Raw genomic sequence first — 56,834 nt, forward strand, 5'->3', positions numbered from 1 at the left:
GACCTGCTCATTATACCATTCGGATGGGGCGGAATGCTCAGTCATTTCCTATTCCAGAATAAAATCCCTTGTTTGTCGCAAATTAAAATAACTGATGAAAGGGGGGAAACATTGTGACGATAAATGCTGAACTCGGACAAAACCTTCAAGCGCTGAAAAAACGGTTCGGCCAAAGCGATGACATGATGTTTTATTCATTTACGTACGGAAACGGCAAATGTGACGCCTGTCTAGTGTATATAGACGGACTGACTGAAAATCAATTGCTTGCCGAATATATTATTTCGCCCGTGCAGGCGGCCGCCCGGCATCAAGAGGAACCGGCTGAAACACCGCCGGCATCCATTTCTTTCGGATATCACCACACCCGGCTTTCTTCACTTAAGGACGCGGAGGCAGACATTCTTTCCGGCAAATCGGTTTTGCTGGCGGAGGGATGGAAGGAGGCCCTTTCCTTTGATACGGAAACATTTAAAATGCGGGATGTCGAAGAACCGGCATCAGAAGTGCTGGAACGGGGGCCGAGGATAGGTTTTGTCGAAAAGCTTCGGACGAACACGGCGCTTTTGCGTGAGCAGTCCCGTGACCCCAACCTCCAGATCAAGGAGCTGACACTCGGCGAACGGACAAAAAAACGGATCGCCGTTGCCTACATTCGGGATATCGCGCCTGATGATGTCGTAAAAGAAGTGATGAAAAGACTGGAGTCCATCACCATTGATGATATTCCGGAATCAGGATCGATCGAACAGCTCATTGAAGATAACACGTATTCCATTTTCCCGACCATTTTGACGACTGAACGGCCCGACCGGGTCATGGGCGCTCTTTTGGAGGGGCGGGTCTCCGTTCTTGTAGACGGAACGCCATTTACCCTTTTGATGCCGGCTACCATTGATGAATTTATCCACTCCCCTGACGATTATAATCAGCGGTGGGTTCCGGTTACCTTTCTCAGGCTGCTTCGGTATTCATGCATTTTAATCACGATTTATTTACCCGGCCTTTACATCGCGCTCGTTACGTTTCATACCGGGCTTTTGCCGACGAGAATGGCGGTGACGATTGCCGGGAGCAGATTGAATGTTCCGTTTCCCCCTTTTGTTGAAGCGTTTATTATGATTTTTACGATTGAAATGATCAGAGAAGCCGGGCTCAGACTGCCGAAGCCGATCGGCCAGACGATAGGCCTGATCGGGGGAGTGGTGATCGGGCAAGCCGCTGTACAGGCGAATATCGTCAGCGCGATGATGGTGATTGTCGTATCCGTTACGGCACTGGCCTCTTTTACGGCGCCCTCCTATGTGTTCAATTTTCCGCTGAGGCTCATCCGCATTTTTTCGATGATTTTATCGGCGATTTTAGGTTTATACGGACTGATTATGTGTTATCTGCTGGTCGTCGGCCATCTGATGCGCCTGAAAAGCTTCGGCCAGGATTATATTATTCCGATCATGGCGCAGCCGGGCCAGGACTTAAAGGATACGATTGTCAGGCTGCCGACACCGCTTTTGAAAAAACGGCCGACCCGAAAAGAGACAAAAGATAAAATCAGACAAAGGTGATCCCCATGATAAAACCGGAAGACAAGCTGTCTTTTATGCAGACCCTTCTCATGGTAAGCGGAACAATGATCGGAGCGGGCGTCTTAACATTGCCGCGCTCCGCCGCAACAGCGGACAGTCCGAGCGGATGGATCATTATTCTGTTGCAGAGTGTCGTGTTTATCGGCATCGTCCTGCTCTTTATGCCGTTTTTGCTGAAGAACAGCGGGGAAACCATCTATGAGCTGAATCAAAGCATTATGGGCCGCGCTATCGGTTCTCTTTTGAATTTATTCATCAGCTGTTATTTTGTCGTCACCGTCTGTTTTCAAGCCCGGTTTCTCGGTGAAGTCATCAATTACTTTTTACTGAAAAATACGCCGATGGGTGTCGTCATATTCATTTTTCTGGCGGTCGGCATTTACCATGTGACCGGCGGGGTCTATCCCATTTCAAAGCTCTATGCTTATCTCTTTCCGATTTCGATCGTCATTCTGCTTACACTGCTCATATTAAGCCTGAGACTGTTTAAGCTGGATTTCGTCCGCCCGGTCTTTGATGGGGGCTACAAAAGCTTTTTTGAGCTGTTTCCGCGAACCCTTCTGTATTTTTCGGGGCTTGAAGTGATTCTTTTTCTGGTGCCGTTTATGAAAAACCCGAAGCAGGCGAAAAAGGCGGCTGTCTTCGGCATCGCAGGCGCTAGCTTATTTTACAGCTTTACGCTGCTTATCGTGATCGGCTGTATGTCGGTTGCTGAAGCCAAAACGGTGACGTATCCGACAATTTCCCTGATTCACGCCTTGGAAATCCGCGGTATTTTCATCGAAAGGTTTGATATCTTTCTTTTAATTACGTGGACATGCCAGCAGTTCACCTGTATGCTCGGTTCTTTTAAAGGAGCGCACCTCGGATTCAACACCATTTTCAGGCTGAAAAATAAAAACAATGGCTGGCTGCTGGGGGGATTATTGGCGGTGACATTCGGCCTTTCAATGTACCCCGATGATATCAACAGTGTGTTTGCATTCGCTAATATTCTCGGATACGCGTTTTTTGCCGTCATTATGATTCCTTTTCTCATTTGGTTTGTCAGCTGGATGAAGAAAATAGCGGGGAGGAAACAGACGTCATGACACATTTCATAAAATGGGCGGCGGCGCTTTTCATACTGATAATGCTTTCAGGATGCTGGGACGCGAAGGAAGTCGAAAAACTATCTTTCGCCCGGGGAGTGGCCATAGACGAGACGAGTGACCGCCGATATAAACTAACCTATCAAAACCTGCTGCCCCAAAGTGAAAACAGCCAGGCTTCCGGCCGGCCCGTGTTTGTCAATGTGACGACGCGGGGGGATACCATTCTTGAAGCCGTCAGTGAAGTCTCCTTAAAAGATCCGCCCGTTTACAGCGATCATTTAAAAGTGCTGATATTCAGCGATAAATTGCTGGCCGACCAAAATATACTGCAGATGATGAATCATTTTATCCGTGATGATGAATTAAGGCGGAGCAGCTATCTTTTCGCGGCAAGAGGAAAAGCGTCCGACATTCTGACGGAGCCGACGCCGAATCAGCAGCAGCCCATGGCCGCGGAAAAGCTCATCGACCTCACAAACAACGGCGGCTACAACGGAAAAATTTTAAAACCGCTCAGAATCGGGAGAGCTTCGATTTACTGCCATAATAAACTCAGCTTTCTCATGCAGGCCGTCAGCAATCATAAAGGAAAAACGGTATATGACGGAGCGGCCATCATCAAAAACAAAAAACAAAACAGACTGGCGGGATTCCTGTCATCATACGAAGTACAGAGCCTGAATTGGCTGACGGGAACGATACAGGGCGGCGTGCTGCCCGCTTTGGATAAAGGAGGGCACCCGATTACCTTCGAGATCAAAAAATCGACATCCTCCATCACCCCCCGGCTGAAAAACGGGAAGCTGTCATTTCACGCAGCGGTGAAAACAAAAGGCATCTTGTCGGAGGATCAATATGCCGGCGAGGATTCATTCAATCAGCATTATTTAAATGGGCTCGAAAAGATTTTCGAAAAAAAACTGAAAAGCGATATAAAAGAAGTAATTGATAAGCTGCAGAATCAATATGAAACGGACCCTGTATTCTTTTCTGACAGAGTCCGCATTCAATATCCCGACTATTGGAAGAAAGTAAAGAATCATTGGGATGAGACCTTTTCCGAAGCGGCCTTTGACTATGATGTTTCCATTCAGATTATCAACTTCGGAACGATGGGACGGTAGCCTTCAGCGTGTTTTTTCGACACGCAGGAGGATTTGGTAAATCCGGCTTTGTTCGGGCAGCTGTGTTACCGGAAATTGCATCGCCTGCGCCATTCGTGTGATCTCTTGTAAAAACAGCTGCACCCGCTCATCAACATGAACATACGTATAGGACTGCCTTTTCACATCAAATGTCTCTTCCGGAAAGAGCGTGCGGGCCGTCTGCGGCGTAAAAAACCGCAAGTGGGTGCGGTCGAGAATGCCGGCGTCCTTGTATGTCCAGTCACCGAGCAGAAGCGGAAACAGCGCTTCGGCGTGAGAAATATTCGGAATGCTGCAAACGATTGATCCGGCAGGCGCCAAATAGGCTGAGTACGTTTCAATGACACGCCAAGGGTCTTTTAAGTGCTCAAGGATGTCTGCAAAAATGATGCAATCAAAAAAGCCTTTCGGATACGGGAGCTTCACTTCTTCGACATCTTCCTGCAGAACCGCTTCATAGTGTCCTTTTGCCGCTTGCGCCGCCAGCGGGTGCAGTTCTATTCCGTACAGTTCACAGGGCTGTCTGTTTTGAAGTTCCAGTCCCGTAGCACCCGCGCCACAGCCTACATCAAGTACCCTTTTCGCTTCCCGGGGAACAAGCTCCGCAATTTCCGGTCTCGGGTGGGTAAAGTACGTAAAATCAGTGCCCCATTTTTCCGTAAAACGCTGGCGGTTCTCCACATATAATTGATTGATATTGATATCCTGATTAGCCGTAAACGTCGCGTGCCCGTGATGATGCACAAAGGCATCGAGGGCGATGTGCAGGCTGTAGCCTTTTTGCAGGGCGCGCAGACATAGGTCATCATCTTCAAAAGAACCGTATCCGAATTGTTCATCGAACGGGCCGATGTCTTCAATGACGCTTTTTTTCACCAGAAGGCAGAATCCGACAAGGCGGAGCACCCGCTTCGTATTATGCTTTTCCCTTTCACAATAAGCCTCCGCGAATGACTCCAGTTCATCAAGCGATTGATACGCGTCATGGATCATCTGCGCGCCGCTGACATAGTTGCTGACGGGACCGACCATGCCGTTTTTTTCAGATTGATACAGCACTCTCAGCATGGCGGTGAGCCAATTTTTCGTGACCATCGTATCGTTGTTCAAAAACAGCAGATTGTCCCCCGCCGCCGCTTTGATTCCTTGGTTGCAGCCCTTGGCGAATCCGAGATTTTTTTCATTTAGGATGACTTTGACGTCAGGAAGATTTGATATGTACTCTCTCGTTCCGTCTGATGAACCGTTATCAACGATGATCAGCTCTATCTCTTCTTTGTCGGTGTATTGATCAATGCTGGCCAGACATTTTTTGGTCAGCTCCAGCTCATTATATGTAAGGATAATAATGCTCGTTTTCACCGGCATCCCCGCCTTTATCGTGACTTTATACTAACGTATGACATATTCCTGTCATTTATGTGACCGGGCGCGGGGCGCAGTTTTAAGGGGCCGGTGTATAACCGCCCCCTCTCACACTGGAATTAAGGATGAACTGTCTGCCGATTGGATTCTGATTCCGAGTCTCCGTTACGGCTTCGCAAATCCTGTTCGATTTCTTCAAGGCTTTTCCCCTTCGTCTCGGTCACTTTAAACCAAACGAACAGGAATGCCATTATCCCGATCGCGGCATAAATGATAAATAGATAGCTGATGCCGACGGCCTCCATTAATATCGGATAGGTTAATGAAACAAGCAATGTTCCGGCATGCAGCATCAAAGTCGAGACACCCGTGCCGATACCGCGTACATGGAGCGGGAATAATTCCGGCAGCATAACCCACACGACAGGCCCCCAGCTGATCGCAAACACGATGATAAACAGACCTAAACAAATGACCGTCGTCCATGATGCGGCTGCTGAATGTTCAAAGAAGAGATTGACCGCGGCCAATACGAGCAGACTGATGACCATGCCCGCATTTCCGGCCAAAAGCAGCGGCTTCCGACCGATCTTATCAATGACTTTGATAGCCGCAAGCGTCATGATGACATTGACGGCGCCGATTCCGACGGTTCCCAGAATAGACGCGGAATTGCCGAACCCGACACTGGTAAATGTTTTCGGGGCATAATAAATAATGGTATTTGTCCCGATGAATTGCTGTAAAAAGGCTAGCCCGAGGCCGGCAATCAGCGCGGGCCTCACCCACGGCTCAAACAATTCTTTCAAACCGCCTTCGTTTTCCTTTTCCGCTTCTTTCATCTGGTCAATCTCGCCATCAATATTCTTCGTTCCCCGCAATGACGAAAGAATTTCTCTTGCTTTATCTTCTTTGCCGATTGTAAACAGCCAGCGCGGGCTTTCCGGCATGAATAATATTCCGATCAGCAGAATGACTGACGGCACAACCGCAAGACCAAGCATCCAGCGCCAAGCGCCTGCATCGGCAAATATATAATTCACGATATACGAAACGAGGATTCCGACCGAAATCATCAGCTGGTTCAGTGAAGAAAGCGCCCCCCGTTTATGTTTCGGAGCCAGCTCCGATAAATAGAGCGGAACGATCGTTGTAGATGTTCCGACAGCCAGTCCGAGAATGATCCGGAATAGAACCATCACCTGTGTATTCGGGGCAAAAGCGACCCCTAGCCCGCCAATACAAAACAGCAGCGCCGCTCCCATGATGGCTTTCCGCCTGCCGAACCGGTCGGTCAGCTTGCCGGCGAATCCCGAACCGAGAATCGCCCCTGCCAATAACGAACTGACGACGAGGCCTTCCGTAAAGGCGTTCAGCCCCAGCTCTTTTTTCATAAATAAAATAGCCCCGGAAATGACTCCGGTATCATATCCGTATAAAGCGCCGCCGAGAGCGCCGAAAAAATAGAGCCATTTATTCGAGTGTATGCTTTTCATGTTATATACAGACTCCCTTTCATCCAACGCTTTATCCGCGCGGAGTTGTTCTACTGCTTCTTTTGCCTGATTCCGATCGTTTCAAACCTTCCGACGGTTAACATCCATTATTTTACTGATTATTTTTTACAACCCGACGAAACATTTTCCGGTTCCTGCCGTCCAATATAATGTGAACCTGATGTAAAAATAACAGTAGATGTTGTCGAAATAGAGAGAAAGATTTGGAATTTTCTCATTTACAGATTTGCTCCAAGCCAACAATTATGGTACGCTTCACAAAGAATAGAAACGAGAGGTAATGATATGGAAGAACGATCTCAACGCAGAAAAAAGAAAAAACGCCTCAGAAAATGGGTGAAATTCGTACTGGTTTTTGCCGCTTTCTTATTGGTGATCGCCGGTTCCGTCGGCGCCTACGCATTTGTGAAACTGAACAATGCGACCAAGGAAGCGCACGTCAGTCTTGACCGCGGCGACCAGTCCGTGAAACGGATTAAAGAATTTGATCCGAAGAAGGATTCTTTCACCGTATTGCTTTTAGGAATTGACGCCCGTGACAATAAGGGCGAATCAGTGGATGACGCAAGAAGTGACGCCAACGTGCTCGTCACCTTCAACCGGAAAAAGAAAACAGCGACGATGCTCAGCATTCCGCGGGATTCCTATGTCAACATCCCGGGTCACGGCTATGACAAATTCGCGCACGCACATGCTTACGGCGGTTATAATTTAACTTATAAAACAGTAGAAAACATGCTTGATATTCCGGTAGATTATGTGGTTGAGAGCAACTTCGACGCGTTCCGCGATGTCGTCAATGAATTGAACGGCGTGACGGTAAATGTAAAAAGCCAGAAAATTGCCGATCGTATTAAAGTCGATACAAAAGGAAAAGTCGTGCTGAAGCCGGGCGTCCAGACGCTTGACGGTGAGCAGGCACTGGCTTATGTAAGAACACGTAAAGCGGACACCGATCTGATGCGCGGACAAAGACAGATGGAAGTGCTGAGCGCCATTATTAAAAAGTCTAAATCGTTAAGCTCGATCCCTTCTTATGACGATATCGTCGACAGCTTAGGGAAAAACTTAAAAATGAACTTATCTCTGAATGACGCCATCGGCCTGTTCCCGTTTATCACATCGCTGAAATCAGTGAATTCTTTACAGCTGACGGGTTCTGACAGCTATATTTACACTCCTCAATACGGCAAAAATATTTATTATTTCAAACTGAATGAGGAGAACCTTCAAGAAGTGAAAACGAAATTAAAAAAGGATTTAAACGAGTAAGATGTCACGGCGGGGTTTCAGAATCCCCGCCGTTTTTCTGTTGAAAAATAGGGCATGAAGGTATAGCCTTTTAATTGACGGCTTTCTGCTGATTTCGCAAAAAGCTGAACATACTACAGGAAGCAGCTTTATTTTTAAGGAGGGCATCCATACATATGAAATTGATAGCCATTGACTTAGACGGCACATTACTGAACTCGGACAGTGTGATTTCTCCGGAAAACAGAGCGGCTTTACAAAGAGCGGATGAAGCGGGCGTTCTTGTGGCCATCTGCACGGGCAGAGCCACTTTTGATGTAAAATCACTCCTGGAAGATTTGGATATTCCGATCATTGCGGCAAACGGCGGGACGGTTCACGACAAAGGATACCGGCTCGTCAGCCGGCTCTTAATGGATCAGCAGGCCGGTAAGGATATCGCCGCTTATTTAACGGGAAAAGACATTTACTTCGAGGTTTATACAGATCATCACCTGCTGTCCCCGTTTGACGGCGAGTCCAAATTGCAGGCAGAACTGGACATTCTGAAAAGCGCCAACCCGGAGGAAGATATTCAGACATTATGGGAGGGCGCAAAGACGCAGTTCAAACAATTCGGCATCAAACCCGTGCAGGATATACAGGCGATTTTTAACGGAGACGAACATATTTACAAGCTTCTTTGTTTCTCTTTTGATATGGAAAAACTGAAAAACGCCAAAGAAGAAATTACACACCATCCGAAATTATCCCAGACTTCTTCCGGAAAACACATCATCGAAATCCTCCCTGCCGGTTCCGGTAAAGGACGGGCCCTGACGGAGCTTGCCTCACTGTACGGAATTGAAAAACAGGATATTTACGCTATCGGCGACAGCCCGAATGATTTCTCCATGTTTGAAGCAGCCGGAAACCGCATTGCCATGGGCAACGCGATTGATGAACTGAAGGAAAAAAGCACGTATATTACAAAAAGCAACGATGAAAACGGCGTTGCCCATTTCATCAACCGGCTTCTCGACAACGAACAATAAAAAATCCGTCCGTCAAAAGCCAGGTCTTTCACGACCTGGCTTTTTCATGTTTTTCAAAAAAGGAATTTCCAAAATTGAAAATAAATTGTAAAATAAAGAAAAAAGGAGCGTTATTATGTCGAATGCAATCGCTATTATTGGATTTTTGGCTTTTTTCTTCGCACTTGGATACGGAATATTCCATCTCATATGCAAAGCAGCAAAAAAAGAAAAACGTTTTTCAAAAAAGCTGTTTTGGCCCCTTCTTGTCGGCGGGCTGATCTTGCTCCTGACAGGCGCCTCCCTCACAGAGCCGGACGCCGCGGCTGCAAAGGCAGAGCAGAAATACAGCACCCTTGATACGGCCTATCAAAAATTAACGAAGGACCACCAGGCGCTTGAGAAAAAATATGAAAGCATCAGTGCCGCGGCTGAAAAAGAGAAATCCGAAGCCGAAGCAGGCAATGAGAAAAAACTCAGCGAACTCAGCCAAGAAATAAACGAGCTGAAAAAAACAAATAAATCACTCAAACAAGACAACGAGAAATTAAAAAATTCACAAAAGAAACTCGAAAAGACCGCTAAAACGCTTCAATCAGAAAATAAAACATTAAAGCGGCAAAAAGAAGAAACAAAAACATCCGAGCACACGGAAACGGCGCAAAATACCGCCCCTTCCTCCGGCGGACATGCCGGGACGAAAGCAGCCGACACCTCACAGGGATGCGACATTAAAGGCAGCCGAAACGGCATTTATCACACGCCGGGAAGTACATACTACGATCGGACGACAGATCCAGTGGAAATGTTCTGTTCTGTAGAAGAAGCGGAAGCGGCCGGATTCAGAGCCCCGAAACGGTAAAAGAAAAAGACGTCAGAGAGTGTCTCTGACGTCTTTTTTTATGGGAGCCGGATGCTGCCAGCATATTTGTCCTTCCAATAAGCGCTTGTATTCATATTTGTTATGGTTACGCCTGCGGACACAGTGACATGAATCACTTGTCCGTTCCCGATGTAAATGGCCGGATTCAGGCTTTCCGCTTTAAAGAAGACCAGATCGCCGGGCTTCAGATCCTGTTTATCGACCGGAGCGCCCGCCTGCATCTGCTTGTCCGCGTAACGCGGCAGGCTGATTCCTTTCGCTTTTTGATAGACGTATTGAACAAATCCGGCGGTATCAAAGCCGGTTTCCGGTGAAACGCCGCCTTTCAGATAAGAAATTCCGATATGATCAGCCGCTGTTGACACAACGGGATTATCTTTAGAAATAGTCAGGTTGCTGAATCGGCGTACTCCTGTAAAATGCTTTTTCCAATAATCTTCCGCCAAATAAGAAATGGTGACTTTTTCGGAGCGGCTCGCTTGGATGAATCTTCCTTCTCCCGCATAAATGCCCGCATGGGAAATTCCTTTTTTATACGTGTCGCTGAAATAAATCACGTCCCCGGGCTTTATGTCGCTCAATTTGATTTTCTCACCGACCAGCCACTGTTGCTCCGCAGATCTCGGCAGGTAAATGTGAAGCTTGTTTTCGAAAACATATTGGACAAGCCCTGAACAGTCGAAACCCGTTTCAGGCGTGCTTCCGCCGAATACATACGAAATGTCGAGATAACGGGCCGCCTCCTGAACGATCGGATTATCAGCCAGCTCCGGATCTTTTTTAATCCGTCTCGCGCCAAGATATAAATTCATCCAATAACTGCTTTTTTGAAAGCGCGTGATCGTCACACCTTCTGACGGAGAACTGTGTATCATCTCTCCGTTTCCGATATAAAGACCATCTTGGACGGGCGTGTTTTTTGTTGAATCCGACTTTTTGAAAAAAACAATATCTCCCGGTAAAAGGTCATTGTCTTTGACGGCAGCTCCGACTTTCCATTGATCACTGACCGTTCTCGGCAGATGGATGTTCTGTCTGCTGAAAAGATAATGGATCAATCCGGACGGATCAAAACCGTCCTCAGGCTCTTCGCCTCCGTAAACATATTTATTTCCGACAAGTTTTTGTGCGTCTGAAACAATCAGGACAGAAACTTGAGAATCCGCTTCAGCAATCTCCGTTCTCGTTACTGCAGGTGCCACAAGACAAATCATAAGGCCGGCAAGGATGTACTTCCTCCAGCTTGTGAGCATGTTTTTTGTTCACTCTCCTTATTTTTAGTAGTTTTTACATCGGTAACTTTTAACAAATGTTTAGAGAGCATAAAAAAAGAATGCCCGATATGGGCATTCTTTACTGGATTCGGTGCAAACAATATGCCGGCAAGCGGAATCATGCGCTTATTTTGCGCCCGCTGTGTCCTCTTGCTGAATTTTTTGCATTTCCGTGTCAATTTTTTGTTTTTCCTGATCTGTGAGCTGATCATTGTATTTAAAAGCTGACATAAACATAAATACCATAATGATCGCGGCAAACGGCCATCCGGCTTTAATGATTTTCATTTGTTTTTCCCTCCGCTTTCTTTTTTAAGATATTGCTGTGGTCCACATCAAACGTTAACTTTCCGTCCTTGACGCTCCACTTGAAATTCGATTCTTTCGTCAGTTCGCGTATGATTGTTTTATGATTGATGCTGCCTTTTTTAACCGGCGCAGGCGTCGCTTCATGAATGTTCATCGGCGTGACTTCAAAGCGTCCCGTGCCGTTTTTCTGCAAATGATATTGTACAAGCGCCGTGTCTCTCGTTCTTGTCCATCCCTGGTCAAATACGAAGTTGCCCAGGCTGTAGAAAATAACGGTGCCGTGGTACATTTCGATCGGTTCAAGCACGTGCGGATGGTGTCCGACGATGATATCCGCTCCTGCATCCGACATTGCTCTTGCCAACTGGCGCTGTCTGTCATTCGGATCATTATCATATTCCTGTCCCCAGTGTGTTTGAACAATGACAAGATCGGCTTTCTTTTTGGCTTTGGAAATCATCGGAATGAACAGCTCAGGATCGGCCGGAAGCACACCCGGCGCATTTCGTTTAGCTGCAAAGCCTTTTCCGGAAACATCGGTGAATCCCAGTGTTGCAATTTTGATTCCGTTTACATCTTGATATGAAATGTTTTGCTCGGCCTCTTTAAGCGTCAGGCCCGCACCGACAAGTTCAAGGTTCTGCTTAGAAAATTCTTCAACAGTATCCCGCATTCCTTGAGGGCCGTAATCCATCGCATGGTTGTTGGCTGCCGTCAGAACGGTGAAATTCGTGTCCTTCAATACTTTTACGGCATCTTTGTCTGACTGAAGGTGAATATTTTTGTCTGCTTCTTTGTAGTTCTTTTTATATGTAACCGGGTTTTCAAAGTTTCCCGACACATAGTCAGATGCTTCAAAAAATGGCTTTGCGTAGCGGAAGACGCTTTCCGTTCCGTTATGCTTTGTCACTTTCTCCACATTCCGGCCCATCATAATATCTCCGACGAACGAGGCTGATACAAGGTCATCGGCATTTCTTTTCACACTCGGCGTCTCCGCCTTCCCTGTCAGAATGCAGATGAACATCAGGCAAAAGACGATCGGCAGTGCGATAAAAACGTGAAGATTGGTTTTCTTTTTCTGCTGTTTGGTCAGCTTCAGCAGTTTCTCTTGAAAGCTTAATTGTTTTTTCATCGTTTGACACACCTTACATTAGATTAAGTAGTAAGCAAACATAATGGCAAAAGTTGCGCCGCTTAAAAACAGCGTGCTGGCAAATGTAATCGTTAATCCCTGTTTCTGAATGGTATTGGCGATCAGACCCGGTACAATGATACCGATTCCGCGGAATTCTGATATCTCAAACGGTACGATCGGGTAGAGAAAATCCAGAGCGATTTTTAAGCAGATTCCCGTAATCAGCATAGCTGCGAATTTTCTGCGTCCGTATAAAATCATAAATCTTGATAAACCGTATTTGACGATCACGTATGTAAGAAGACTCACTAACAATACGAGTAAAATAAAGACCGGCTGGTTAAAAACGAGCCCTAAATAACCCGGTACGACTAACCCGGCAGGTACGATACCTGTTTTTTCCGCAAAAATTAAACTGATTAACACGCCTAAAATAAGTGAGATATATAAATCTGATCCGAACATTTATCCTTTTCCTCCTAGCTAACGAGCTGTTTCACCTTATACTCTTGGATTTTTTCAATTAATGGTTCCGCTGAACCGTGGATGTTGCCGACGCCATATATGACACGGTTTTGCATTCTTGTTTTCAGCACGTCCATGATTTCGTCTGTTGATTTATATTCGAGATCGTGCAGGGTATCGGCAGGAATCTTGCCTTCTTCATAAGCTTTGACGATCGGTTCTGTCGTCTCGCCGATGAGAATGAGTTCCTTCGTTTTAATGTACGGAAGCACGTCATTGGCAAACTGAATCGTTCTGTCCACGCGGTCGGCGCGGCAGTTCATGATGACGATCGGTTCATCTGTCGGATAGCCGATTTCCTTTACACGTTTCCATATATTCAAAGTAGAAGATGCATCATTTGCGGCAAAGCCATTTACGAAATGACCGGGCTCTTTTGTGCTGAGCAGCGGCAGAATTCTCATGGCGCCTGGATCAGGCGGCGCATTCAGCATGCCTTTAAACGCCGTTTCTTCATCTATACCAAGAGCCTGGGCAACGCCGAGCGCAAGTGAAGCGTTATCAGGAAAGACCATATATTCGAATTTCCGCAGGTATTCATCAGTAATTTTAGAGTTATCCGCAATAATGACTTCAGTATTTCGCTCTGCGGCTTTTTCTTTAAAGAAATCTGTGTATTCACTGTCTGTAATCACAAGATGGCCGTTATAAGGAATCGTCGCGGTAAAAGCTTCAGCGATTTCATCAAGCGTCGGCCCCATAACGTCCATATGGTCTTCAAGCACATTCACGATGACGCCGATGTTGGCTTGAAGGAGCTCTTCCTGAAAGATAATCTGATAATCCGGGTTTACCGCCATACATTCACTGACAATGGCATTGGCGCCCCGTTCAACGGTTTCCTTCATTACTTCTTTTTGCTCGCCGATATTCGGGCCCTGCGGTTTCCGTTTGATCGGTTTCTCCTCAGGTGTATCCCAATAGATCATCCTTGCATCTGTTCCCGTCGTTTTTCCGACTGTTTTGTAGCCCGCCTCCATCAGTATTCCGGTTGTCAGCCTCGTTACGGTTGACTTTCCGCGGATACCATTAATATTGACGCGTACTGGCAGAGCATCGATATTCTTCTGATGCCGCCTTTTTTCAATGATTCCGATGATTAGTACGGCAGCACAGGCTATAATGAGTAACCACATTGATTTTTGACATCTCCTTCTGTATTGATAAATTCATTCATCAGTATATAGCTTCACTATGAATTCTCAATCGGCATTATGTAACATAATCTTTCCGCTTTCACTGAGCCAAACTTCTCTATTAGTGACGCTATTCTTCCTATTATCGAATTGCTTTTTCTGGGAATCGGCAGGACTTAGAACTTACTTCGATTTTTTTTAGAAAAAATGAATGCGTTTACATTTTCCTTCGTCTATTTATTTGGACTAATAGAACTATTCACGTTCTGTAAGAAAAAGATGCAATCATAATCCATCTTATCCAGCCTTTTATACCAGTGTTTTCCGCACTGCGCATACGTTCTCGGACTCTTTGTCCGCTGGATGCAGACTTCCTGTTTTGTTAAGAATAAGGTCTTAAAGTCATTCATTTTTCCCCTGTATTCTGCTGTCAGTCCCATTCCAAAATAACTATCGGGATGTCTTGTACATGACAGAAACAGACGGGTCCGGAGTGTTTACAAGAAATATACATTTTATATGCGGAAAGCCTATCTGCTTTCGTACCGTTTACAGGCCATTTCTCACTCTTTTGAAATAATTTTAATAAATCTTTAATTCGTTCAAGAAAAGTTCATCCATAATTGTGAAGTTCATGGAAAAACAGCAAGCAGCATCACGAAATTCCTCTAATTTATAAAATGCATAAAAAAGGAATGGATACTGATCCCCGCCGGCATCTGAAAGTGAAAATTCGTTTAAAGCTGAATGCATGTGTCTTGGAATATCCGAAAGACAAGCTGAATTCCTATGCGGCTATCGCCAAAATGAACAAACAAGCCTCAGTCAATCTGAACGAGCGGAGCAAGCATCTCAATTGGGCGTGAGATCTATCCTTCCATAGAGATTGTCCCTGATATCAAAGTGAACATCTCTCAAATCAGTACCGTGAATGAATAGAGGCTCCGGCCTCTTTTTTTTTGTTGCCAAGCGAAAATATTCGTGATACTCTTTTTATGTAAACGGTTACATAAATAGAGGAGGAGTGTTTGTTGGCAACGATTAAAGATGTCGCAGGCGCTGCCGGCGTCTCTGTTGCCACGGTCTCGCGTGTCCTCAATGACAACGGCTACGTGCATGAAGATACAAGAACGAAGGTCATGCTTGCCATGGAGAAGCTGAATTATTATCCGAATGAAGTTGCCCGTTCTCTTTATAAAAGAGAATCCAGACTGGTCGGACTTTTGCTTCCGGATATTACGAATCCCTTTTTCCCGCAGCTTGCCCGCGGCGCTGAAGACGAATTGCAGCGGGAGGGGTACCGGCTGATGATCGGCAACAGCGATGAGGAATTGGAAAAAGAGCTCGACTATCTGCAGACATTTAAACAAAATCAAGTTGCCGGAATTTTGGCGGCCACCAATTACCCCGATCTTCCCGAATACAGCGGGAGCCTTTACCCGGTCGTATTTCTGGACCGGGCAAAAGAAGGCGCTCCTTCCGTATTCAGTGACGGCCGGGCAGGCGGAAAACGGGCGGCTGAGGAAATGCTCCGCGGCAAAAGCACAAGCATCACGCTCGTCAAAGGCCCCGGCCGCCTTCCGACCGCTCAGGAACGTTTTAACGGCGCACGTGACGTGCTGCAAAAAGCGGGCGCGCAGTTCAATGTCATCTCCGCCGCTTCATTTTCCATCAAGGATGCCGCCATTTTAGCGGAAGAATTGTTTGCCGCATTCCCGGAAACTGACGGCGTCATTGCCAGCAACGATATTGCGGCGGCGGCCGTCCTTCATGAGGCGCTGCGGCTCGGTAAAAAAGTTCCCGAGGAGATTCAGATTATCGGATACGACGATATTCCGCATAGCAGTCTCTTGTTCCCGCCTCTTTCAACCATCCGCCAGCCTGCATATGAGATGGGAAAACGAGCGGCAAGCCTGCTGCTGCAATTAATAAAGAAAGAGCCGCCAAAAGAGACGTCCATTCAAATGCCAGTCACATACATGGAAAGACAAACGACGAGAAAGGATGAGTACAAGTGAGTGAAATTTGTGTTATCGGAAGCTGTTCTATGGATCTTGTCGTCACATCCGAACGGCGTCCGAAAGCGGGAGAAACCGTACTGGGCGCAGACTTTCAAACCGTGCCCGGGGGAAAAGGCGCAAATCAGGCCGTAGCCGCTTCCCGCCTGGGAGCTGACGTATATATGGTAGGGAAAGTAGGCAGTGACAGCTACGGAAAAGCGATTATTGAAAACCTGCAGGCAAACGGTGTCAATACGGACTATATGGAAACGGTTACACACCAAAAAAGCGGAACGGCTCATATTGTGCTCGCAGAAGGAGATAACAGCATCGTCGTCGTAAAAGGCGCAAACGATGACATCTCCCCCGCTGATGCCAAAAGCGCGCTCGCGAAACTTCCCGGCATTGATATCGTGCTGATCCAGCAGGAGATCCCCGAAGAAACCGTTGAAGAAGTGTGCAGCTACTGCCGCGAGCATCAAATTCCGGTGATCCTTAATCCAGCGCCGGCCCGTCCGCTGAAACAATCAACGATTGAGGATGCCGCTTATCTTACGCCGAACGAACATGAAGCATCCATTTTATTTCCTGGCCGGACGAAAGAAGAAGCGCTAGCCCGATATCCCGGCAAACTGTTCATTACCGAAGGGAAACAAGGCGTGCGGTATGCTGACGGCACTGCAGAGAGACTCGTTCCCGCCTTCCCTGCGGAAGCGGTCGACACGACGGGAGCCGGTGATACTTTTAACGCGGCACTTGCCGTCGCACTTGCGGAAGGACAGGACATCGAACAAGCGCTTCTGTTTGCCAACCGCGCAGCCTCCCTATCCGTGCAGCATTTCGGCGCCCAGGGCGGTATGCCGGACAGAAAAGCAGTCGAGGAGTTGCTGTCATGAAGAAACACGGAATGTTAAACAGCCACATTGACAAAGTATTAGCCGATCTCGGGCATACAGACCTCATCGCGATCGCCGATGCGGGTCTCCCCGTCCCAGACGGTGTCCCTAAAATTGATTTGTCCTTAACGGCGGGCGTTCCCGCCTTTCGGGACGTGACCAGCCTGGTGGCCGGGGAGATGGAAGTCGAAAAGGTGATAGCCGCCTCCGAAATCAAAGACGCCAATCCTGAGAATGCAAGTTTTCTAGAAAGCTATTTCTCAGAGCGGACAATCGAGTACATGCCCCACGAAGAATTCAAGCGGCTCACACAGAAAGCAAAAGCCGTCATCCGTACGGGTGAAATGACACCATACGCCAACTGCATCCTGCAGACGGGAGTGATTTTCTAGAAGGAAGGGATCCAGCATGCACATCAGCATGACAGACATTCATAAAGCATTCGGGAAAAATCAAGTGCTCTCCGGCGTCTCATTTGAGCTTCTGCCGGGAGAAATCCACGCTTTAATGGGAGAAAACGGAGCGGGCAAATCGACGTTAATGAACCTGCTCACCGGGCTGCACCGCCTCGATAAGGGAAACATTACGATAAACGGAACAAATATGACCTTCTCCAATCCAAAAGAAGCCGAAAAGCACGGAATCGCCTTTATCCATCAGGAGCTGAATATATGGCCGGACATGACGGTGCTTGAAAACCTCTTTATCGGCAAAGAGCTGACGACGGCATTCGGTGTTTTGGAAACGAAGAAAATGAAAGCGCTAGCAAAATCACAACTTGAAAAACTGGGAGTCTCTCTGCCTCTTGACCGGGAAGCCGGACAATGTTCCGTCGGCCAGCAGCAGATGATTGAGATTGCTAAAGCGCTGATGACAAACGCCGAAGTCATCATTATGGACGAACCGACCGCGGCGCTGACCGAACGGGAAATCAGCAAGCTGTTTGACGTAATGACGGCGTTAAAGCAAGACGGCGTTTCAATCGTCTATATATCGCACCGAATGGAAGAGATATTTTCAATTTGCGACCGGATCACCATTATGCGGGACGGTCTCACTGTCGATACGGCGCATTTGAAAGATACTAATTTTGATGAAGTGGTCAAAAAAATGGTCGGCCGGGAGCTGACTGATCGGTATCCGACACGCACGCCGTCACTCGGCGATAAGGTGCTCGAAGTGAAAAACGCCTCAAAAAAAGGAAGCTTTTCACAGGTCAGTTTCCATGTGCGCGCCGGAGAAATCCTTGGTGTTTCCGGCTTAATGGGTGCCGGACGGACAGAAATCATGAGAGCGCTGTTTGGAATTGACCGGCTCGATTCCGGAGAGATCTGGATTTCCGGCCGAAAAATCGGCATTCGGGGTCCGGCTGATGCCATCCGCAAGGGACTCGGCCTGATTACAGAAAACCGGAAAGATGAAGGACTGCTTCTGGATACGTCCATTCGTGAAAACATCTCATTGCCGAACCTGACCAGTTTTTCTCCGAAAGGCATCATTGACCGAAAACGCGAGGCGGAGTTCGTCGAGCTGCTGATCAAGCGGCTGACCATTAAGACCGCGTCTCCGGAAACCGCCGCGCGGCATCTATCCGGAGGAAATCAGCAGAAAGTCGTCATCGCCAAATGGATCGGAATCGGGCCAAAAGTTCTCATCCTTGATGAACCGACAAGGGGCGTCGACGTAGGCGCGAAAAGGGAGATCTATTCATTAATGAATGAGCTGACCGACCGCGGAGTCGCCATCATCATGGTTTCTTCCGAGCTGCCGGAAATTCTCGGCATGAGTGACAGAATTATCGTCGTCCATGAAGGACGCACCAATGGAGAAATCAATGCGGCCGGCGCAACACAAGAACACATCATGACACTTGCCACGGGAGGGCAGCAGAATGAAAACTGAACCAATGACTTCAATTGAACAAAAGCGTTTTTCCATTCATACCTTTACGCAAAAACTCGGTCCGTTTCTCGGCTTACTGATTCTTGTGCTGATCGTTTCCGTTTTAAACCCGAGTTTTCTTGAACCCCTCAATATTCTGAACCTTCTTCGGCAGGTTGCGATTAACGCGCTGATCGCTTTCGGAATGACGTTTGTCATTTTAACGGGAGGCATTGATCTCTCTGTCGGAGCCATCCTCGCCTTATCGAGCGCAATGATCGCCGGTATGATGGTATCAGGCATCGACCCGATCTTAGCCGTTATCATCGGCTGCGTGATCGGCGCCGTACTCGGCATGATAAACGGTTTATTAATCACAAAAGGAAAAATGGCTCCGTTTATCGCCACTTTGGCGACAATGACGGTCTTTCGCGGACTGACCCTCGTCTATACGGACGGAAATCCGATTACGGGACTCGGTACAAATGACGCGTTTCAATTATTCGGGCGCGGTTATTTTCTCGGCATCCCCGTACCCGCCATTACCATGCTGATTGCATTCGCGGCCCTATGGGTTCTTCTGCACAAAACACCGTTCGGCCGCCGGACATACGCCATCGGCGGCAATGAGAAAGCGGCGCTGATTTCCGGTATCAAAGTGCCCCGCATCAAGATCATGATCTATTCTCTGACAGGTTTATTATCGGCGCTGGCCGGAGCGATTCTGACATCACGCTTAAATTCCGCACAGCCGACGGCCGGGGAATCATACGAGCTGGACGCTATCGCAGCGGTCGTACTCGGCGGAACGAGCCTGTCCGGCGGACGGGGACGCATCATCGGTACGCTGATCGGGGTTTTGATTATCGGAACGCTGAACAACGGCTTGAACCTTCTCGGCGTATCGTCTTTTTATCAGCTCGTCGTCAAAGGAATCGTCATTTTAATTGCGGTGCTGCTGGACCGCAAAAAATCGGCATAGTAGGAGGATCATGATGAAGAAGGCCATCATCGCGATTGCGGCATTATCACTGTTTTTGCTGTCCGCCTGTTCACTTGAACCGCCCCAATGGGCAAAACCGTCAAACACCAAACATAAAAAAGAATTCACACTCGGACTTTCCGTCTCCACTTTGAACAACCCGTTCTTCGTTTCATTAAAAGACGGCGTGGTAAAAGAAGCCAAAAAACGGGGCATGAAGGTCATCATTGTCGATGCCCAAAATGATTCATCAAAACAGTCGAATGACGTAGAAGACCTGATCCAGCAGGGAGTCGATGCGCTGCTGATCAATCCGACCGATTCATCAGCGATTTCAACCGCCGTCGAATCTGCAAATTCCCTCAGCATTCCCGTCATTGCGCTTGATCGTTCAGCCGAACACGGCAAAGTCGAAACGCTTGTCGCTTCTGACAATGTCAAAGGAGGAGAAATGGCGGCCGGCTACCTCGCTGATCAGCTCGGAAAAGGCGCCAAAGTCGCGGAATTGCAGGGAGTTCCGGGCGCATCCGCGACCCGGGAACGCGGTACGGGCTTTCATCATATCGCCGACAAAAAGCTGAATGTCGTAACAAAGCAAGCGGCCGATTTTGACCGTACAAAAGGATTGACCGTCATGGAAAACCTGCTCCAGGGCCACCCTGACATCAAAGCCGTGTTCGCCCATAATGATGAAATGGCGCTCGGTGCGCTCGAGGCGATCAACAGCTCGGGCAAACACATTCTGGTTGTCGGTTTTGACGGAAATAAGGATGCGATTTCCTCCATTAAAAACGGGAAGCTGACAGCCACGGTCGCCCAGCAGCCGGAGCTGATCGGAAAACTGGCGGCGGAAGCGGCGGAACAAGTGCTGAAAGGAGAAAAAATCAAAAAAACCATTTCCGCCCCATTGAAACTTCAAACGCAAAAGTAACCGTCCGATGTTTAGATTTCCGGAAAAACGTGAAAAGAAGATGTAAAAGGAGAGATAGAGATGAAGAAAACAGCCAAAGCGGCATCCATCCTGACCCTTGCAGCGGGAATATCAGCGGCTTCAGCTTTCGGAATAACGCCTCTTCCCAAGACACACGCGCAAGAAGCGGGCAAGATTGACGATCTGTACAGCTATCCGCTTGACTCTTATCTCGTTTCCGCGGAAGCATTGAACGTCAGAACAAAAGCATCGGCTGTCAGCTCGAAAGCAGATGTCCTTCATTTAGGCGACAGCTTAAAAATCGTTTCATTCCAGAACGCTGACTGGGCAAAAGTTCATTATAAAAACGGAAAAACAGGATTTGTATCTACTCATTATATTGTTAAAGCAGCAACAACCGTAAAAACGACCGCAAAAACTAAAGTATATACAGAAAACCGAGCAGTCAAAGCTTCCCTTGCTAAAAATACGAGCGTTTCTTTCTTAGGATGGAAAAAAACTGCCGGCGGCGGCATTGACTTCGGCTGGGCGCTTGTCGATTACGGCGGCGCAACTGGATACATCAGCACAAAAGATCTGCAAAAACTGACATAATTTCAAAAACGGATTATGCACATTCACCGCGAAATCCGTTTTTTTCTTTCTGACAGTCAAAATTGTCGGGAATTCGAAATATTTCTCAGGAAATATTGTCACATAAAGACGAATGCATACTGCATCCGCTGATCATTTTAAAATGATTTCTTTATGTAATCCGCCAGGCTTCTCGCATTGTCACGAATATTCGCCGCACCCGCCCCATTTACACCGTACAGCGTGAAAGCCGGCAAATAGGTCATACCCGTAAAATTAGCCATTGCCTGAAACGGCCTTAAAAGCTCGCTCAATGTAAAGTGGTTGGAACCGCCTGCCTGGTATGCATCCTCGCCGGCACCTACGGAAACAGCCAGCAGTAATTCTTTGCCGTGCAGCGCCTTGCCTTTAGAGCCGTAAGCCCAGCCGTACGACAGCACATGATCCATCCATGTTTTTAAAAGCGGAGGCGCACTGTACCAGTACAGCGGAAATTGAAATACGATCCGGTCATACTGTTCACACAGCTGGCGTTCCTTTTCCGCATTGATTTTCCCGTCCGGATATTCTTTATAAAGCTCACGGACCGTAATGTCATCGTGTTTTTTTAATTCTTCTGTCCACGCCTTATTGACCACTGAGTTTTCCATGTCAGGGTGAACCGCCAATACCAAAACTTTCACAGCTACCACACCTTTCCCTTTTGACTGTATTTTACCTAATCATTTCCGATTCAGCCAAATAAAAAGAAAGCCCGGGAGAAAAACGGGCTTTCTTTTTTCATTTATTCAGGGCTTCCTTCGGTTGTTTCAATATCCTTCGCGAAATTCGGATTATCTAAATTCGCGTTGAAAAAGTCCGCCGTATTCGGAAGCTTGAGATTCATGTTCATTTTTTGAGAAATGGTCACTTTGCAATCTTTAATGATATAGTCAAACACATGTCCGCCGGAATTGCGGCCTTCATCAATGAAGTGCAGGTGATACCCGGAAACAGCGATGCCGTTTGCGTAACCCGGCGTCCAGAAGCCGGCGATCGTTCCCTGAATGTCGTCAAAGTTGAACACAGGCTGTGTTTTCACCGCTTCGATCATCGGAACGTACGGTTTCTCCTGACGTTCTACCGTTCTCGTCTGCACCTTTTTAAATACACCGTCTAAACGGATCGCATAAAATAAGTTTTTACTAGGCAGAAGGCTGGCCATTTCCTGCTCGAATTCTTCACGAGTCATTTCGCCGTCGATCGTATGCGTCATATCCGGTGTGAAAAATGTGAATGAACAGAATGGTGACAGGTCTCCGCCTTTCACAGGCGTAGCCGTTCCATCGCCGCGCAGACGGTAAAATTGTCCGTCAAATCCGATTAATTCGCCGTCCAGTTTGTTGAAAGTGCCGATTCCGAAATCACCGAACTTCGGAATGTCAGCCATATCAAAATCTCCGTCATATACTCCGTCCAGCAGAGATGTCATTGTTGATACTTGATAGATCTGATCCTCAGGTGAGCCTTTTTCTCCGCGGCTCATCACTTGGATGTCATTTGCATTTTTCATTCTCTTCACTCCTTTTAAATTAGGCTGTTTTAGAAAACAGGTCATGGTGCGCAGAGTGCTAGAGAGCTTTTGCTTTCATTCTTTCTTTGAATTGCTTCGGAAGCATGTCACTTGATAAATGAACGTTGTCACTGTAATCGACAGGAATGTCGATGATGACAGGGCCTTCTGTGTTCAAGCCTTTTTGCAGCACGTCTGCCAGCTGTTCCGGTGACTCGACACGCAAGCCGGTGGCGCCGAAGCTTTCTGCATATTTTACGATGTCAATGTTTCCGAAATCTACGCATGATGTACGGTTATATTTTTTCATTTGCTGGAATGCGACCATATCATATGTGCTGTCATTCCATACAAGGTGAACGATCGGCGCTTTTAAGCGGACTGCCGTTTCCAGTTCCATTGCGGAGAACAGGAATCCTCCGTCTCCTGAAACGGATACGACTTTTTCACCCGGATTCACCAATGTGGCGGCAATCGCCCAAGGAAGCGCTACGCCCAATGTCTGCATGCCGTTGCTGATCATCAGCTTCAACGGCTCATAAGCGCGGAAGTAGCGGGACATCCAGATCGCGTGAGAACCGATATCGCAAGTGACGGTTACGTCGTCATCAATTGCATTGCGCAGTTCTTGGACGATTTGCAGAGGATGCGCTCTGTCGGATTTATGATCGCTTGGCGCCTTCTCGCTGTCTGATAGCATTTGTTTTAATTCGCTCAGCACTTCTTGTTCACGGCTGCCCATTTCAAATGTCACAGCGTCGTGTTCAATTTGTTTAACCGTAGCGGCGATATCACCTAATAATTCTAATTCCGGCTGATACGCATGATCGATATCGGCCTGAATTTCATCAAGATGGATAATAGCACGGTCGCCGTTTACGTTCCAGAACTTCGGATCGTATTCAATCGGATCATAACCGATCGTTAATACGACATCCGCCTGTTCAAGCAGAAGATCGCCCGGCTGGTTGCGGAACAGTCCGATCCGGCCGAAATATTGGTCCTCAAGCTCTCTGGACAATGTGCCGGCCCCTTGGTACGTTTCTACGAAAGGCAGTTTTGTTTTGGCAAGCAGCTTGCGGATTTGTTTTACCGCCTCCGGTCTTCCGCCTTTCATGCCGACTAACAGAACGGGAAGTTTCGCCGTCTGGATTTTCGCGATAGCCGCGCTGACCGCTTCTTCCGGTGCAGGGCCTTGTTTCGGCGCCGGCACGCTGCGTACGTTTTTAACGTTTGTGACTTCATTCACAACATCCTGCGGAAAGCTCACAAAAGCCGCGCCTGCCTGACCTGCTGACGCTGCCCTGAAGGCGTTTGTTACCGCTTCTGGTATATTCCCTGTTTCCTGTACTTCTACACTGTATTTTGTGATCGGCTGAAATAGTGCCGCATTGTCTAATGATTGGTGTGTCCGTTTTAACCGGTCCGCGCGAATCACGTTTCCCGCCAGTGCCACTACCGGATCACCTTCTGTATTAGCCGTTAACAAGCCGGTCGCTAAGTTGGATGCCCCCGGGCCTGAAGTAACGAGACAAACGCCAGGTTTTCCTGTCAGTCTTCCGACAGCCGCTGCCATAAACGCAGCGTTCTGTTCGTGACGGCATAAAACCAGTTCAGGTCCTTTATCTTTTAACGCATCAAATACTGCATCAATTTTTGCACCCGGAATGCCAAAAACATGTGTGACACCTTGCTCCACTAAGCAATCAACAACAAGCTCCGCCCCGCGATTTTTTCCAGAGGTTTTCAGTTCATTTGTTGCTTTTGCCAACACCCTCACTCCTTATTATGCATATTAAATATAAAATTTTAAGTAATTTGTGATATTATTCACTATACACCCTTTGGAAATTGACCTCCAATATCAATTCGCCGTATGATTAATATGTTTCACGAATAATTAACAAAGGGAAAGGAATGGATAAGGATGGAGCTTCGCCATCTTCAATACTTTATTGCCGTCGCTGAAGAACTTCATTTCGGCAAAGCCGCGCTTCGGTTAAATATGACACAGCCGCCTCTCAGCCAGCAGATCAAACAGCTTGAGAAAGAAGTCGGCGTGACTTTATTAAAGCGTACGAAACGGGTTGTAGAGCTTTCAGCTGCCGGAGAAAGTTTTTTGAAACACAGCAGAAACGCGATCGAACAAATAGACAAAGCGATTGAAATGGCGCAGAGGACGGCGCGGGGAGAGCTCGGACGGCTTGTCGTCGGTTTTGTCGGCTCAGCCACATATGAATTTCTGCCGCCGATCATTCGGGAATTCCGCGAAAAATTCCCCTCCGTCAAGCTTGATCTGCGTGAAATTTCTTCTTTCAGACAGCAGGAAGAGCTTCTGAAGGGCAACATTGATATCGGCATCCTTCATCCGCCTTTACAGCATTCGGCTTTACATATGGAAAAGGTGCAGAGCAGTCCTTGCATTCTGGCCTTGCCGAAGCAGCACCCGCTTACCGCCAAAGAGACAATCGACATTGAGGATTTAGAAAATGAACCGATTATCACACTGGCGAAAGAAACATGGCCGACTTTATATCTGGAATTTGTAAACTATTGCGAGCAGGCGGGCTTTAAACCGAAAATTGTTCAGGAAGCGACGGAGTATCAAATGGTGATCGGATTGGTAAGCGCCGGAATCGGTGTAACCTTCGTGCCTTCTTCAGCTAAAAAGCTGTTTAATCTCGAAGTCGCCTATCGCGACATCAATCAGGTTCAGCTTACCGCCGATTGGGTCATCGCCTATCGCAAGGACAACCAAAACCCGATCCTGAAACATTTCTTGGAGATTATCAATAAACGCCAGGCTTTATTGCAGGCGGATAAGGAAAAAGTATAAAAAAGAGGACGCCGAGAAGCAGCCTCTTTTTTTTGTGCTTTTATGGAATTTTACTAAATTAGTAGAAACGCTCAGTACACCTTTCGGCCTGTACTCGTATACATACAGTACAACTGATCAGGAGGGATAAAAATAACGGGGCGGCAATGACCCATCCAAAAAGGAGGCAGAACACATTACACATATTAGCGTCATATTGACCCTGATTTCTTTCTTTGTGACCATTATTTTTATTTTTTGGAGACCCCGGGGATTAAATGAAGCCGTTCCGGCATCGCTGGGCGCCATTTTCGTTTTGTTATGCGGAACCGTTTCCTTTCATGATTTGGGAGATATAGGGTCTAAAGTCACCGGAGCATCGATCACCATTATTTCCACAATGATTATGGCGATCGCGCTCGAAAGCTTCGGTTTTTTTAATTGGGCGGCAGCCAAGCTGCTCCATCGCGCCAGAGGATCAGGCATCCGGCTGTTTTGGCTGACCAACCTGCTTTGTTTTTCAATGACGCTCTTTCTGAATAATGACGGCAGCGTCTTAATCACCACTCCTATTTTACTGTTGGTATTAAAGTATCTCGGACTTAAAAAACATCATAAAACGCCCTATTTAATCAGCGGCGTCTTAATCGCGACGGCAGCAAGCACTCCTATCGGCGTCAGTAATATCGTCAATTTAATTTCTCTCAAAATGATAGGCATGGACCTTTATTTGTACACCAATATGATGTTTATCCCCGGCACGCTGGGGCTCGTGTTTATGGCCTTTCTGCTGTTTGCTGTTTTTTACCGCCGCTTGCCGAAACAGCTCCCCGATATTCCGGTTCATTTTGATTCACTGGAACATAAAAGATATCATCCGCTCCTGCCTCCGCCAGATCAGGCCCAAAACAGCCGTACGAAAATCATGTTTTGTGTTTTGGCGTTTGTATTGTTAGTGCGGGTCAGTCTGTTTGCCGCTTCATACAGCGGCATATCCGTTTCACTTGTGGCAGTCATCAGTTCAGTCATCCTGCTTGCCTGGAGATGGTTTCATTTGAAAATCAGTCCGGCAGACTTATTAAGGAAAGCGCCCTGGCATATCTTTGTTTTTGCCTTCACGATGTACATTATCATCTACGGACTGCATAATATCGGACTGACCGCATTGCTTGTTCAGTATATTGAGCCTTATGTCTCACAAAGCATTGCCCACGCGGCATCTATTATGGGTATTGCTACATCCGTCCTCTCTAATTTGTTTAATAACCATCCTGCCCTAATGATCAGCACCTTGACATTAACTGAAATGTCAATTGACCCATTAACCGTAAAAATCATTTATTTGGCTAATATTATCGGCAGTGATATCGGATCATTGCTTCTGCCGATCGGGACATTAGCCACACTGATCTGGATGCATATCATCAGACAGCACGGCGAAAAAGTCTCTTGGTCAGAATATATCAAAACGACCATTGTCGTTGTCCCTCTCACCGTTGTGTTTACCATTACCGTTTTATATGTTTGGATCAGCTGGATATATCTTTAGCACCGATGAAAAAAACTGCCTGCTGTATAAGAGAGGCAGTTTTATCATTTATGGGAGGTGCATGGTTTTTAAATGATTCAATTTCCAAAAGACCGTATCTCCGTCCGCATTGGTCAATTCAAGAATGTTATCTGAGACGTCCTGTAACAGCCCCACTTTATTCGGTATATCTCCTAAATCCAAAATAATCAATTTGCCGGTATATTTTTTTAATTGCTCCTCAAAATTCCGGACAAGGGGCACACTAGCGGGAACGACCGGCAGTTCTGAGCTGTTTAATGTATACGGCGTCTGCTCATCGGAATATGGTGTCAGCCATTTTAAATGATGCATTGAGATGAAAAGCGTCTTATAAACCGGAGAGAAGAAAACAAAATAATCGTTTAAAACACTTGTTACATACCCATGAATGGACCGGTCTCCCGTAACGAATATTTCTGTAAATCTGCCTTTTATATGCTGGAGGGTATTCCGGTAAGAAAATGAATGTTCCTGTTTTTCAGGATGCGGACTTTCTTCTCTTGTGTACGGCCCTTTATTCTCATCATCCGGCACAGTTAAAGTCATCCGCTGCAGATGCAGCAGCGGGATATAAAGAAAGGTCCGGCCGTCATGGATCACAATGATATCATGACCGATATCCAAAAGAGTTCCTGAAAATGTTGTATTTCCCGATATCTCAATATCGACTTGTTTATCCAGAAATCTGCTTAACCCAGCCAATTCATCCTCCCCTCCCCCTCGTTTTCGGACAATCTTTCCGGTCATTTACGGCCGTGTTTCCACCGGTAATCTATTGTTCTTAATACAGTGGCGTAACTATAAGATTCATCTTTTTCCTGTTTTGAGGATCGTACGGACTTTGATGATCTTTTCGATTTTTTAGAGGAAGTCTGCTGCTCTTCATGTGATTCTTCTTCAGCGCACTCTTTCTCATCTTTATTCTCGTCTTTTTTGGCCGCTCCTTTTGCCCCTGCGCTGATGCTCTTGATATGAAAAGGGTAGATCCGCAGCACTTCTTTATCTTTCACAAGAGTATAGTGGCCGTCAGAATTATCCACAAGTATCCCTTCAACGGCTTCAGGACCCCCGCGATTGATTGAAACCCATTTGTGGATCAGGCGTTTAAATATGCCGTGAAAATCATCAGCCATTTCAAATTCCGGGCGCTCCTCCTCTTGGCCGTCCTCTTCTTGTTCGGCGCTGATGCTTTTGACATGGTCGGCGTTAAAATAGACGATTCCGTCATCTTCTGTTTCCAGCACGAGAAAATCATCCCCTGTTTCGTGAAGCTTTCCTCTTTTCGATTCCGGACCTCCCTGATTCAATTGCACCGTGCGATTGGTCATCCTGCTGATCAAGTCTTGAAAATCATCAGCTTTCTCGCATTCTGCCGGCTCAACCGGCGATAAGGTCTCACTCGTATTTTCCGTTACGCTTTTCACGTGCTTCCATTGATAGTAAACGATTTTATTATCAACCTGAAGAGCGATATAATCCGATTGAATGTCTGCCAATCTTCCTGTCTTGGACTCCGGGCCTCCCCGATAGACTGTAATCACTTTTCCTTCCATCGCATGCAGAAAGTTGTCATCAGACCGATGCCGATTCGTATTGCGTTTCATCTATTGTCCTCCTAGTCATATTTCTCATTAATTTCAAACATAATGCATATATACGTATCCCGATTCTTTTCGGGAACTGGTTCACCAGCCTATTTGTAAAAAATCTTTCTTCCTTCCCAAATCAGATATTCCACTGCTCTAACTCGCTGCTGATGAAAGCAGACCGTTCCTTAATGTACTCGCAAATCACATCAGGCTCCCGATCAAAGCGTTCAAGCTCATCTTTTTTATAAGGATCCTTCGCGACATGCGGCCTGATTTGCTCATACAGCGACATGACCTTCGGCTTCATATGTTCAATGGTAAACCGGGTCTGAAGCGTCTCTTTCAAAAGCTGTTTGTACGCTTTGCGGAAATACGGTTCATCCAGAAGTCTTGCAGTCAAGGTATTAAATCCTTGTATTCTGACATAATCAGCATCCATCCGGTCACCGTGAATATCTCTTCCCCACGTCGCATCGTAATCCCACGGAATGACTTCAAAAAGTCCCGTTTCATGGCTGCGGTACAAGGCGTAATTATGAACAAACCCATCGTAGTTTGAGGTAAACACGATGCCCGCAAGCCACCGCAAATACTTATCCGCGTCCAAGTGTTTGACAATCTCCCTCTTGAACTCTGACTTCGGCACGGTATTAATTTTATAAATCATATCCTGCAGATAAAAATCGTCTTCTTTCGTTCCCGTTTTCTTTTCATAGCCAAGTTCGAGCGATGTTTTCGTGTCCCGCTCCAAATCACTGACGAGGGAGAAATTTGCATCATCATCCACCGCGTAAAAAACAGCGCCGTCAGCCAGGTTCCGTTTCGCCAGAAAATATTCATCCACTGACTCCAGCTCAAGGTACACACCCTCATATTTGCCGTTGATCTGCAAGGATACGAAATTCGCCTTTGGTGACAGCGTTCCAAGCTCCGCGAAGAAATCGAGAGACAGCTTATTCCGCATCATCGACGGATCTTTGTACTCGGCGTTTAAATGTATTTCTTTAGCCCTGCGAAATGTTTTCGGCGAATAAAAAGTGACGTGATACGATTTTTTCTTAAAGTCTCTTATATGAGAGCCGCGGTACGCCAGATCAATGTCAAGCCGTTTTTGATTCACTCTCAGCACCGCGGGCACCGGATCATCATCCCAAATGTCTTTTTTCAGCTCCAACAAGTCCTTCGGGTGAATAAACAGCTGGTATAAAGGCAATGCTGATTGGTCTTTCACCTGAAAACCTCCTTGTATTAATTTAGGCTGTGCTTTTTCGATAAAACTCAGCGGAACACACATACACTTTTTTTATCCATGCGTACTATGTGGTAGTAAGGATCGCATCCTTAAAACATATATCAAGAGGAGGTTTCAAAATGGGCCACTATTCCCATTCTGATATCGAAGAAGCAGTAAAATCCGCAAGCACCGAGGGATTGAAAGATTATTTGTACCAAGAACCAAAAAGCAGTAAGAAAAGAAAGTCCCGCAAAAATAAAAAATCTCGCAGCCATAAAAAATCATGCCGCTCTCACAAAAAATCTCGCAGCGATAAAAAATCACGTTCTCACAAAAGATCCCGCAGTCACAAGAAATCACGTTCTCACAAAAGATCCCGCAGCCATAAAAAATCGCGTTCTCACAAAAGATCCCGCAGCCATAAAAAATCACGTTCCCACAAAAAATCTCGCAGCGATAAAAAATCACGTTCTCACAAAAAATCTCGCAGCCGTAAAAAATCGTGCCGTTCTCACAAAAAATCACGCAGTCAGAAAAAATCGTGCCGTTCTCACAAAAAATCACGCAGTCAGAAAAAAATCGTGCCGCCGCAAGAAAAAACGCACTCAGAAAAAACCTTACCGTTCTACTAAAAAACCAAGCCATAAAAAAGACGATTACTGCACCAAAACAGAGTACTGGAAAGACGGAAATGTCTGGGTTGTAAAGAAAAACTATAAGAAGTAATCCCCCAACAACCTAATATCACTTGTAAATAGGCTGCCGGCTAAACGGAAGCCTTTTTCCTCAAACAGATATATGCCACGAAATAAGATATGCATCCGGGTTTCTTTTGTTGTGCTTCCGAATTTTCTTTCGGTATAATCAGGTCATACGAAAAAGAAAGGCGGCTGACATGATGCATATCTTACGAGCAGACGAATTAAACGCGAAAGATACCTACAAATTGCTTTCGGGCACAGTAGTTCCCCGGCCGATTGCATTTGTCACTACGCGTTCATCTATCAACGGCGCCGTAAACGCGGCGCCCTTCAGTTTTTATAACGTTGTCTCCGCAGATCCGCCGCTTCTTGCCATTTCTGTAAACCGCGCGGAGGGACAGCAGAAAGACACTGCGAGAAACATCATCGCTCATCAGGAATTCGTCGTGCATGTCAGTGATGAGTCCATCATTGAAGATATTAACAAAACGGCAGCAAGGCTTGGCCCTGATGTCAGCGAGCTTGACATGACAGACCTTTCCGTGACAGACAGCACCTGCATCAGCGTTCCCGGTATAAAAGAAGCGAAGGTCAGATTTGAATGTATACTCGAACGCCACCTTCCGTTCCAAAATGACGGCGGGGAAACGACGACAGATCTCATCATCGGCAGAGTCGTTTGTTTTCATTTGAATGATCAAGTATATGATGCCGATAAAGGCTACATACGGACCGATGAACTGCAGCCGGCGGCGAGGCTCGCGGGGAATGAATACGCCAGACTCGGGAAGACATATACGCTTGTCCGCCCGACCTGAAACAGGAACCTTTATAATAGAAGAAACTAGTCAAAAAGACCCCTTTCGAAAGGGGTCTTTTTGAGTCTTTTACCATTTAACTCAGCCTAATGTCTTGTAGAATGCTGAAACTTACAAGGTCCTCACCCGTATGAAACGAGTGACACATTTTTAGGGGGCAGACGATGGATTTCATTCAGTTACTGATTTTTTCAGCCGTATTTATTTTGCTCAGCCTTATGTTTCACGTATTTGCCGTCAAAGTTCTCCATTTGCCAAAGCCTGTTAAAAAGCAGAAACCGATAAACAGCACACATCGATTAATCGAAATCACACTGCTTATTTCAGGCATCGCAGCGGTGTCATTATTCGATGAAATGTACGTATTTGCGGGAGCTGTTTCCATGCTTTTTTGCTGCAGTGGCTTAATGGAGCGGCGGGAGAAAAAGCAATATGTGTACGATTCGTTTTACGCGGGTTTATCTGCCGCGCTTGGCGTGCTTATTTTTTTCATCCGTTAGCGTAGCTCTATACTCCTGCGGCCGCTCCGTCTCCGCGCGGGTCGGCACCGCCTTGGAGAAAACCTTCGTCATCAATGACGATCGCTGCCGCGTGTCCCATGATCCGGTCAAAATCGCTAACCGTCTCGACGCGGTGGCCGCTTCGCTTTAATGCTTCTCTCGTTTCACGGCTGATCCGGCTTTCGACCCTCAGCCCTTCATACGCCTCTCCCCATGTCCGTCCCCACACCCAGCGCGGCTCACTGACCGCCTGCTGCGGGTCCATGTTGTAATCAATGATGCGTGTAATCAGCGCCGTCTGAGTTTGCGGCTGGCCTTCTCCTCCCTGGGTGCCGTACAGGATGTGCGGCTTCCCTTCTTTACAGGCCATCGCCGGCATGAGGGTGTGGAAGGTTCGTTTGCCGGGTTCGAGCGTATTGACATGAGATTCATCCAGCGAAAAAAATGACCCGCGGTTTTGCAGCAGAATGCCCGTCTCCCCCGCCGTAACGGCTGACCCGAACTCAAAATAAAGGCTCTGTATAAAGGAAACGGCATTTCCTTCCGCATCTCTGACGGCGGCATAAGCAGTGTCGCTTCCGACCGGACGGCTTACCGCCGGCGCAGCCGTGTAACCGATTTCTTCCGCCAACTGCTTTGCATACTGTTTATCCAGTAACCGATCCAGCGGAATATGAGAAAACGCCGGATCAGTCAGCACTTCATTCCGATGCTGAAAACTCTTTTTCAGCGCTTCGATCAGCAGATGATAATATTCAAAGGAGCCGTGTTCGATCTTAGAAAAATCATAGTTTTCCAATATATTAAGCGTCATTAAGCCTGTAAACCCCTGTGAATTCGGGGGAGCCTGATAGATGCGGTACCCGCGGTAATCTGAGGATACCGGGTCCGACCACTCGCCGCGATGAGCTTTGAAGTCATCAAGCGTCAGACGGCCGCCGTTATTTTGCAGAAATGATGTGATGCTTTGGGCGATATCCCCTTCGTAAAAAGCGCTCCTGCCTTTTTCGGCAAGCTGCTCCAAGCTGGCCGCCAGATCCTTCTGGACAAACCGCTCGCCGGGCATGGGCGCTTTTTTGTTTCTCGTAAAAATGGCTGAGGTATAAGGTGTTGAGGCTAAAAGAGCGAGATTTCGTTCTGTGTGGGCGCACTGGTCGGCGGACACCGGGAATCCGTCTGCCGCATAATCAAGGGCGGGCTTCAGCACCTCAGCGAGCGAAAGACGCCCGTACGCCGAAAGCACGGCATCCCAGCTGTCCGCCATTCCCGGAACGGTAATGGCGCTTTCTGTACCGCGCATCGGTATCGCTTCTCTGCCTCGATACAAGTCTCTCGTCACATGTTTTCCTGAGCGGCCGCTCCCGTTGTAAGCTTTGATTCGGCCCGTTTCTTGATGGTAAGTAAGCCAAAATGAATCTCCGCCAAGCCCCGTCATATGCGGATACACGACTGCCAGGCAGGCGCTGACCGCCACCGCTGCATCAAACGCGTTTCCGCCCTTTTCAAGAATGCCGGCCCCCGCCTGGGAAGCAAGATAATGCGGACTGACGACCATTTGTTTCGTTCCGATGGTAGAAGTATTCATGGCAAGCCCCTTTACAAATTTTCTCAAGTATAAAAAGCAGCACCGACAGCATCCACTTTTCTGAGAGAAAATCTCACACACTATTTTCTTTTCGATAAGAAAAAATCAATATTTATTACGTAACGAAAACAATTAAAAAATTTATCCTTCATACCGTAAGATTTCATGATACAATAATGTCTACCAGATGAAGGAAGGTGAAGCCGATTGGAACATGAGTACAGCATTCCGAACCTTGTACTTGATGAAACGGATAAACATATTCTCTCGATTTTGCACGAGGAAGGGAGGATTTCCTATACAGACTTAGGAAAGCGGGTTAATCTGTCGCGTGTGGCGGTTCAGCACCGCATCCAGCATTTAATGGATGCCGGCGTAATTGAAAAATTCACCGCTGTTATCAACCCGGCGAAAATCGGCCGCCATGTGTCCGTGTTTTTTAATGTCGAAGTGGAGCCGCAGTATTTGGAGGAAACAGCGTTAAAGCTTGAAAAGGAGCCGGCCGTGACAAGCCTTTATCACATGACTGGCCCGAGCAAGCTGCATATGCACGGCATTTTCGCAAATGATCAGGAGATGGAAGAGTTTTTGACAAAACGGCTCTATACGCAAAAAGGCGTCGTCAGCGTCGATTGCCAAATGCTGATTAAGCGGTATAAAAGCAGAATGGGCATGAAGCTGTAAGGAGGACACGGCAATGAAAAACCCCTATTGGGACATTACGGCGGCAATGGTGCGAACAGGCATTCTCGGATTCGGTGGCGGCCCGTCCGTGATTCCGCTCATCCGCCATGAAGCCGTCAATAAATACAAATGGATTGATGATGATGAATTCGGAGAAATATTAGCGATCGCAAATGCGCTTCCCGGACCGATTGCCACAAAAATGGCCGCGTACTTGGGCTTTAAGCTGAAAGGCACGTTAGGCGCAATCTTGGCAACCCTCGCCCACATTCTGCCTACATGCCTTGCTATGGTAGGCTTGTTTGCCGCTGTTAATGTGTTAAGCCATTCAGCGGTTGTTGCCGGCATGATTGGCGCCGTCACGCCGGTGATCGCCGTCATGCTCGGCATTATGGCGTACGAGTTTGGCCAAAAAGCGCTAAAAGGTTTCGGCTGGGTCACCGGCATCCTGTTTTTTATCATCGCTTTTATCGGTCTGCAAACGCTGCAGATCAGTCCCGGCTTTGTCATTATTATTTTCTTAGCATACGGCGCGTTTCATTTTAAATTGAAAGACAAAATCACAAATAAACGTTCAAAAGATAAAGGAATGTCAGCTTCATGATAATGATCTATTTATTTATGGCGTTTTTTATTGCAAATGTACTCGGATATGGCGGCGGCCCTGCGTCTATCCCGCTCATGTTTGAAGAAGTCGTCAACAGATACAGTTGGCTCTCAAACGATCAATTCTCAAACATGCTCGCCCTTGCGAACGCATTACCCGGCCCGATCGCCACTAAAATCGCCGCGTATGTAGGCTACAGCGCAGGCGGATGGCCCGGCTTCCTGATTGCGCTGATCGCCACCGTCGTACCGTCAGCACTCGCATTGATCGTGCTGCTTCGCATCATTCAGCGCTTCCGCCAATCACCCGTCATCAAAGGCATGACGCTGTCCGTCCAGCCCGTCATCGCCGTCATGATGCTCATTCTTACGTGGCAAATCGGCGCAGACGGCATCAAAGCGATCGGCTGGATTCAATCACTAGTCATTGCGGGGATTTCCCTCCTTGCCCTGACAAAATTCAAGATGCATCCGGCCTTTCTGATTATCGCGGCGTTTTTGTATGGAGGTCTTGTGGTTCCTCATCTGTAGAAAAAAGCACCTGGACAGGTGCTTTTTTATTTTGTCTTCGACATCTCCCGTTTCTTCTTCTGTGCTTAATTTGTACGACAAATGGCCTGATCAATAAAAAACACTTGCAGCTCCCGGACTGCAAGTGTCATACGTGATTTTTCCGATAAAACGTTCGCAAGACATGTGTTTCAAGGTCAGCCAGACGGACAGGGATGGGCAGTCTGCTTTCTCGATTGATCAGACTCATCGTGATTTGGTAGCTGCTTTCTAAATCAATGTCATGTCCGCAAGACAAGAAAATTGGCTTCACGTCCCGCCGCGTCCGCAGCGCCCGGCCATATACTTCGCCGTCAATGATAATATCGGTGTATGCGCCGATTTCATTTTCAGGCATCTCAAAATCGCAGCCTTTGATTTTGAGATAGGTTTTCGCAATCCCAATCGTCGGCTTCCCCAGAAAAAAAGCCGCATGGGTGGCAACGCCCATATGATTGTAATGCAGATACCCGTTACCATCAAACAAGAAGACATCCGGCTCCGTCTCCAGCTTTTTCGCCGCCTCGATGATCAAAGGCAGCTCGCGAAATGCAAGGAAACCGGCCACATACGGCACGCTGATTTTCCCCATGCTATGCACCTTTTCAATGACTTCTTTTGTATCAGCGTCAATCACGATGATACTGCACACCCCGTACGGTTCCCCGTCCTGCTCCCAATAGGCGAGGTCAACGCCTGCGCAGGTGTTGACGGAGTTTGGATGGATGACGGGGGATAGGTTGATTTTAGGTTGAAGGGATTGTTGTATTTTTATAAATTCTTCTTTTTTGTTTAGGTTGAAGTGGTGTATTTGTTCTATATGCATTAAAATCGCTCCCCCATTATTAATACTTTAACAAAGTTTAACGTACGTAATACACTGTATTCGCAAACTCATATACCTTCAAGTTTGGTATGACTGATACACGCCTTTCAAAGTTTGTACTTTCGTACCAATAAATCAATAATTCATTTAGCATCTCTTGATTTCTATTAAATGAGTACCTAAGATAAATCCCAATAACAAAAAAACTTGCGAACTATGTCGCAAGTTTTTACAGGCAGAGTTTTGAAGGATACTACCTGAAAAGAACTGCAATTATGATATATATGTTCATGAATTCTTAGTAAATACAAACAATATATAATCCCATTCCTTTTCTATGGTTAATGAGTGCAATCCTTAAACTTCAAACAGATCTTTTGTCACACATATAGTTCAATATCGAAATTTTATTATTCCCTGCCTAAGTTGCGATTTATCTCTCTTCTTTTTAATAAAGTGACATATTGCGCGTTTTCTTTATCTTGTTCTAATTCTTTTTCAATTATAAGTTTTCCATTTTCATCCCATTCTTTATAGCTCAATTTAACTGATAACTCAACTTCACTTGTTGATTTAACAATTCCGTTTTCATGCCAATAAATACTTTTTCCATTAACTAATCCATATTTAAAGTACTCTTCACATTTTATTTTTCCACTTTCATAAAACTCGCGATTTAAACCATGAGCTAATCCATCTTTATAGAAACAAAAATACATTAGATTCCCGTTTTCAAACAGCTCGAATGCTAACCCTGTAAAAGGTTTTCCACCTTCATCTTCTGGGTTATCAAGAATCTCGTCACTATATGAAGTAAACCACAATTCATCAAAATCCACACCATTTTCCAGGACAAAGTCCTTTGTATACTTATCCTTTTCTTCCATAATTAAGCACCTCTGGTATATAATGAGCTCCATCTGTAATGTATTCACAGTGTGGGCATCTTGGCATTGGGGACCCTTGGGGCATGAATTTATTAATTTTCCTTGCACTTATTACATATACCATAAATTCGTCTAGCTTTGCATCAGACCTTGACAATAATGCCTCATTTAAAGCATACACTTCAGCATGAGAGCCGGCACCCAAAGTTTTTTCATAACCTGTTTTTAAATCATGCGGCATATTGTTTATTCTATTTTTTATAATGTCATGTTGCACTTCAGGAGAGTAACCCTTAGATTCATTGATACCAAAGAAGTATTTACCAGTTTTCTTATCAAGAACACCAGCAAATGCAGGCCCTCTTTGCTTCTTCCCTACTCCTTTGCTAATCAATTTATTTAGTTCTTGATGTACTTCTCCTCTTAAATTAATTCTTTGGTGAAGTTCCTCTTTTGATATTTCACCGTATTTATTTCGTAAGTAATCAATTCGGCTAGGTTTTTGAGAAATATCCACCTTATTTGACTTAGGAATTGATACATTGTTATAAGGAGCATTAGCTTTTTGCAATTTATCAACATATCTAGCTGAACTAATTCCAACCAAACTCAACGCCGCTTCCAGTGCTCCTTGCTTCCGCTTCTCCTCAGACACTTTATTTCCGAACATATCTCTGCCTGTGACGGCTTCTGAGAAACCGTTTGAGGCGACGAGGCCGTATGCGCCCATTTCTGTCATTTTGAGAATGTCTAAGGATTTTCCGGTTTTATAGACGTCTAAAGCGTGTTCTGCGGCCATGACGGTTTTTCCGGTTTTGTAGATGGCTTTTCCGCCTTTGAAAGCGCGTCCCGCCCAGCCGACGACCGGTATGAACCCGGCGGCGGCCATCGCTCCCGCTGTGACGCGTTCTGCGGTGGAGAGTTTTTCTCCTGTGACAGGGTCGTAGTAAAGTCAAACAAGTTATTAGAAATTATAAAACAGAAAAAACATTTCATTTATAAAAAAACCTTGAAAGGCTTCAGTAGCCAATCAAGGTAGAAAATCAAACCAAACGAAGCATTTATTTGTTATTAATAATGCTTAAGATTTTTTAACTATACTATTAATTCCTTCGAATATAATATCTCTCATAACTTCATTATTACTTTTATAATTTCTTTCATTTCTAATTTTATTAAAAACCTGCTCTATAACTCCATCAATCATTATTGTTAATCCTTCTATATCCTCTTCACTGCCCTCCTTTTTAAAATTTTCATTTAATATTACCAAGCTATCATCTTTTGACATTTTATTTTCTCCTTTACTCTCTTTCTTTCTCAATAAAAATTTTGTCTATATAATTAACATCATCAAAAATCCAGTATCTATCCTCTTCAGGAATATAACTAGTAAAGTCTTCACGAACCCCTGTCCAATTATTAGGAACATAATTTTCAAAAGGCAATAACTCAGGATACAGTGAAAGAAGTTTTTTTTGATTAAAGTCTATATATAATGATGGTCTCAATTCAAGAATAGTACTTTCATAATCCTGATGTTCAACTAACTTTTTTAATTCTGAAGACGGGATAATATAATCAGTATATTCTTTTAAATATAGACGATAATTCTCTTCATTTACAACTGAAATGTTGTTTCTTAGAGAAAGAGCAAAGTCCATATCAAAACTAAATCCATTCTTTTCATAAGCTTCTTTATATTTCACGATATCCAGTATCCATACATCTCTTTCTGTTAGATACCATGAGAATTGAGAAGAAGTCTTTACCCCGACTATTATATTTTGGGCATACTTCGGTTTTAATAACAACGAAAACACCACTTTCTCATTCTATTTTTTTGGCAGAATGCCCATATTCCTCTAACCACTCTATCCATGGTTCCGCCGGAAGTTCGTAACTAACTCCTGGTGTCGTAGGATCAACAAGTTTGGGAGCAGTTCTCCCCTGGTTACGAGGATTTTTAGTATATCCATACTGATCAATTACTGTCTCCTTAATTAAATCATCAACCTCTTTAGGTACCTTAAATTCTACAATTTCTCCGCCTGGTCTTGCTACATCCCGATAATATTTAGCGTGTTCTAAATTGTAAGCACTTATGTTTAAATCAGCATTTTTAATAGGAATAGTAATGCTTCCATCACTATTTACTTTAATTCTATACTGACTTGTTTTATTTCCTGCTCCTCCTCCTTGAACTCTGTAATAACTTACTGATTGTTCAATAGGATCGACAGCTTTTTTACTTGATTCTAAATTATCGTTATTTACTTTCTTCGTATATAATTGTTTTTTCTCTGGCTTTAAATCAAATTTATGGCCAGTCGTAGTAACAATCTGTTCTTTGATTATATGATCACTTTGCTTAATTTTAGAAAAAGAATAACTCTTGTCAAGATTTCTTCCTATCGATAGCGTGTTGTCAATAGACTTCGCCAATACACCGGCTCCAACCAAACTCAATGCCGCTTCCAGTGCTCCTTGCTTCCGCTTCTCCTCAGACACTTTATTTCCGAACATATCTCTGCCTGTGACGGCTTCTGAGAAACCGTTTGAGGCGACGAGGCCGTATGCGCCCATTTCTGTCATTTTGAGAATGTCTAAGGATTTTCCGGTTTTATAGACGTCTAAAGCGTGTTCTGCGGCCATGACGGTTTTTCCGGTTTTGTAGATGGCTTTTCCGCCTTTGAAAGCGCGTCCCGCCCAGCCGACGACCGGTATGAATCCGGCGGCGGCCATCGCTCCCGCTGTGACGCGTTCTGCGGTGGAGAGTTTTTCTCCGGTCACCGGATCGACGCCTTCGGCTGCTCTTTTATAATCATAATAGCCAGTGACTTCTCCGGTAAAGTTGCAGATACCGTCCCATGTTTTCTCGTACCATGGTTTATTGGCTGCTTCTTCAGCCTTTTCCTGAAGCCGTCTTGCTTCGGCCTGCTGGGCTTTTGCATCAATATAGTCCGTTCCCTGCTTTTCTGCTTCAATGACGCTTTTGTAGATTTCATTGCTGTGGAAGGCTTTTTTGTCATAGTACATAGGGGATGCGCTTTTCCCGTTGCTGGTGGCTTGCATGAGAACGGAATATTTGCTGAGAACCGCGTTGTCCAGAGATTCTAAATTTTGATATTCAGTGGTCAGGGATTCATCAAGCTTATCGACTGCCGTGATCGTGTCACGTCTGGTTTTCTGGGCATCGCCCATTTTATCTGCGTAATCATCAAGCGTATACGTATCGAGATGAATAATATCGCTGATGCCTGACAAAATGGAGTCGATTTCGGCTTTATGGGCGGAGACAATCTCTGAAGCTTTCAAGTCCGCGTTGGGCAGCTCATGCTCCAAAAACGAAGTCTCCACATATGAATCGCTGAGTTCTTGATCTTTAATATCACCTGAAATGCCGTTTAAAAACGCAATTTGCGCAGAAACAAGCGTCAGCCAGCTTTCGGCGATTTCCGCTTGTCCCTGAAAGAAATCCTTTATATTGTCTGCGCCTTTCCCTTTCAAAGCATCACCCAGATCAGCCATGCCTTGAAAGGCTTTTTTGAGCGCATTCAGCTGTTCTTCAAGACCTTCGTATTGTTTCTTTCTCTTGTCTGCTTCATCCGTTAACGATTGTGTTTCAAACACTTTGCTCATCGGCAAGTCCTTTCTTTCGTTATTTTACGGCGATCGCCTCGTCCTGTTCTTTCAGGGAATCTACGTTGTCTTTTACGTCCGCGATGTTCTTATGAACGGCTTGCTTATATTCGCTGATCATGGATACAAGCTTTGCCTCGCGGGAGTGGTACTTGGAGGTATAGTCAAGCTTGTTTTTCCCGGTTGAACCCGCATTCCCGATCGAAACGGCCTCCAGCGCGCTGCTGACGGATTCAAGCTGTTTCATGACGGCTCCGTATTTGAGTTTTATTTCTGTCATTAAAACCAACTCCAGCTTCTTTTGATTGATTGTATTTTGTCTCCCACGGCGTCAAGGGCTTCTTCACCAAGCGTCAGCAGGTGCTCTGCTTCTCTGGCGATGCTTCTGGCGGCAAGGAGCCCTCCTTTTTCAATTTCAAGCTGTGTCATCTTTAAGCCGATCCGATAAATATACCCGTCGTATTTGTCTGTAACGATTCTGTATGCCTCTGTATGGGCCTGATCGCGCCGCTCATCAAATTCCTCAGCGAAAGTGCCGGTCCAATGATGATCCAGATGCGGTCTGAGGATGTCTTTGATTTCAGACATGCCCTCTTCCTGCAGAGATTCTATATCTCTCTTCGCTTCTTTTAATTTATCAATTTGGTGTTCGATCTCGCCCAGTTTATGGCTGATTGTGCTGTTAATATGGCTTAATGTGCTTGAATGGCTCATCTGTTTTCACCTCGTCTTACGCAAAAAGTCGTACAAAAAGCACAGACTTTTCCATACTATATTTCCATATATTATATTTTAAAATAGACAGAAAGCGGCTTAAATAGGTTAAACGGCTTATTTTCATCAGCCGAGGTGCTCTTCACCAACGCCAAAAGACTCATGAAACCGGCACGTTCATTCACAGATCTCCTCTATATATCCATGATAAATTCCCTAAAAAAAGGAGCCGGTTATCAATAACCGTCTCCTTTGCCGTGTATTATCATTATAAATATGATAAAGGCCGGCGCGGACGCCGGCCTTTCAAGTGACAGAATCAGTCTGAGGCAGGACGGCTCTTCTTCCGATTGAGATATATTCCACGCCCGCCTGTTCCGCTTCTTTAAGCGAGTGGCAGTTTCTCCCGTCGAAAATAACCGGAGTTTCCATCAGCTCTTTGTAGGCTTCAAGCGGAAAATGCTTAATATCTTCCCAGTCTGTCAAAATCAGAACGGCATCCGCTCCCCTGACCGCTTCCTCTATAGACTCCCGATAGGAAACCCCGGCCGGAAGCAGCTCGGAAGCCCGGAACGAAGCGATCGGATCGTACGCCGTCATCCGGGCGTCAAGAGCCGCCAGACGATCCGCAATGACAATGGACGGCGCATCCCGCATATCATCGGTATTCGGCTTAAAAGACAGCCCTAATAACGCAATGGTTTTTCCCGTAACTCCGCCAAGCCTGTTCAGCACTTTATCAACCAGCATGGACTGCTGGTTATTGTTGACTTTAATGACGGACTTCAGCAATTCAAAATCATGCTCCACATGTCCCGCGATCTGCACGAGGGCATTTGTATCCTTCGGAAAGCAGGAACCCCCGTAGCCTATGCCGGCTCTTAAGAATTGATTGCCGATCCGTTTATCCAATCCCATTCCGTATGCGACTGATTCCACATCCGCACCGACTTTTTCGCATATATTGGAGATTTCATTAATAAAACTGATCTTTGCCGCTAAAAAAGCGTTCGATGCATATTTGATCATCTCGGCGCTTCTGATATCCGTATGATAAACCGGAATGGCAAACGGCGCGAAAACCCGGTCAAGCGTTTCTCCCGTCTGCCGGTCTTCAGTTCCGATTACGATGCGGTCGCCGTGAAAGGTATCGTGAATCGCCGAACCTTCACGGAGAAATTCCGGATTCGAGGCGATTGAAATATTCACGTCCGATTTCAGCCGTGAATGAATAACTTCGCTGATCCTGTCATTCGTTCCCACGGGAACCGTGCTTTTTGTCACGACGATCGCATCTTTAGAAATAGATTCGGCAATCCGTTCGGCGACATTTTCAATATAGGTAAGGTTTGCGTGCCCGTCTTCTTTTTGCGGCGTTCCGACCGCTATAAAAATAACCTCTGCTTCCGCAAGCCCTTTTTCATAGCTCGTTTCAAAGGCCAGCCGATGCCGGCCGATGTTTCGTTTCATCATATCTTCAAGGCCCGGTTCAAAGATAGGGGATATTCCCTTTCTCATCTGCTCAACCTTACGTTCGTCAATATCTATGCATGTTACGTCATGGCCGATTTCTGAAAGAGACACTCCTGTCACAAGACCGACGTAGCCTGTTCCGATCACTGTTATTTTCATCGTGTTCCCCCAACCGTTTAGAAATTGCTGCTGGGCAGCTTACCGTTATTAGCATATGATCCCGGCGCCGGCAGAATGCCGGAAGCCTGCGGTCATGATAGAAAAAACGGTGCCGGCCGCTGATTATAGCATAAGCATAAAAAGATCATCTTGCAAAACAGCCGCTTATGCTTCATTTAAACGGGATAGGGAAGTTGGTTAAAAAAGACCCCAGCGCTTACGGCGGGCCACAGGCAGCGGAGGTTCCTTATAAACGGCTTTGTTTTCAACGAGAAGCGTCGCGTTTTCCGTAAGCATGTAAATCAGCTCCGCCCCGGCTTCTTTTTTCAGAACGCCGAGCGCCTCCTGATAATAAAAATGTCTCGATCCGAGATTATGGGCGTCAGATGCGAGAAAGTGGATCAAATTCGCTTCAATAAGCTGCAGCGAAAAGCTCTTCGCTTTCCGCCCGAATGCTCCGGCAAGGCAGCCGGCCGTCACTTGGGCAGCAGCGCCTTTCTTTACGAGACTGTAAAGGACGGACGGGTTTTCGCGGATTTCTCTGTTCCGCTCCGGGTGGGCGATGACAGGGACATATCCCCTCAGCTGCAATTCATAAAATAACCGTTCGGCGTAGGCCGGAACATGATCGGCCGGAAACTCCGCCAGCACATACTTTGTATCATGGAGCGGGATAAGCGAGCCGCTTTGAAGACCTGCCAGCAGATCTCCGTCTGTTCTGATTTCCTGGCCGGGCAGAACGGTGAGCGGAATGCCTTCCTTATTCAAACGTTTGTTTAACAGTCTGACCGCTTCTTTGACCGTATGCCGGTCCGTGTCATAGCGGTATTTCACGTGATGCGGCGTCGCAATAATCGTATCAATTCCCTGTCTGACCGCTTCTCTCGCCATCTCGAGGCTTTCTGTATCATCCGCCGCGCCGTCGTCTATGGAAGGAAGGATGTGACAATGGATATCTATCATATTTTAATCCCTCCTTCTTAAAAAGAATGGACCGCGCCCATTATGACATCACTGTCCATAATAGGCGTAGTCCGAGTGTTTCGTTTGTTTTTTCCCGTTCATCACGGCCCCGAGGAGCTTGCACGGGCAATAATCGAGCACTTCTTTCGCCTTGGCCGCTTTTTCCTTGTCCGTTTTCCCGCTTGAGATCACCATAATGGCCCCGTCAGTATAGCTGCCTAATATTTTCGTATCGGCTACGGCCAAAACGGGAGGCGTGTCCAAAATCACCTTATCATAAACAAGGGCTGCTTCTGAGAGAAGATCCCTCATGGCACCCGTCGATAAAAGCTCCGCCGGATTAGGCGGGATCGGCCCGCTCGTTAAAATATCGAGATTGGCTTCCTCAGCCCGCAGGACGGCTTTCTGAAACGGAATCTGTTGTAACAGCAGCGACGTTAAACCGGTTCCGTTATCCAATTTGAAGGTGAAGTGAACCGTCGGTTTGCGCAGATCCGCATCAATTAAAAGTACTTTTTTCCCCTGCTGGGCAAAAACGACGGCAAGATTGGCCGCGGTAGTCGACTTTCCTTCTTCCGGACCTGCGGATGTGATTAAAAGGGACTTCACCTCCGTATCGACGGAAGAAAATTCAATGTTTGTACGGATCGTCCGATATTGTTCCGAGTTGATGGACTTCGGCTCTGACATCGTAATCACGCTTCGTTTTGCCGGCTTGTCTTTTTTACGCGTCAACTTGTCCGCCTCCCGCTTGTTTGGTTTCTGCCATCCTCAAATTTTTGGCAACGCTGTCTTTTGCGCTGATTGAAGTAACCGTTCCCAAGACCGGGATGCCGAGCAGCGATTCCAGCTGTTCCTCCGATTTGATCGTATTATCCAGATGTTCCAGCAAAAAGGCGAGACCGATTCCGCCCAAAAGTCCGGCAGCAAACGCAATCGCGATGTTCAGCTTACGGTTAGGCTCTGCCGGTGACTGGCTGTCCGCCGCTTCGGCCTTTGAAAGAATGCTGACATTATCCACGTTCATGATGGCCGTGATCTTGTCCTGAAAAACGGCTGCAACCGTATTTGCCATAACGGCCGCCCGCTTTGCATCCGTATCCCGCACGGCGATCGTCACGACTTGTGAATCCTGCTCGCTGGATACCGTGATTTTTGATTCCAGCTCTTTCGAAGTCATGGACAGATTCAGCTCTTTAATCACCTCATCGAGGATAACCGGGCTTTTGATGATGACATTATACGTGTTGATTAATTGGAGGTTGGTTTGAACGTCATTGAATTGGACTTCTTTTTGATTGTTTTTAGATTGACTGACCAAAATTTGCGTTGAATTTTCATAGACCGGCGTAAGAGCGAAGAAACTGATGAGTCCGCCTGCGGCAGATGCCGCCGCGGTGATAATAAGTATAAACAGCAGACGCTTTCTCAGTATTGCGAATATTTCTTTAATGCTTGCGGATTCTCCCATATAACCTCCATATCACTTTCCGTGTATTCCTATTCCCTCCAATAACTTTTCCAATTACGATTATACAGCTTTGAACTGTCATTTCTAACCTTTTCAAATGACAATATTCGACAAAAATACACAAACACTTCTATTCGGTTTATTTTTGTAAGCGTTTTAAATACTGGTATCGCAGGAAGATTAAAAAAGTCCCGCGGTCAAGAGCCCGCGGGACTTTATGTTGCATATCCATTTTTAATATGAGAAATCAAATTCTCAAGCATTTCTTTTGTGGTCATCTCAGAGGACTGCTCACCGATGTCGTGCGCATGCATTAAAATCTTCAGAAACTCCTCTTGATCTAACTTCGTTTTCTTCATCATTCGTTTCCTTTCGGCTTCCATTAAATTGAAAACAAGATTATTATATGCTGTCGGGTGCTGTTTTGCAATCTCTAATACATCATTCGACACACTCGGGTTTTTATGTCCTTTTTTAGGAAAAACTTTTTCCGGACCATGTGTTGCGATATAATAGAGGAATTGGAATCTTTTTATTTTGTGACTCGTTAGGAGCGATAATCATGCTTCAGGATATGATTGCTAAAGAAGATGTGCTCGCAGCGGCTGAACAGCTTAAAGAACTTCTTCCTTACAATGAAGACAATGTTCAGCTGATGAAGAAAGCACTCATTTTATATCGGCAGGATTCCGTCTATCGTATACAGGTTCAAACCCCGACAGAGATTTCCGCGTATGTGCAGGATGTTGTGCCTGTAAGGGTCACGCTGAACTTATTTTTTATGGTGAAAAGCGGCTGCGCATGCCCGTCTGAGGCGATCTGCCGCCACGTGCTGGCCGTTTTTCTTTACGTATATGCCCAATTTGAACGGGTCGGTTCCTTTACCGAGCATTGGCTGGAAAGAGAAAAGCTTGAGGAAAGCAAGGAGCTTGTCCGCCGGCAGTTTCAGGAAAAAGTGCTGCCGAATGAAGAGTCGCTGTCAAGCTGGCTCGCTTTTTTTGATTCGGAATTCTCGCTGTGGGAGGCGCGGACGCCGGCCGGAAGCCAGACGATGCAGGGGCTTTATTACGGCTATTTGTCAGCTCTCAAAAAACATGCCCCGAAAAAACCCGAGCTCAAAAGCTTATATCAGATTCATTCAGCGCTTGCCGTCTGGCTTCACATGTTTACTTTGATTGAGTCTGGCAGACTGGATGCCGAAAAAGATTATTACAGCATCAACCCATACGTCGAACAGCTGATGGATACGATTTACTCCTCCATTGACAGACTGAAAACGTATGCCCTGTCTTTCTCGCTTGATCCCTTTTTGGACCGGACGCCTCCAGTGATCCGCAGGCTTCTGCTGAAAGAAGAGCTTTTTCAATACGAACGCCTCCGGGTATTCGGCGAAGTTTGGAGCGCGCTTTTGAACCGGCCGAAATGGGTCGCGCGTGAACAGGAGATTCTCGCACAGGAAAGCGGACGCCGTTTTTCGCCGGAAGTACGGTTCGGCCGGCTTCATTTGGCCTTTTTGCAAAAAGATGATGCAGCGGTCTTTGAAGATATTTCACGCTTCCCTTCCGAAGCGCTGCCTTATACCTTTCAATGGCTCAGTGAGCTCACCGCGAAAAAAGACTGGAAACGGCTGAAAACATGGTACGGTCAGATCGAACCTCTTGCCGTAAACTACACGAAACTTGATAAGCCGTTTAAAGAAATGCGCGATATTATCGGAGAGCTGTTTGTGCTGCTGGCGGATTATGCGCGGCACTCACGGGATGATCAGCTGTTTGAACGGTTTGCCTCCGGCTGCCTTCCCTATACCTTTACAGAGTACAGCCAGTATCTGTACGAAAAACGGCGGTATGCGGAGTGGGTGGAGATTCACAGCCTCGTCGGTTTTTCCGTCTGGGAAATCGAAAAGGACATTTTGAAGGAAATTGCCGCCAATGATCCGGAAGCGCTCATCCCCTCCTATCACCGGGCGGCGGCCTTTTTTATCGATCAAAAAAACCGCAGCGCCTATAAAGAGGCTGCGCGCCATCTGAAAAAACTGCGGACGCTTTATAAAAAGGCAAAAAAACAGCAGGTTTGGGAGCGGTATATCAGCCAGCTGAGCGCAAGCTACAAGAGGCTGCGCGCCCTTCAAGAAGAATTGCAGAAAGGAAAGTTGATTGATGGCGAGTCTTAAGGAAATTTTCATTCATGTAGAACAAATGGAAGATTGGACATTTACGCTGTCAAGCCATGACGAGAAAGAACAGCCGCTTACGCTCAGTCAGATGAAGACTCATCTGTTCCAATGGCATGAGTCCACCTTTTACGGAACGTTTCTTGAAGACGTCAGCTTCATCGGCACCCCGGCCGTTCTGCTCAGCCCGTGGATGACCGTCGAGCTGCTCGGAAAAAACTCGTTCAATTCATTCAGCACCGTTCAGCTGACAAAGGAAACGGAACCATTAATCGAAGCGGCTTCGACGATATACGAATTTATAGCCGACGGCGATTTTCTTCCGGATTATGAGGCTTGGCAAAACGGCGTCCTGCGCTTTAAAGACCGCGAGCTTTTGCTGGAAGGATTTACGGCTGACTGGTTCTCGGCCGCGGTTCAGGACTACATTCAGTACAATGATGACCTGCGGGAAAAATGGCAGCAGATCGAAACCCGTTCGCCGGCCGTTCATACGTTTAAAGGCTCCTTTTTGGACGAAGATGATTTTCTCGAGGGAATCGGCTGGAATGATGATCTGACGCCGTTTACCGTCGGGCTGCGATTAAACGAGCCTGATTTTGACGGTGACGACTGGAAAATCGAAATGTTTTTACGCGAGAAAAAAACCGGAGCCATAACCTTTTTCGACGGACTGAAGGGGCTGAAAAAAGCGTGGCAGGCATACAGCGGAAAAATCGCGCGTGAACAGGACCGCTTCCGCCGAACGGTTCCCTGGCTTTCATTTGATTCGGGAACGACGCTCATTTCTGAAGAAGAGGCTTGGATCTTCTTATCAGAAGCGAGTGAGACGCTTGTCGATATGGGCGTGGAGATTCTTCTTCCATCGTGGTGGCAGATTGTCCGGGAAAGCAATATGATGCTCAAAGCAAAAGTGTCATCCTCCCCGCGGGGCGAGTCCTTTGTCGGCATGAACGCCCTGCTTGATTTCAACTGGAGATTCGCCACAAACGGAATTGAGCTGACAGAGGATGAGTTCAATGAGCTTGTCGCAAACAACAGACGTCTCGTCAACATCCGCGGCCAATGGGTGAAAATTGATCCGCAATTTATTAAACAGATGAAAAAACTGATGGAAAAAGCGGAATCTGAGGGTCTCCACATGTCCGACGTGCTGGCGCGCGAACTGATGGATCACGGGGAAAACGGAGCAGAGGACACGGACATCATTGACTCATCGGCATTTGCCGGGGTCAAGATCGAATTATCAAAGCAGCTCAGAAGCCTGATCCGCAAACTGACGGATGCCCGGGATCTGCCGGAGCATGAAGTCAGCGCCGCGTTTCAGGGCCAGCTCCGCCCTTATCAGGTGTACGGCATGAACTGGCTTCTCTTCCTGCGGGAAAACGGCTTCGGCGCCTGTCTCGCAGATGATATGGGACTTGGAAAGACGATTCAGATGATCGCTTATTTTCTCCATGTGAAGGAAAGCGGCCGGCAAAAAGCGCCTGCCTTAATCATTGCGCCGACATCGGTGCTCGGCAACTGGCAGCGTGAGCTCCAGACCTTCGCGCCGCAGCTGAAGGCCGTGCTTCATTACGGACCCCGCCGGCCGAAGGAGGAAGCATTTGTCCCGGCCTATCAAGACGCAGATGTCGTTCTTACTTCATACGGCCTCTCGCACGCCGATCAGGAAGAGCTTTCTTCCGTGACATGGAGCACTATCTGCCTTGATGAAGCGCAAAATATTAAAAACGCGCATACGAAGCAGTCCCGCGCGATCAGAAAGCTGAAAGGCGTCCATCATATCGCGCTGAGCGGAACACCGATGGAAAACCGCCTGACAGAGCTTTGGTCGATCTTTGATTTTATGAACAAAGGCTACCTCGGCAGCCTGACCGGCTTTCATAAACGCTATGTGCTGCCGATTGAAAAAGACCGTGACGAAAAAAGAATCAACAAGCTTCAGCAGTTAATCCGGCCGTTTTTACTGCGCCGGACAAAACGGGATGAAGAAGTGGCGCTTAATCTCCCTGACAAGCTGGAACAAAAAGAGTTTATCCCGCTCTCGGCCGAACAGGCCTCCCTTTATGAGCAGCTTGTCAAAGATACATTTGAACATATGGCTTCTCTGACCGGCATGCAGCGGAAAGCACTGATTCTGAGCATGCTCGGCCGCTTGAAGCAAATATGCGACCATCCTGCGCTCTATTTGAAGGAAGAACAGACAGAGCTGTTAAACGGGAGATCCGTCAAACTGGAAAAGCTGCTTGACTTAATGGCGGCGATCCGCGGACAAGGGGAAAGCTGCCTCATTTTCACCCAATACATTCAGATGGGCAACATGATGAAGCGCCTCCTGGAAAAAACATTCGGAGAGCCTGTTCAGTTTTTAAACGGAAGCCTGTCCAAGCAGGAACGCGATTCCCTTGTAGAACGGTTCCAGAAGAAAGAATACCCGACGCTGATTTTGTCACTGAAAGCGGGCGGAACCGGCCTGAACCTGACGGCTGCCAATCACGTCATTCACTATGACAGATGGTGGAATCCGGCGGTGGAAAACCAGGCGACCGACCGCGCCTACCGAATCGGCCAGGAGCGGTTCGTCCACGTGCACAAATTAATTACGACGGGAACGATTGAAGAAAAAATTGATGCCATGCTCGAAACGAAGCAAACGCTGAACGATCAGATTATCCAAAGTGAAAATTGGATCACCGAGCTGTCATCCGATGAGCTTGAAGAATTATTCACCCTCAGCGCATCGGCGCAATCACATTAAACGCAAAAAGGCCGGCTCTCTCGGAAGAGCCGGTCTTTTATGCCGTCCTTACTGTTACGCCGCATTTGCCATGAATGCGTCACGCCAGTCGTGAACAGTATCGCCAAACCTTTTAAAGTAAATTCCTGATCATATGCGCAACGCCGTTTTGATCATTTGTCAATGTAACGGCGTCAGCGATCTCTTTAATGTCTTCTCTCGCATTTCCCATCGCTATGCCTTTTCCGGCCGCCTGAAGCATTGAGTAATCATTTAAGCTGTCACCGACCGCTGCGGTTTCAGCCATCGGAATGCCGAGCTTTTGCGCCAGCCGTTTAAGCGCCTGCCCTTTAGAAGCATGTCGCGACGACAGTTCAAAATTGTGATCGGCAGAGCTGACAAGGGTGAGGTCTTTCTGATCGCTGAATCGGTCCCAGCCCGCTTTCAGCTTCCGCTCATCAAACGAAAACCCGAGAATATTGTAAAAATCCAGATGTTCTTCTTTCTCAAAGAGCTCACGGTATGATTGAATGTAAGCAAAGCCCGACTGGCTGTATTGCACAGAAGCCGCCTGCTCCAAAATAGAAAGGTCGGTTTCCGGATTGGCGCTTTTTACCCGATCCATTTCGATATCGAGCAGCTGCCTGCCGGTTTCAGGCGTATAGATGGCTTTGTTTGTAAACACCTCATAGTAATATTGATTCTCTTCAAGCCAGGACAAAATCCCCCGGGCCCTTGTTTCTTCAATCGCATCACAATGGTACAGGCTGCCGTCAGGAGCATGAATGGCGGCTCCGTTTGCACTGATAATCCAAGTTTTTATGCCGAGCGGTTCGAATATGGAGTGCACGTCAAAATGCGCGCGTCCCGTGGACACCACGATTTCAATTCCCGCTTGCCGGGCTTCCCTTAAAGCCCGCTCGTTTTCATCGCTTACTTGATGACTGCTGTTCAGCAGTGTGCCGTCCAGATCTATGGCAATCAGTTTCACATGTCCTCATCCTCTTCTTCAGAATCAGTTACAAGCAATTCTACGCCGTGCCGGTCGAGCAGATCACAAAAATCCTGATCAGGCAGCCGATCGGTGATCAGCAGGTCAACCTCGTGCAGGTCTGCATATTGATAAAAACTCGTACGGCCAAGCTTGGAATGATCGCTCAGCGCAATCACCTGTTCCGCCTGCCGGATCATTTTACGCTTGACCATGCCGTCTTCTTCATGCGGTATCGTCAGACCGTTTTCCGAGATGCCGACAACGCCGATCAGCACCTTATCGGCGTGATAATCCCCCAGTTTTTCTACCACAGAAGCGCCGTATAAAAACCGGTGTTCCTTTTGCAGCTTTCCGCCGAGCAGATGAATGTCAATTCCCTCTTTTGCAGAGAGGATATCGGCCTGATTGATCGAATTTGTAATAACAGTGCAGCCGGTGACATTTAAATGTTCGGCGCAGGCCTGCACGGTTGTGGAGGTATCCAGGATGATCCGGTCTCCTTTATGGATCAGGGAGGCGGCCAGTCTGCCGATTTTGTTTTTCTCTTCAGAAACGGTTTTCAGCCGGCCGGAATAGCCAGGCACTTCCTGATGCACAGACGGCAGAATCGCGCCGCCCCGTGTTCTGATAATGGCTCCGCGCTCTTTCAGCTTGACAAGGTCCCGTCTTGCGGTGTCTCTTGAAATATGAAGCAGCGAACATATCTGTTCAGCGGTGATCCGCCGATGCTGTTTCAAATATTCCATTATCGCAATCAGTCTTTCTTCTTGATACACGTCCTCATTCCTTTTTTCGTCACTTATCTGTAAGTAATTATAAGTTTTTATCTTAAAACATTCAATTATTTTAAGTGTTTATAAGCAAAATCACTTCTTTTTAACCATTTTTTAGACCCCGAACCAAAAAACCAGTCTTTCGACTGGCGTATAGGAAGGGGGTATTGCGGGGCCCGCCAAAAGGCGGGGAAAAGAGGAAAAAAAGCATGTTATTCAGCCAGCGGCTCTTTCCGTTTTTGATCCATAAACCGAACGGTATCAGCCATGACCTCGGTCACATAAACTTTTACGCCGTCTGTCTTTTCATAGCTTCTCGTCTGGATTCTGCCGCTTACACCGACCAATGACCCTTTTTGGCAGTACAATGCTGTGTTTTCAGCGCTTTTTCTCCAAATGGTGCAGTTGACAAAGTCAGTCCCGGTTTCACCTGACGCGCTTTTAAAATTGCGGCTGACAGCCAAGGTAATATGAGCCACGGCAATGCCCGCTGATGTAAAACGGAGCTCCGGGTCTTTCGTCAGCCGGCCGACAAGCATCACGTGGTTAAACAAGCCGTATCCTCCTCTCTTTTTCGAGGGTGGCTTCATTGTAGTACAAGAGCTCCAGAAAGCAAAAAGCGGAAAAAACCGTTATCCGTTTATGCCTCTCTTATGATTTCGCTTTTCTTTCAGATAAAAAAAACTTTTTCTTTTGACCGCTTATGTAATATGTATTTTTGAGCAGCCGCGAGAAAAGTTTCGTTTTAAGCCAGTTTTTCTCAAACATCCTGACGAACTTTCCGCCGTCCCATGCGAACCAGTAAAAACTCAGCTTTTTATCAGTCAGCGAAAGCTGAATTTTATACTGTTCCATGCGGTCTTTTGTTTCATACAAAAAGACGACATTCCCTCTTCTGTTAAGATGCACCTCGCACTCTTCCTTTTTGGATACTAAGTAGGAATGATCGTCCTCCCGCCTTAAGCCGTCTTCTATATAAATTTCCTTCAGGCGCAATTGATTCATAAGCATCTCTCCATGACTATATTCTTTTACATTATAATGAAAAAATAGAAATGATTAAATGTTGACCGCCTACAAAAATGATGAAGCATGTCTTACAGCATTTTCCCGGAAAAAGTGATATGTGTTATAATAAATGAACGAAAAAACATGGACAACAGGGGTGAAAATAGAGATGAAGACCTTTAAACTGGTTGATCTGAATGTGGAACGTTTAGATAAAGACGATCGGCCGATTGAACAGTTTCCCCTTTTAGACGGATTGATTATCAATAAAGAAGACGGTGAAAACCATTGGTTAATTGAAGCTCTGGTGCCGGCCGAACACTTTTCTTTTTTTGACATGCTGATGAAAAGCCAGAAAGAAGCGAAGGTGTTTGTAACGATTACGAAAAAAAGCAACCGTCCCGCCCAGCTGACGGGAAGCATCAAAAATATCGTCGAGCTGGAAAAGAGTATACAAGTTTTAATTTACGGTCAAATGGTGTCAAGAAATCACCCCGGATCAGAAAGCATTCTGGAGTCGCTCGTGAAAGAAGGATATTCAGGCAGCCGGCTGATTGAAGCGTTCAAACAAAAATTATAATCATGAAAAAGGCCGGACGTTAATCATCCAGCCTTTTTTTATGCCCTAGTCATTGTGATGCGCCCGCTGTTTCAGCAGATCTCTGATTTCAGTCAGCAGTTCTGTCTGCTGATCTGTTTCTTCGGCTTCTTCCGCCTCTTCTTCTGCTTCTTTTTTACGTCTCAGCTTGCCTAATGTGCGAATCACGATAAAAATAGAAAATGAAATAATGAAGAAGTTCACAATCGTTTGTATAAAGCTTCCGTACTTGATATGGGCGTCGCCGAATGTCACTGCCAGTCCTGAAAAATCAAGGCCGCCAAGAAGAAGACCGACAAGCGGCATAATGATATCTTCAACGAGTGACGTCACGATTTTTCCGAAAGCGCCCCCGATGACAACACCGATTGCCAGATCCATGATATTGCCCTTCATCGCAAAGCTTTTAAATTCTGACCACATTACATTCACCCCATTCTACACGAAATGGGCTTTTTTATAAGCCCATTTGTTTATTTTTATTCTCCGAGCGCAAAGGTTAATTCGGCTTCACACACGAGCTCGCCGTCAACTTTGGCAACGCCTTTTCCGCGTCCGATCGTCCCGCGTGCACGTGTAATGTCCACTTCAAGCTCCAGCTTGTCACCCGGTTTTACCTGCTTTTTGAAACGGCAGTTATCAATCCCCGCAAAAAACGCGAGTCTGCCTCTGTTTTCTTCTTTAATCAGCATCGCCACAGCTCCGACCTGCGCCAAAGCCTCTACGATTAATACGCCCGGCATAACAGGGTATTCAGGAAAATGGCCGTTAAAAAAATCTTCATTCGCCGTCACATTTTTATATCCCGCCGCCCGTTTTCCTTCTTCGACTTCCGTAATTCTGTCTACCAGAAGAAACGGATAGCGATGGGGAATAATTTCTTTAATTTGCTGAGTATCAAGCATTCTCTTGACATCTCCTTCATCGACAATAGTATGTATAGAAGGTATAAGTGGTAACCAATCTGTACATTTGGAAGTATATTATGAATCAATTTCTTTTTCAACCGCGCTATAAACTGTAACCAGCTGGCAATGAGCCTCGTCCATTAATGTGTTATGATAAATAAAGATTTTTATCCTAAGCAAAGAGGTTGGAAGATGATTGCTAAGTTTACTGAGAAACGCACGCTGGTGATGCTGAATGAGTGGTATGACGCCATGGGAAAACGCCAATTCGATCTAGCCCGTTCCCTTCACGAACAAATCAATCAGCATCTCCCCAAATTACAAAAGAATGCAAAGCTCAATCTTAGATATCAGCTGTTTTTTGCACGGTTTCAGCTGCTATTTGAGAAAAAGGACGGCCTGAATAAACTGTTCTGTGAGCTGAAGCGGCGCAAAGATGAGATGGATCATGAATTAACTTATTATTTCCATTTTTTTAAAGGATTATTCCATATGGTGAACGGCACTCCGAACCGGGCTGTCTGCCGCTTTAAAGAAGCCGAACAGTACCTGCCGGCCATCCAGAACCGTATTGAAGCCGCTGAATTTTATTATAAAACAGCGGGTGCTTATTACATGATGAAGTCGCCTCCGCTTTCCATTCAATATGTCAACAAAGCGCTGAAGATCTATCAAAATGAATTCGGCTACATCAAAAAAACGCTCAGCTGCCAGCTGCTTCTCGCCGTAAATTACATAGACGAGGCACGCTATGAAGACGCTGAACAGCTCTTCAATGAATCCATAAAAATAACAGACCGCATCAATGACAATAACCTGCTGTGCCACGCTTATTACAATTTTGGTTTTTTAAAGACCGCTCAGAAAAAAGATAAAGAGGCGCTTCCTTTTTACAAAAAGGTATTGGGCAATCAGCGTTTTGAAAAGGAGTCTCCCGTTTCCTACCTTCATTGTGTATACGAAGCGGTCAGAGCACTTTTTAAAACCGGATGCCCCGCCGAAGGACAAACCGTGCTGCAGAAAGGATTATACATAGCTGACAAAGTGCAGAGCAACATCATGAAACTGAAGCTGGCCGCGCTCAAAACACTGTATACCTCTCAGGAGGATCCGTACGACCGATTGCAGAAGCTCGTGCTGGAGCTGCAGAAAATTGAAGCGTGGGTGGATTTGGAAGTGCTGCTTCAGGATATTACGGATTACTACAAAAAAAAGGGCGATTTTGAGAAAGCCGCATTTTTCATCATGCGCGGCTGATCAAAACGCCCCTTCTTTTATTATCTGACTGAGTTGATTAAGCCCAGCATTTGGTCTCCCAATGTAATCGTGCGGCTGTTCAGCTGGTAAGAACGCTGCGACACGATTAAGTCGGTCATTTCCTTAGACATATCGACATTTGAATTTTCAAGCGCCCCCTGCTCCATGCCGATCCCCTGCCGGTTTGCGCCAGTCAGCTCTTCAATCGCTGAAGCTCCCGCACCGTTTACGGAAAACAGATTATCCCCTTCCGCATGAAGCGCCTGAGGGTTATTGACATTGACGATGCCGAGATTAAACGTCTGGGAACGGGTCCCTGCCTGGTCTGAAGCTGTCAGAGTTCCGGTTTTGCTGATTTTCAGCTTAGTCAGCGAGCTGTCAATTTGGATGGGCTGACCGTTCTCATCGAGGATGGGATTGCCTCCCGCCGTCATCAGCTGCAGAACCCGGTTATTTCCGCCGGCCGGCTTGAGGGTGAGTGAGCCGTCCCTTGTATACACCCGCCGTCCGTCCGCTTCTGCCTGGAGATATTGATATGGTGATGTG

Annotated in this window: 58 protein-coding genes and 2 pseudogenes (1 of these 60 running past the window's edge); 26 read left to right on the forward strand and 34 right to left on the reverse strand. The window is 46.5% G+C overall.

Translation table 11 applies throughout. From position 1 onward, the window contains the following. Positions 1-113: 113 nt before the first annotated feature. Genes gerBA through ACXN9U_RS16640 form a run of 3 tightly spaced genes read left to right on the forward strand, consistent with a single transcriptional unit; the run spans position 114 to position 3,804 of the window. A complete protein-coding gene (gene gerBA / locus ACXN9U_RS16630) occupies positions 114-1,565 on the forward strand; it encodes a spore germination protein GerBA (RefSeq protein ID WP_489201927.1) in 1,452 nt (483 codons plus the stop codon). Between the two features lie 5 nt (positions 1,566-1,570). Continuing rightward, positions 1,571-2,677, forward strand: a complete 1,107-nt coding sequence (locus ACXN9U_RS16635) for a GerAB/ArcD/ProY family transporter (RefSeq protein WP_489201928.1) — start codon at positions 1,571-1,573, stop codon at positions 2,675-2,677. Further along, positions 2,674-3,804, forward strand: a complete 1,131-nt coding sequence (locus ACXN9U_RS16640) for a Ger(x)C family spore germination protein (RefSeq protein WP_489201929.1) — start codon at positions 2,674-2,676, stop codon at positions 3,802-3,804. Before ACXN9U_RS16635 ends, ACXN9U_RS16640 begins: the two co-directional genes overlap by 4 nt. Positions 3,805-3,807: 3 nt before the next feature. Here the strand turns inward: ACXN9U_RS16640 and ACXN9U_RS16645 are convergent, their stop codons facing one another. Both ACXN9U_RS16645 and ACXN9U_RS16650 read right to left on the reverse strand, forming a co-directional pair. Beyond that, positions 3,808-5,193, reverse strand: a complete 1,386-nt coding sequence (locus tag ACXN9U_RS16645) for a glycosyltransferase (RefSeq protein ID WP_489201930.1) — start codon at positions 5,191-5,193, stop codon at positions 3,808-3,810. Positions 5,194-5,309: 116 nt separating this feature from the next. Continuing rightward, a complete protein-coding gene (locus ACXN9U_RS16650) occupies positions 5,310-6,713 on the reverse strand; it encodes a sugar porter family MFS transporter (RefSeq protein WP_489201931.1) in 1,404 nt (467 codons plus the stop codon). 279 nt (positions 6,714-6,992) lie between these two features. Here ACXN9U_RS16650 and ACXN9U_RS16655 point away from each other — a divergent pair, with 279 nt between their 5' ends. The 3 genes from ACXN9U_RS16655 (at position 6,993) to ACXN9U_RS16665 (ending at position 9,833) form a co-directional block, all read left to right on the forward strand. Further along, complete coding sequence (locus ACXN9U_RS16655) at positions 6,993-7,979, forward strand: LCP family protein (RefSeq protein ID WP_045926551.1); 987 nt, start codon at positions 6,993-6,995, stop codon at positions 7,977-7,979. Positions 7,980-8,134: 155 nt separating this feature from the next. Further along, a complete protein-coding gene (locus ACXN9U_RS16660) occupies positions 8,135-8,992 on the forward strand; it encodes a Cof-type HAD-IIB family hydrolase (RefSeq protein WP_264819252.1) in 858 nt (285 codons plus the stop codon). Between the two features lie 115 nt (positions 8,993-9,107). Continuing rightward, the gene (locus tag ACXN9U_RS16665; RefSeq protein ID WP_489201932.1) at positions 9,108-9,833 is read left to right on the forward strand and encodes a sunset domain-containing protein; all 726 of its coding nucleotides are present in this window, start codon (positions 9,108-9,110) and stop codon (positions 9,831-9,833) included. Positions 9,834-9,871: 38 nt separating this feature from the next. Here the strand turns inward: ACXN9U_RS16665 and ACXN9U_RS16670 are convergent, their stop codons facing one another. The 5 genes from ACXN9U_RS16670 to pgsB all read right to left on the reverse strand — a co-directional run bounded on the left by ACXN9U_RS16670 (position 9,872) and on the right by pgsB (position 14,236). Continuing rightward, the gene (locus ACXN9U_RS16670; protein ID WP_060964115.1) at positions 9,872-11,107 is read right to left on the reverse strand and encodes a C40 family peptidase; all 1,236 of its coding nucleotides are present in this window, start codon (positions 11,105-11,107) and stop codon (positions 9,872-9,874) included. A 147-nt stretch (positions 11,108-11,254) separates the two neighbouring features. Beyond that, positions 11,255-11,416, reverse strand: coding sequence for an extrachromosomal elements maintenance protein EdmS (gene edmS / locus ACXN9U_RS16675; protein ID WP_003151344.1), 162 nt, complete (start codon positions 11,414-11,416; stop codon positions 11,255-11,257). Next, positions 11,403-12,572 (reverse strand): CapA family protein, encoded by a 1,170-nt coding sequence (locus ACXN9U_RS16680; protein ID WP_060964114.1) that lies wholly within the window; start codon positions 12,570-12,572, stop codon positions 11,403-11,405. The genes edmS and ACXN9U_RS16680 overlap by 14 nt, the downstream gene beginning before the upstream one ends. 18 nt (positions 12,573-12,590) lie before the next feature. Continuing rightward, positions 12,591-13,040, reverse strand: coding sequence for a poly-gamma-glutamate biosynthesis protein PgsC (pgsC, locus tag ACXN9U_RS16685; RefSeq protein ID WP_003151340.1), 450 nt, complete (start codon positions 13,038-13,040; stop codon positions 12,591-12,593). Between the two features lie 14 nt (positions 13,041-13,054). Continuing rightward, positions 13,055-14,236 (reverse strand): poly-gamma-glutamate synthase PgsB, encoded by a 1,182-nt coding sequence (gene pgsB / locus ACXN9U_RS16690; protein ID WP_016937732.1) that lies wholly within the window; start codon positions 14,234-14,236, stop codon positions 13,055-13,057. Between the two features lie 695 nt (positions 14,237-14,931). On the opposite strand from pgsB, the gene ACXN9U_RS16695 reads away from it, so the two are divergent. The 8 genes from ACXN9U_RS16695 to ACXN9U_RS16730 all read left to right on the forward strand — a co-directional run bounded on the left by ACXN9U_RS16695 (position 14,932) and on the right by ACXN9U_RS16730 (position 21,520). Continuing rightward, positions 14,932-15,102 (forward strand): hypothetical protein, encoded by a 171-nt coding sequence (locus ACXN9U_RS16695; RefSeq protein WP_489201933.1) that lies wholly within the window; start codon positions 14,932-14,934, stop codon positions 15,100-15,102. A gap of 165 nt (positions 15,103-15,267) precedes the next feature. Beyond that, positions 15,268-16,254: a LacI family DNA-binding transcriptional regulator gene (locus ACXN9U_RS16700; protein WP_101605361.1), complete on the forward strand. Its 987-nt coding sequence runs from the start codon at positions 15,268-15,270 to the stop codon at positions 16,252-16,254. Next, positions 16,251-17,132: a ribokinase gene (gene rbsK / locus ACXN9U_RS16705; RefSeq protein WP_060964110.1), complete on the forward strand. Its 882-nt coding sequence runs from the start codon at positions 16,251-16,253 to the stop codon at positions 17,130-17,132. Before ACXN9U_RS16700 ends, rbsK begins: the two co-directional genes overlap by 4 nt. Continuing rightward, complete coding sequence (rbsD, locus tag ACXN9U_RS16710) at positions 17,129-17,524, forward strand: D-ribose pyranase (protein ID WP_489201934.1); 396 nt, start codon at positions 17,129-17,131, stop codon at positions 17,522-17,524. Before rbsK ends, rbsD begins: the two co-directional genes overlap by 4 nt. Positions 17,525-17,540: 16 nt before the next feature. Beyond that, positions 17,541-19,034 (forward strand): sugar ABC transporter ATP-binding protein, encoded by a 1,494-nt coding sequence (locus ACXN9U_RS16715; RefSeq protein WP_060964108.1) that lies wholly within the window; start codon positions 17,541-17,543, stop codon positions 19,032-19,034. A 4-nt stretch (positions 19,035-19,038) separates the two neighbouring features. Further along, positions 19,039-19,995, forward strand: coding sequence for a ribose ABC transporter permease RbsC (gene rbsC, locus ACXN9U_RS16720; RefSeq protein ID WP_420913149.1), 957 nt, complete (start codon positions 19,039-19,041; stop codon positions 19,993-19,995). Positions 19,996-20,008: 13 nt separating this feature from the next. Beyond that, complete coding sequence (rbsB, locus tag ACXN9U_RS16725) at positions 20,009-20,926, forward strand: ribose ABC transporter substrate-binding protein RbsB (RefSeq protein WP_060964106.1); 918 nt, start codon at positions 20,009-20,011, stop codon at positions 20,924-20,926. A gap of 60 nt (positions 20,927-20,986) precedes the next feature. Further along, positions 20,987-21,520 carry an SH3 domain-containing protein gene (locus ACXN9U_RS16730; RefSeq protein ID WP_060964105.1) on the forward strand — a complete coding sequence of 178 codons (534 nt, stop codon included), beginning with the start codon at positions 20,987-20,989 and terminating at the stop codon, positions 21,518-21,520. A 137-nt stretch (positions 21,521-21,657) separates the two neighbouring features. Here the strand turns inward: ACXN9U_RS16730 and ACXN9U_RS16735 are convergent, their stop codons facing one another. From ACXN9U_RS16735 to alsS, 3 genes are all read right to left on the reverse strand, one after another. Continuing rightward, complete coding sequence (locus ACXN9U_RS16735; protein ID WP_489201935.1) at positions 21,658-22,182, reverse strand: NAD(P)H-dependent oxidoreductase; 525 nt, start codon at positions 22,180-22,182, stop codon at positions 21,658-21,660. Positions 22,183-22,283: 101 nt separating this feature from the next. Beyond that, the gene (gene budA, locus ACXN9U_RS16740; RefSeq protein WP_016937721.1) at positions 22,284-23,051 is read right to left on the reverse strand and encodes an acetolactate decarboxylase; all 768 of its coding nucleotides are present in this window, start codon (positions 23,049-23,051) and stop codon (positions 22,284-22,286) included. Positions 23,052-23,109: 58 nt separating this feature from the next. Beyond that, entirely contained in the window at positions 23,110-24,822 is a 1,713-nt protein-coding gene (gene alsS / locus ACXN9U_RS16745) for an acetolactate synthase AlsS (protein ID WP_060964103.1), read from the reverse strand. A 156-nt stretch (positions 24,823-24,978) separates the two neighbouring features. Here alsS and alsR point away from each other — a divergent pair, with 156 nt between their 5' ends. Next, positions 24,979-25,887, forward strand: a complete 909-nt coding sequence (alsR, locus tag ACXN9U_RS16750; RefSeq protein WP_060964102.1) for an acetoin biosynthesis transcriptional regulator AlsR — start codon at positions 24,979-24,981, stop codon at positions 25,885-25,887. Positions 25,888-26,083: 196 nt separating this feature from the next. Beyond that, positions 26,084-27,415 carry an arsenic transporter gene (locus ACXN9U_RS16755; protein WP_060964101.1) on the forward strand — a complete coding sequence of 444 codons (1,332 nt, stop codon included), beginning with the start codon at positions 26,084-26,086 and terminating at the stop codon, positions 27,413-27,415. A 48-nt stretch (positions 27,416-27,463) separates the two neighbouring features. On the opposite strand, the gene ACXN9U_RS16760 is transcribed toward ACXN9U_RS16755, so the two are convergent. The 3 genes from ACXN9U_RS16760 to ACXN9U_RS16770 all read right to left on the reverse strand — a co-directional run bounded on the left by ACXN9U_RS16760 (position 27,464) and on the right by ACXN9U_RS16770 (position 30,256). Then, on the reverse strand, positions 27,464-28,138 hold the full coding sequence (locus tag ACXN9U_RS16760) for a hypothetical protein (protein ID WP_060965101.1): 675 nt from the start codon (positions 28,136-28,138) through the stop codon (positions 27,464-27,466). A gap of 41 nt (positions 28,139-28,179) precedes the next feature. Then, on the reverse strand, positions 28,180-29,040 hold the full coding sequence (locus ACXN9U_RS16765; RefSeq protein WP_060964100.1) for a hypothetical protein: 861 nt from the start codon (positions 29,038-29,040) through the stop codon (positions 28,180-28,182). 121 nt (positions 29,041-29,161) lie between these two features. Next, positions 29,162-30,256, reverse strand: coding sequence for a CotH kinase family protein (locus tag ACXN9U_RS16770; protein WP_060964099.1), 1,095 nt, complete (start codon positions 30,254-30,256; stop codon positions 29,162-29,164). A gap of 140 nt (positions 30,257-30,396) precedes the next feature. On the opposite strand from ACXN9U_RS16770, the pseudogene ACXN9U_RS16775 reads away from it, so the two are divergent. From ACXN9U_RS16775 to ACXN9U_RS16785, 3 genes and pseudogenes are all read left to right on the forward strand, one after another. Beyond that, a pseudogene (locus tag ACXN9U_RS16775) lies at positions 30,397-30,985 on the forward strand (CotG/ExsB N-terminal domain-containing protein). A 172-nt stretch (positions 30,986-31,157) separates the two neighbouring features. Continuing rightward, positions 31,158-31,778 (forward strand): flavin reductase family protein, encoded by a 621-nt coding sequence (locus ACXN9U_RS16780; RefSeq protein ID WP_342007135.1) that lies wholly within the window; start codon positions 31,158-31,160, stop codon positions 31,776-31,778. A 164-nt stretch (positions 31,779-31,942) separates the two neighbouring features. Beyond that, positions 31,943-32,278: a hypothetical protein gene (locus tag ACXN9U_RS16785; RefSeq protein ID WP_489201936.1), complete on the forward strand. Its 336-nt coding sequence runs from the start codon at positions 31,943-31,945 to the stop codon at positions 32,276-32,278. A 7-nt stretch (positions 32,279-32,285) separates the two neighbouring features. On the opposite strand, the gene ggt is transcribed toward ACXN9U_RS16785, so the two are convergent. Next, positions 32,286-33,863, reverse strand: a complete 1,578-nt coding sequence (ggt, locus tag ACXN9U_RS16790) for a gamma-glutamyltransferase (RefSeq protein ID WP_489201937.1) — start codon at positions 33,861-33,863, stop codon at positions 32,286-32,288. Between the two features lie 207 nt (positions 33,864-34,070). Between ggt and chrS the strand changes: the two genes are divergently transcribed. Genes chrS through chrA form a run of 3 tightly spaced genes read left to right on the forward strand, consistent with a single transcriptional unit; the run spans position 34,071 to position 35,684 of the window. Beyond that, a complete protein-coding gene (chrS, locus tag ACXN9U_RS16795; RefSeq protein WP_016937711.1) occupies positions 34,071-34,547 on the forward strand; it encodes a chromate efflux transcriptional regulator ChrS in 477 nt (158 codons plus the stop codon). A 13-nt stretch (positions 34,548-34,560) separates the two neighbouring features. Next, positions 34,561-35,151 carry a chromate efflux transporter subunit ChrB gene (gene chrB, locus ACXN9U_RS16800; protein ID WP_489201938.1) on the forward strand — a complete coding sequence of 197 codons (591 nt, stop codon included), beginning with the start codon at positions 34,561-34,563 and terminating at the stop codon, positions 35,149-35,151. Continuing rightward, on the forward strand, positions 35,148-35,684 hold the full coding sequence (chrA, locus tag ACXN9U_RS16805) for a chromate resistance efflux protein ChrA (RefSeq protein WP_489201939.1): 537 nt from the start codon (positions 35,148-35,150) through the stop codon (positions 35,682-35,684). The genes chrB and chrA overlap by 4 nt, the downstream gene beginning before the upstream one ends. Before the next feature lie 127 nt (positions 35,685-35,811). Here chrA and ACXN9U_RS16810 read toward each other — a convergent pair whose 3' ends face one another. The 13 genes and pseudogenes from ACXN9U_RS16810 to ACXN9U_RS16870 all read right to left on the reverse strand — a co-directional run bounded on the left by ACXN9U_RS16810 (position 35,812) and on the right by ACXN9U_RS16870 (position 46,196). Further along, complete coding sequence (locus tag ACXN9U_RS16810) at positions 35,812-36,528, reverse strand: endonuclease V (protein ID WP_489201940.1); 717 nt, start codon at positions 36,526-36,528, stop codon at positions 35,812-35,814. Positions 36,529-36,938: 410 nt separating this feature from the next. Further along, positions 36,939-37,415: a toxin-antitoxin system YwqK family antitoxin gene (locus ACXN9U_RS16815; RefSeq protein WP_489201941.1), complete on the reverse strand. Its 477-nt coding sequence runs from the start codon at positions 37,413-37,415 to the stop codon at positions 36,939-36,941. After that, positions 37,399-38,358: pseudogene (locus ACXN9U_RS16820) on the reverse strand (YwqJ-related putative deaminase); the annotation flags it as partial. The pseudogene ACXN9U_RS16820 and the gene ACXN9U_RS16815, both read right to left, overlap by 17 nt. A 138-nt stretch (positions 38,359-38,496) precedes the next feature. Beyond that, complete coding sequence (locus ACXN9U_RS16825; protein ID WP_489201942.1) at positions 38,497-38,706, reverse strand: hypothetical protein; 210 nt, start codon at positions 38,704-38,706, stop codon at positions 38,497-38,499. A gap of 13 nt (positions 38,707-38,719) precedes the next feature. After that, positions 38,720-39,238 carry a hypothetical protein gene (locus ACXN9U_RS16830; RefSeq protein ID WP_489201943.1) on the reverse strand — a complete coding sequence of 173 codons (519 nt, stop codon included), beginning with the start codon at positions 39,236-39,238 and terminating at the stop codon, positions 38,720-38,722. 7 nt (positions 39,239-39,245) lie between these two features. Continuing rightward, positions 39,246-41,057, reverse strand: a complete 1,812-nt coding sequence (locus tag ACXN9U_RS16835) for a ribonuclease YeeF family protein (RefSeq protein ID WP_489201944.1) — start codon at positions 41,055-41,057, stop codon at positions 39,246-39,248. A gap of 19 nt (positions 41,058-41,076) precedes the next feature. Then, a complete protein-coding gene (locus tag ACXN9U_RS16840) occupies positions 41,077-41,337 on the reverse strand; it encodes a YwqI/YxiC family protein (RefSeq protein WP_060964090.1) in 261 nt (86 codons plus the stop codon). Next, entirely contained in the window at positions 41,337-41,771 is a 435-nt protein-coding gene (locus ACXN9U_RS16845; protein WP_049627551.1) for a DUF5082 family protein, read from the reverse strand. Before ACXN9U_RS16845 ends, ACXN9U_RS16840 begins: the two co-directional genes overlap by 1 nt. Before the next feature lie 306 nt (positions 41,772-42,077). Then, entirely contained in the window at positions 42,078-43,403 is a 1,326-nt protein-coding gene (locus tag ACXN9U_RS16850) for a UDP-glucose dehydrogenase family protein (protein ID WP_060964089.1), read from the reverse strand. 198 nt (positions 43,404-43,601) lie between these two features. Further along, positions 43,602-44,366 (reverse strand): tyrosine-protein phosphatase, encoded by a 765-nt coding sequence (locus tag ACXN9U_RS16855; protein ID WP_489201945.1) that lies wholly within the window; start codon positions 44,364-44,366, stop codon positions 43,602-43,604. Positions 44,367-44,414: 48 nt separating this feature from the next. Beyond that, positions 44,415-45,056, reverse strand: coding sequence for a CpsD/CapB family tyrosine-protein kinase (locus tag ACXN9U_RS16860; protein ID WP_489202507.1), 642 nt, complete (start codon positions 45,054-45,056; stop codon positions 44,415-44,417). Positions 45,057-45,090: 34 nt separating this feature from the next. Further along, positions 45,091-45,837 carry a protein-tyrosine kinase activator TkmA gene (gene tkmA, locus ACXN9U_RS16865; protein ID WP_016937692.1) on the reverse strand — a complete coding sequence of 249 codons (747 nt, stop codon included), beginning with the start codon at positions 45,835-45,837 and terminating at the stop codon, positions 45,091-45,093. A gap of 215 nt (positions 45,838-46,052) precedes the next feature. Next, positions 46,053-46,196, reverse strand: coding sequence for a YwzD family small protein (locus ACXN9U_RS16870; RefSeq protein WP_014471134.1), 144 nt, complete (start codon positions 46,194-46,196; stop codon positions 46,053-46,055). Between the two features lie 203 nt (positions 46,197-46,399). Here ACXN9U_RS16870 and ACXN9U_RS16875 point away from each other — a divergent pair, with 203 nt between their 5' ends. Together ACXN9U_RS16875 and ACXN9U_RS16880 are read left to right on the forward strand one after the other, a co-directional pair. Continuing rightward, a complete protein-coding gene (locus ACXN9U_RS16875) occupies positions 46,400-48,010 on the forward strand; it encodes an SWIM zinc finger family protein (RefSeq protein WP_489201946.1) in 1,611 nt (536 codons plus the stop codon). Further along, positions 47,997-50,771 (forward strand): DEAD/DEAH box helicase, encoded by a 2,775-nt coding sequence (locus ACXN9U_RS16880; RefSeq protein ID WP_060964085.1) that lies wholly within the window; start codon positions 47,997-47,999, stop codon positions 50,769-50,771. Before ACXN9U_RS16875 ends, ACXN9U_RS16880 begins: the two co-directional genes overlap by 14 nt. Before the next feature lie 112 nt (positions 50,772-50,883). Here ACXN9U_RS16880 and ACXN9U_RS16885 read toward each other — a convergent pair whose 3' ends face one another. From ACXN9U_RS16885 to ACXN9U_RS16900, 4 genes are all read right to left on the reverse strand, one after another. After that, positions 50,884-51,741 carry a Cof-type HAD-IIB family hydrolase gene (locus tag ACXN9U_RS16885; RefSeq protein ID WP_489201947.1) on the reverse strand — a complete coding sequence of 286 codons (858 nt, stop codon included), beginning with the start codon at positions 51,739-51,741 and terminating at the stop codon, positions 50,884-50,886. Beyond that, the gene (glcR, locus tag ACXN9U_RS16890; protein WP_016937688.1) at positions 51,738-52,520 is read right to left on the reverse strand and encodes a transcriptional regulator GlcR; all 783 of its coding nucleotides are present in this window, start codon (positions 52,518-52,520) and stop codon (positions 51,738-51,740) included. Before glcR ends, ACXN9U_RS16885 begins: the two co-directional genes overlap by 4 nt. 209 nt (positions 52,521-52,729) lie before the next feature. Then, a complete protein-coding gene (gene ssb, locus ACXN9U_RS16895; protein WP_045926379.1) occupies positions 52,730-53,071 on the reverse strand; it encodes a single-stranded DNA-binding protein in 342 nt (113 codons plus the stop codon). Between the two features lie 97 nt (positions 53,072-53,168). Continuing rightward, the gene (locus ACXN9U_RS16900) at positions 53,169-53,522 is read right to left on the reverse strand and encodes a hypothetical protein (protein ID WP_060964082.1); all 354 of its coding nucleotides are present in this window, start codon (positions 53,520-53,522) and stop codon (positions 53,169-53,171) included. Positions 53,523-53,694: 172 nt separating this feature from the next. Here ACXN9U_RS16900 and ACXN9U_RS16905 point away from each other — a divergent pair, with 172 nt between their 5' ends. Continuing rightward, entirely contained in the window at positions 53,695-54,105 is a 411-nt protein-coding gene (locus ACXN9U_RS16905) for a YwpF-like family protein (RefSeq protein ID WP_016937685.1), read from the forward strand. Between the two features lie 45 nt (positions 54,106-54,150). On the opposite strand, the gene mscL is transcribed toward ACXN9U_RS16905, so the two are convergent. Both mscL and fabZ read right to left on the reverse strand, forming a co-directional pair. Further along, on the reverse strand, positions 54,151-54,546 hold the full coding sequence (mscL, locus tag ACXN9U_RS16910) for a large conductance mechanosensitive channel protein MscL (RefSeq protein WP_049627557.1): 396 nt from the start codon (positions 54,544-54,546) through the stop codon (positions 54,151-54,153). A gap of 56 nt (positions 54,547-54,602) precedes the next feature. After that, positions 54,603-55,028, reverse strand: coding sequence for a 3-hydroxyacyl-ACP dehydratase FabZ (fabZ, locus tag ACXN9U_RS16915; RefSeq protein WP_003151242.1), 426 nt, complete (start codon positions 55,026-55,028; stop codon positions 54,603-54,605). 195 nt (positions 55,029-55,223) lie between these two features. On the opposite strand from fabZ, the gene ACXN9U_RS16920 reads away from it, so the two are divergent. Then, positions 55,224-56,288, forward strand: coding sequence for a tetratricopeptide repeat protein (locus ACXN9U_RS16920; protein ID WP_060964081.1), 1,065 nt, complete (start codon positions 55,224-55,226; stop codon positions 56,286-56,288). A 20-nt stretch (positions 56,289-56,308) separates the two neighbouring features. Here ACXN9U_RS16920 and ACXN9U_RS16925 read toward each other — a convergent pair whose 3' ends face one another. After that, on the reverse strand, positions 56,309-56,834 hold the 3' portion of the coding sequence (locus ACXN9U_RS16925; protein ID WP_029575297.1) for a flagellar hook-basal body protein. The gene runs 296 nt beyond the window's last position; only the last 526 of its 822 coding nucleotides appear in the window; the start codon falls outside the window, past its right edge — the gene reads right to left on this strand; the stop codon is at positions 56,309-56,311.

The sequence above is a fragment of the Bacillus sp. BACIII genome (assembly GCF_057836745.1).

Excerpts from the sequence above, each read along its gene's own strand:
- ACXN9U_RS16660 (WP_264819252.1), top strand. The coding sequence starts at position 8,135 with ATGAAATTGATAGCCATTGACTTAGACGGCACATTACTGAACTCGGAC.
- ACXN9U_RS16905 (WP_016937685.1), top strand. The coding sequence starts at position 53,695 with ATGAAGACCTTTAAACTGGTTGATCTGAATGTGGAACGTTTAGATAAA.
- ACXN9U_RS16655 (WP_045926551.1), top strand. The coding sequence starts at position 6,993 with ATGGAAGAACGATCTCAACGCAGAAAAAAGAAAAAACGCCTCAGAAAA.
- pgsC (WP_003151340.1), bottom strand. The coding sequence starts at position 13,040 with ATGTTCGGATCAGATTTATATATCTCACTTATTTTAGGCGTGTTAATC.
- ACXN9U_RS16680 (WP_060964114.1), bottom strand. The coding sequence starts at position 12,572 with ATGAAAAAACAATTAAGCTTTCAAGAGAAACTGCTGAAGCTGACCAAA.
- ACXN9U_RS16870 (WP_014471134.1), bottom strand. The coding sequence starts at position 46,196 with ATGAAGAAAACGAAGTTAGATCAAGAGGAGTTTCTGAAGATTTTAATG.
- ACXN9U_RS16670 (WP_060964115.1), bottom strand. The coding sequence starts at position 11,107 with ATGCTCACAAGCTGGAGGAAGTACATCCTTGCCGGCCTTATGATTTGT.
- ACXN9U_RS16880 (WP_060964085.1), top strand. The coding sequence starts at position 47,997 with ATGGCGAGTCTTAAGGAAATTTTCATTCATGTAGAACAAATGGAAGAT.
- ACXN9U_RS16920 (WP_060964081.1), top strand. The coding sequence starts at position 55,224 with ATGATTGCTAAGTTTACTGAGAAACGCACGCTGGTGATGCTGAATGAG.
- pgsB (WP_016937732.1), bottom strand. The coding sequence starts at position 14,236 with ATGTGGTTACTCATTATAGCCTGTGCTGCCGTACTAATCATCGGAATC.
- ACXN9U_RS16825 (WP_489201942.1), bottom strand. The coding sequence starts at position 38,706 with ATGTCAAAAGATGATAGCTTGGTAATATTAAATGAAAATTTTAAAAAG.
- ACXN9U_RS16665 (WP_489201932.1), top strand. The coding sequence starts at position 9,108 with ATGTCGAATGCAATCGCTATTATTGGATTTTTGGCTTTTTTCTTCGCA.
- ACXN9U_RS16845 (WP_049627551.1), bottom strand. The coding sequence starts at position 41,771 with ATGAGCCATTCAAGCACATTAAGCCATATTAACAGCACAATCAGCCAT.
- ACXN9U_RS16900 (WP_060964082.1), bottom strand. The coding sequence starts at position 53,522 with ATGAATCAATTGCGCCTGAAGGAAATTTATATAGAAGACGGCTTAAGG.
- ACXN9U_RS16645 (WP_489201930.1), bottom strand. The coding sequence starts at position 5,193 with ATGCCGGTGAAAACGAGCATTATTATCCTTACATATAATGAGCTGGAG.
- tkmA (WP_016937692.1), bottom strand. The coding sequence starts at position 45,837 with ATGGGAGAATCCGCAAGCATTAAAGAAATATTCGCAATACTGAGAAAG.
- fabZ (WP_003151242.1), bottom strand. The coding sequence starts at position 55,028 with ATGCTTGATACTCAGCAAATTAAAGAAATTATTCCCCATCGCTATCCG.
- alsR (WP_060964102.1), top strand. The coding sequence starts at position 24,979 with ATGGAGCTTCGCCATCTTCAATACTTTATTGCCGTCGCTGAAGAACTT.
- ACXN9U_RS16810 (WP_489201940.1), bottom strand. The coding sequence starts at position 36,528 with ATGCATATAGAACAAATACACCACTTCAACCTAAACAAAAAAGAAGAA.
- ACXN9U_RS16835 (WP_489201944.1), bottom strand. The coding sequence starts at position 41,057 with ATGAGCAAAGTGTTTGAAACACAATCGTTAACGGATGAAGCAGACAAG.
- rbsD (WP_489201934.1), top strand. The coding sequence starts at position 17,129 with ATGAAGAAACACGGAATGTTAAACAGCCACATTGACAAAGTATTAGCC.
- ACXN9U_RS16855 (WP_489201945.1), bottom strand. The coding sequence starts at position 44,366 with ATGATAGATATCCATTGTCACATCCTTCCTTCCATAGACGACGGCGCG.
- ACXN9U_RS16850 (WP_060964089.1), bottom strand. The coding sequence starts at position 43,403 with ATGAAAATAACAGTGATCGGAACAGGCTACGTCGGTCTTGTGACAGGA.
- rbsB (WP_060964106.1), top strand. The coding sequence starts at position 20,009 with ATGAAGAAGGCCATCATCGCGATTGCGGCATTATCACTGTTTTTGCTG.
- ACXN9U_RS16785 (WP_489201936.1), top strand. The coding sequence starts at position 31,943 with ATGGATTTCATTCAGTTACTGATTTTTTCAGCCGTATTTATTTTGCTC.
- mscL (WP_049627557.1), bottom strand. The coding sequence starts at position 54,546 with ATGTGGTCAGAATTTAAAAGCTTTGCGATGAAGGGCAATATCATGGAT.
- ACXN9U_RS16765 (WP_060964100.1), bottom strand. The coding sequence starts at position 29,040 with ATGAAACGCAATACGAATCGGCATCGGTCTGATGACAACTTTCTGCAT.
- chrB (WP_489201938.1), top strand. The coding sequence starts at position 34,561 with ATGAAAAACCCCTATTGGGACATTACGGCGGCAATGGTGCGAACAGGC.
- ACXN9U_RS16815 (WP_489201941.1), bottom strand. The coding sequence starts at position 37,415 with ATGGAAGAAAAGGATAAGTATACAAAGGACTTTGTCCTGGAAAATGGT.
- rbsC (WP_420913149.1), top strand. The coding sequence starts at position 19,039 with ATGACTTCAATTGAACAAAAGCGTTTTTCCATTCATACCTTTACGCAA.
- ACXN9U_RS16730 (WP_060964105.1), top strand. The coding sequence starts at position 20,987 with ATGAAGAAAACAGCCAAAGCGGCATCCATCCTGACCCTTGCAGCGGGA.
- chrA (WP_489201939.1), top strand. The coding sequence starts at position 35,148 with ATGATAATGATCTATTTATTTATGGCGTTTTTTATTGCAAATGTACTC.
- ACXN9U_RS16860 (WP_489202507.1), bottom strand. The coding sequence starts at position 45,056 with ATGTCAGAGCCGAAGTCCATCAACTCGGAACAATATCGGACGATCCGT.
- ACXN9U_RS16715 (WP_060964108.1), top strand. The coding sequence starts at position 17,541 with ATGCACATCAGCATGACAGACATTCATAAAGCATTCGGGAAAAATCAA.
- ACXN9U_RS16780 (WP_342007135.1), top strand. The coding sequence starts at position 31,158 with ATGCATATCTTACGAGCAGACGAATTAAACGCGAAAGATACCTACAAA.
- budA (WP_016937721.1), bottom strand. The coding sequence starts at position 23,051 with ATGAAAAATGCAAATGACATCCAAGTGATGAGCCGCGGAGAAAAAGGC.
- ACXN9U_RS16635 (WP_489201928.1), top strand. The coding sequence starts at position 1,571 with ATGATAAAACCGGAAGACAAGCTGTCTTTTATGCAGACCCTTCTCATG.
- ACXN9U_RS16640 (WP_489201929.1), top strand. The coding sequence starts at position 2,674 with ATGACACATTTCATAAAATGGGCGGCGGCGCTTTTCATACTGATAATG.
- ACXN9U_RS16840 (WP_060964090.1), bottom strand. The coding sequence starts at position 41,337 with ATGACAGAAATAAAACTCAAATACGGAGCCGTCATGAAACAGCTTGAA.
- ACXN9U_RS16875 (WP_489201946.1), top strand. The coding sequence starts at position 46,400 with ATGCTTCAGGATATGATTGCTAAAGAAGATGTGCTCGCAGCGGCTGAA.
- ggt (WP_489201937.1), bottom strand. The coding sequence starts at position 33,863 with ATGAATACTTCTACCATCGGAACGAAACAAATGGTCGTCAGTCCGCAT.
- ACXN9U_RS16695 (WP_489201933.1), top strand. The coding sequence starts at position 14,932 with ATGGATACTGATCCCCGCCGGCATCTGAAAGTGAAAATTCGTTTAAAG.
- edmS (WP_003151344.1), bottom strand. The coding sequence starts at position 11,416 with ATGAAAATCATTAAAGCCGGATGGCCGTTTGCCGCGATCATTATGGTA.